Below are 57,160 nucleotides of genomic sequence, written 5' to 3' on the forward strand. Positions count from 1 at the left end.
TAAAACTGCTACTACCTCACCAGCTCCATTATGCATAGGCACGACCACTTCAGAATTTGAGGCGGAATCACAGGCAATGTGACCTGGAAATTCATGGACATTTGTAACAAGCTGTGTTGTGTTGGCTGCGGCTGCAGTACCACATACGCCCTTGCCCCATGCAATACGCGTGCACGCAATTTTTCCTTGGAAAGGTCCCAATACAAGTTCGGAAAGGCTACTTGATTCAGAAGTGATAGCAATACTGCGGCGCAGATAAAAGCCAACCCAACTGACATCATCCATAGATTCCCATAAAAGTGCAGCTACATTAGCTAGAGCAGGCAGCCAAGCACTCTCTGCATCTACTAATTCATACGCCTGCTTTATAAGTAATGACTGGGTCATGTCACATTCCTCGCTGCTTAAGGCATAAAATATCAAGTGGATCTACCACAAAGGGAAGCTTTATTTTATAGGTTCCCATAGCGCGCGACATTACCTGAGTTGGGATGTACGAATCATAGCCATTCCACTGCTCGGCTGTACCAAGTACGCATTCACGAATAGGATAGTTTGCCGATAAAACCTGGAGTTGATCGGACGCCTGCGCTTTATTACGACAGTGAACCTGAACCTCGTACATGCCCTGTTCATTGGGTTTATCGGCACAAGAAATCACCGTAGCAACCATAAGCCGATCGCGAACATAATCTATATGGCCAGGATTCTGTGTGGGGTTGCCATAGAAAAAACCTGTAGAGTATGGACGGTGACTTACAGCTTCCAGCTCACTCATCCACACCTCAGCTGGTTCACCATTCAAAACATGACGATAGGCATTGGTTACGCAAGCCGTATAATAGGCACCTTTAGCGCGTCCTTCTATTTTAATAGCAGTAACACCTGCGGCAGCAATATCATCCAAATGATCGAGCATACACAGGTCATTGGAAGACAGAATATAACTCCACTTGTCATCCTGTTCTAAATCCATACGGCGTGTATCTGGCTTAGATTCCTCCACCAACGTCCAGCCCCAGCGACACGGTTGCGTGCACGCACCTACGTTAGCACCACGTTCGCGCCCTACGAGCTCGCTTGACAAAAAACAACGACCCGATACCGCCATACACATGGAGCCATGAGCAAAGACTTCCAGCTCAAGTTCAGAACTTACACGACGGTGCAGCTCAGAGATTTCCTTTAAAGTCATTTCTCGAGCAAGTACGAGGCGTTTGGCACCCAATCGCATGTATTGCTCTGCTGCTAATGCATTCATAACGGATGCCTGTGTAGACACGTGTAATTCAACCTTGGGAGCATATTTTTGTACTAAAGCCATGCCGCCTAAATCTGCCACAATAGCTGCATCAACACCAATTTGGTTGATAAAATCTAGGTAGTGAGGTAAATCATCTGTATCCCCATCGCGCATGATGGTGTTTAGCGTAAGATGAACGGTAGCGCCTTTACTATGCGCAAGCTGCACGGCCTCTTCAAGCTGCGTATTATCAAAGTTTTTACTGCGCGCACGCATCCCCCACTGCCTACCAGCCAAAAAAACTTCATTGGCACCAAAATGTAGTGCCATGTGTAGTTGTTCAGGACCACCGGCCGGGGCAAGCAATTGAAGAGGTAATACAGACATAAAACTCCTTAAAAGACAACTTTGTAAGAGTAACGCAAAAGCCCCTACTCGTCGATGATGCGCGCGCGTATTACACCGCTCATCCGCATGATAACTCCTAACTGTGCACGCAAGTTGCCCTGTGCCTCTATAAGCACATATCCCGTCTGATTAAAACTTGCAGCAGTACGTCCTATTTGTACATCCGCATTACACAAGCATTGAATAATTTTCTGGTCTTCACCCTGATTTGCATAAAATATACCCATACGAGAAGCCCCATTACGAGGGCCCAAATCAACCGTCCCAAAGTTAACTGATTGTTCAATACAACCATTTAACAGATAGTTCTTCACACGTTGCACCGCTATATGTGCACATGCTGCTGTAGCTTCATACGTAGATGCACCCAAATGTGGCAGCAACAACGCGTTAGGCATCTGTATAGATGTTGCATTGGGAAAATCGCTCACGTAGGCACCTACCTGACCAGTTTTAAGTACCTGCGCAAGTACTCCTTCATCCACAAGCTCGGCACGAGCAAAGTTCACTATCGTACAGCCTGGCTTTAGGCATGCCATACGCTTTTTTGATAGCAGATGGTGGTTTGCTGGCGTGGCAGGAACATGCAAACTCAAAACATCAACATTAGCAAGCAGTTCATCGAGGTTAGTTATCACTTCCACACGACTGCTAAGGGTGGATGGTATATCACTATGTGTATAACCAAGCACTCTCATACCCAAAGCAACAGCTTTATTAGCGACTAGCACACCAATAGCACCCAAACCAACAACACCAAGTACCTGGCCAGTAATTTCGTGTCCAATAAAAGTACTTTTTGCTGATTCTATTACTTGTTCCAAGGACTTGTTTTCTGCTAAAGCATTAGATTCAGACACTATTTGTGTAACCCAAGTAGCTGCCGAGAAAAGATTCCTCTTAGACATGAGTAATCCTGCAATGACCAACTCGGCGACTGCATTGGCATTTGCTCCTGGAGCATTAAACACCACCACACCCTGCTCACTGGCACGATTAATTGGAATATTGTTGGTCCCTACACCGGCGCGTGCAATACACAAAAGTGAGGGAGGAAGTACTGTCAAACCCATATCTGCACTGCGCACAAGCACAACATTGGCGTGACTAAGCTCGTCTGTAGGTACAAAGTTGGTACCCAGAGCCTCTAAAGCCGTTGGTTCAATGGTGTTAAGACAGAGGTAGGAATACATATTTTACCTTCTAGGTGTGGATAGACAAAAGCTCCGAACACCCTGCGGTACCCGGAGCTTTACCCTAACACGTCATGTAGAAACTATGCTTACAAAACATGAACCTCATTTTTAGTGAAGTTTACAAAAGCCTCGTCACCGGCATTGTAAATCTTATGCGTACGAGGGTTAAAGTCCGTAATTTTTATAAGGGAATTACCCACCATAACCTGATAGTTCTGATAATGACCCATAAAGCGCGACAGAACTATCTTGCAAGGCAGTACTCCTTCATCTGCAAGCGTGGCAGACTCGGGACGCAAAACAATACAACATTCACTGCCCTTCTCAAGATGTATGCAACCCCCAACCTCAAGCATCTGGCCTTCAAAAGAACAAATGGCGGTGTCATCGGTGGGCTTATCGGCAACCGTTGCATGAAGGAAGTTTGACTCACCAATAAAGTCTGCTACAAACTCATCAACCGGATGATAATACACGGTCTGAGGATCACCAATCTGATCTACAAGGCCCTTCTTCATAACAATAATGTTGTCAGATAGAGCCATTGCCTCGGACTGATCATGGGTTACATAAATTGCAGTAATACCCGCTTCCTGCTGAATACGGCGAATCTCATTACGCATATCTACACGCAGTTTGGCATCCAAATTGGACAGAGGCTCATCAAACAGAAGGACACTGGGCTCAATAACCAAGGCACGCGCCAAAGCAACACGCTGCTGTTGACCACCAGAAAGCTGATTGGTCATACGGTCTTCCATACCCTCAAGTCCAACAAGCTTAAGGATGTTTAAAACCTTTTCTCGAATCGTAGCTTTATCCATCTTGCGAAGCTTAAGACCATAAGCAACATTGTCAAAAATGTTGTAGTGAGGCAACAATGCATAGCTCTGGAATACCATTGCGGTATCACGCTTGTTTGGTGTAATCTCATCGATTTGCTCGTCACCCAAGAAAATCTTGCCTTCATCCGGGGATTCAAAACCTGCAATCATACGCAAGATAGTAGTTTTGCCACAACCAGATGGACCAAGCAGCGTTACAAATTCACCGGGTTCGATTGTGATATTAGCATCGTGGACAGCATAAAAATCTTTGCCTGTTTTGGGATCTTGATAAATTTTGGAAACATGCTCGAGGCGAATTCCTTTTTTTTGCTTAGTCATGAGTTACTCCTCCTTGAGTGCTTGACTGGTTCCAAAGTGCTTCATGACCCAGTTCATTAACAAAACCGAACCGTACGTAATTGCGATAAGAATAGTCGCAAATGAACAGGCCATACCGTATGAGCCCTTGCCCGCAAACTCGTTAATTTGAACAGTGATAAGCAAGAACTGCGGTGTAACCAGCAAGATAACTGCAGAAATTGCAGTAATAGAACGAACAAACGCTGTAACTAAACCAGACAAGAACGAATCCTTAATAAGTGGCAGAGTAACTGTCATAAAGACCGTAAAACTATCTGCACCCATATCATAAGCAGATTCTTCAATGGACTTATCAATTTGACGCAGCGCGGAAATACCCGAACGCGTACCAGTGGGCAATGAACGCACCACAAACACAATAATCAAAATCAGGCCAGTGCCATACAAACCTTGCATAAATCCAGTATGCATAACACCACTGGAGAAACCACGAATATAACCAACGCCCAAAACAGTACCAGGTACTGCCATAGCCAACATGGAAACGGCTTCAATAAAACCACGGAACCTAAAGCGACGCTTTACCACCAGATAAGAAATAATCATAGAGAAAAGCGCTGTGATAGGCGCAGAGATTAACGACAACATAAAGGAATCGCGGAAGGCTTGTAGTCCATGATACTTAGTAAATACCTGTGTAAACCATTTAGTGGTGAGCTCATAGTTTGAACCCCATGAACGTACAAATGAACCGTAAGGAACCATCAGATACATACCAATAACAAAGATTGCTACACCGCCACATAAAATAGAAAGCGGAATTCGAACGGAATTATCCGTAATAAGCATACGAGCACGTGTTGCTTTGCCAGAAAGCGTAGAGGTACTCTTTGCCTCAAGCACATACTTCTGAATCACAAACATAAGCAGTGTAATTGCAAGTAAGACAACTGCCATCGCTGCAGCACCTTGCTTGTCGTACGCACCAGTAATTTGTAAATAGATGGATGTTGCGAGCGTGTCATACGAGCCACCAACAATCATAGGATTAGCAAAGTCTGCAATAGACTCAATAAAAGAAACTAAGAATGCATTACCCAAACCAGGCAAAATCAAAGGAAGTGTAACGCTCGTAAATACCTTCCAACGGCTTGCTCCCATATCACGGGCAGCCTCTTCCAAAGAAGGATCGATGTTTTTAAGCAATCCTTTGAGCATCATGTAACACACAGGAAAAAACGTCATGGTTTGAACAATAAAGATGCCCCAGAAACCATAGATGTTATTATCGTAAATGCCCAGCAAACCACGGGTGATAAGACCCTTCTTTCCAAACATCATGATCATGGAAAGAGACAATACAAAGGGAGGAGATACAACCGGAAGCATAGATACTACGCGAAACAAACCATCCATAAAGCGTGTACGCAACTTGACATATACCTCAACATACGCAAATAAAAGACCGATAAGCGCTGACAAAATACCAACCGCAAAGCCAACCGTTAAGGTATTAGAAATTGCCCGCGTAAACGAAGGCAATGCCATGATACGGTGAAACACATCAAAGGTAATCCCTTGTTCCGATACAACGGAATCCACCATAAGAATGGCTAGGGGATACAAAATAAACAGGGTAAGAAACGCAATCAACACGATGATGGTAGTAACCAAAATCGGGTCGCCCAACAGCTTCTTTCGATCAAGCCGAGCGCTTTGGGTCTTTGCCATACTAATTCCTAACTCGCTGCATCTGTATTTGCAAGTCAAACCGGGCAGACGGTCTTCCCCGCCCACCCGGTCTTTAGAGTAGCAAACTTACAGAGGCGTTACTGCCATCAAAGTTGTGTAGGTGCTATTCCGTCTTGAAACGATCATCGCCGCCACCCAAAGCCTGCATTACATCCTTTACATACTGCTCGGTGTGCTGCTTGGCATCCTCGAAGTCGTAATCCATCACATTGTTTGGATCTAGGCCATATTCCTCGGCAACCTTGGGCTGCTGAGCATTATCAATTACCAAGAACTGATAAGCACCGTTCTCCTGAGCACGATTTACGCAAGCGGGAGACAAAGCATACTCAATCCAGAGCTTGGCGGCATTGGGATGAGATGCGCCCTTAAAAATAGCCGTAGCGCCAACCTCATAAGAAGCGCCAGAAGTTGGAATTTGTAAACCAATATTATCGTGCTCTTGGTCAACAATCTGATAAATACCGTCATGCAAAAAGCCAAGACCGATGGTGCACTCACCAGTACCGATAGCCTTGGAAGGACCAGAGCCGCTCTTGGTATACTGGGCAATATTCTTATCAAGATCTACAAGATACTGAACGCCCTTGTCATGACCATACTTTTGAATAATGGTATTGATAATAAGCTTAGCGGTACCAGCAGTATTGTAGTTTGATGACCAAATCAAACCCTTGTACTTCTCGTCCGTAAGATCTGCATAGTCCTTAGGGGCATCAATTTTCTTGCGCTCAAGCTCTTCCTTATCGAACATAATGCCTAAGATGCCCTTATAAATACCATACCAATCATTGTTGGTAGACTTAAACTTATCAGAGATAAGGTGAGAAGCATTCTTGGGCTCATACTGCTCAAGCAGACCCTTGGAAGACACAACATTGTAAGGATCGGTGGTGCCACCAAACCATACGTCTGCAGAGGGCTTGCCGTTTTCTTCCTCAATCTTTGCAGCTACCTCACCAGTAGACAAACGCTGAGCCTGCACATCAATGCCATAAAGTTTCTTGAAATTGTCGCAAACTGCTGTCATGTGCTCCTCTTCGCAGGAACCATAGACAATCAGTGTGCCCTCTTCCTTAGCAGCCTTGACAAGCTCTTCTGGAGCACCAACGGCCTCTACCGTATTAGTATCTGCAGCATCTGCGGGCTTAACATCATCGCCGCCCTTGCTACATGCAGCCATACCAAGGCCAGCAACAACAGCACTAGCTCCCAAGAAGTTACGACGAGTAAGGTTGATCATAAGAACTTCTTTCTCTTTTGTGGACATCCACCATGGATTCCACAGTTCCAATGAGAATAACTACCGTGCTTAGTTTTACGCACTTTTTAGGCAAGTGTACGTACTATTCGCCCAATGGACGATTTTAACGGTTCTCGATACTTCCAATGTTTTTTATCTCAATAAAAATCTTGCCATCATCACCGCGCTCAAAGGAGATAAATTCTGATGAACCCGCATATTCGGAAGGAAAACTAATCTCAATACCCGTATCCGTTCGGATGCGATGATTTTTAGCCAAGCGCTTGGCAGTAGACTTTGCCACACTTACACGCTCTGGAAGCAACTCCGTGGTTGCCTCGTGCTCATAGCGTTGTGCAGCATCGGGACTGGACTGAGCAAATACAGCCTGACCCACCTCTGCAGGCGTTACATCGCGCGCAGCACTTGCTTGCTCAATAACATAAGATTTGGCCTTAGCCGCAGCAACAGCCGGTTCCAAACCGTATTCCTGCGCAACATCCTCCACCAGTTTAGTTACCGTAGTCACAACCTCTTTGCTAGAAGCAATGGAAGAACACTTAAGCAAAACCTCTGGAATGATATAAGATTTTTTGCCCATAACTACACGCTCAACATCATGAAAATCAATGTCTAAATTGCTACCCTTAACCACAGCATAGGTATCGATCTTCTGGGATGGGTTAGGCAAGGTAGAATCGTGACGAACAATATCGTTATACGCCTGACCCTCCATATTGCGGACATCATGTATGAATGCTTGCCTGCGGGGCAGGAGTAGCAATGCAAAGCCACGGCTACCCTCACTATCGTAGGCATCTTCCGTCTTTGGCACTACAAGTGAATCTATATCATTACTAACTTGTTGTTTGATTTTCATATCACCCGTATCAACAAAATCAACCACTAGTAAATCGCAGGCGTCTAAGTCTTCACTCTTGTGTAGTACATCGTAAAAACTCAGTGCAATATCTGCGGAAACATCAAGAAATTCACGCTGTCCGGCAAAGTAGTGCACAAGTTCATCTTTAAATGACGAGCTTTCTGCAAATTGACCGTGTTTTGATTCTGCATTTGCCAAAATGCGACGGACACTTCGTGTCACGTAAGATTTAGTTTGCTTAACCTCAAGATCTATTTCACGCTGCGAGATATCACACTCGCCTATTTCTAATTCAAAACCGTGCAAAACTGCATGATTAATACGAAGCACAAAGTCCCCCTCAAAAAATTTTTTGCGTCAGACACATAAACGCCTGTAATAAAAGTCAAAATAGTTATACTAAAAGAACTTTGCTTTTTATAGTAAATCCTTCCTTGGAGTTGAAAAAATATGACTGATTTGACCATGCTTCATGCTCATTGGTCAATACTCCCTTTTGTGCTTTCGCTAACGCTTCTTGCACTTTCCTTGCTTATCTGCTGGCAGCGTAAGAAATCACATAAACATATCTATCTAGGAACTTTTGCATGGCTCATCCCCATCATTGGTACGTTTAGTGCTATGGCTGTTATGCTTGTTCTAGAGCTCACATCTTTGACAGAAAGTGTATTCAAGCTAAGCAATCTTGCGATTTTCTCAGCAGGATTGCTGATAGTTTTTCGAACTTCAATACGCGAGGCTGCACAAAACCTTATTCAAAAATTTGCGCAAAGCAACTCTCATCCAAAACAGATTCTGGTTCGTATGTTGCTAGGGTTACGAACTACCCTACTCATTATTTGTATTGCTTCTCTTTCCTGCTTATCTTTGGAGTACGCTCAAAACCCTCAAATTTTTGAGACTGTTCAACTGCCGTTTGTATTTGCCGGCATTGCGCTTACGTCACTTTTTCTTGCCACGCTCTATTTTGTTGCCCAACGCCATGGCACGCTCATGCCACTACTGAGTTTTACCTTCTTTGGCTTTGGTCTTGGTTGTTACTTTCTTTTACGCTTTAAGTCCACGGTAGTAATTCCATCTGATTTTTTGGCATTAGAAACTGCTGCTTCTGTTGCCAATGGATTTGTGTATTACATTACGGAAGAAGTGTACTGGTCTGCAGTGTATATGTCCTGTGCATTTGCCCTATCTTCTTGGCTCTATCCTCTCCCCTTAACTTTTGCGACGCCCACAGCCAATACTCCTATCAATAAAGATAACGCTTATAATTTTGCAGAGGCTCATAGTTCTGCTTCGACAACAGAGCCTCCAACAAATCACACACGCTTCCGTTTACCGCAACTTACTACTTTTTGGAAAAACACCATTACTGGAATAGCGCTTCTTATCCTCTGTATAGCCATAACAACAATTCCTGTGTATAGGGATTTAGGTGTTCAAACCTTTTATTGGTCAACATGGATTTCCTATCAATCTCAAGGATCACTTCTTACCTTTATTTCTGAGTGCCAAGACCTCAAGATTAAAAAGCCTGCAGGCTACACCAAAAAGGATGCAAAAAAGCTTATTGACTCTTATGCATCAGCCTACAACAAATCCATCGGCGCCTCGAAAGAACGTAAATCTGCTCAGGCACAATTTGACAAGAATAATCCTACTGTCATTGCCATAATGAACGAAGCATATACAAATCTTGCTCATTTTGATGGACTGCACTCAGGCTATACAGGCGAGGAATTTATTACCAATGGCATGACCGATGCACTTCAATCTGGAGATTTACTCGTATCCACCTATGGCGGCGGAACATCTAATACTGAGTTTGAATTTTTAACCGGCGAGTCTTGCTATTTTGTTGGCGAAGGTAATGCTTACTCGCTTTATGATTTTACCGATGTTGATTCCCTGCCGCATATTTTTAATAAGTTGGGATATACCTCAACCGCAATTCATGCCTATAATCCAAACAATTGGAATCGTAAAAACGCCTATGAAACTCTTGGATTTAATTCATTTATCTCTGGGGATTCATTTAGTGATGCAGAAACCTGGCGAGAATGGCCATCTGACAAAGCAACCTATCAAAAAATTCTTGAGCTACTCTACGATAATCAGGATCCACAATTTATTTTGGACGTAACTCTCGCAAATCACTCAGGCTATTCTCAGCATTTAGTTGATGACTCGTATCGTCCTGGATATACACCTGATTTTGGCAATGAGGCTCTAACCGATGAACTCAACGAATACCTAGGTTCTATGAAGCGTACCGATGAAGATTTGCAATGGTTTGTAGAACAACTCAAGCAGCTTGATAGACCTGTTGTATTGGTATTTTTTGGTGACCATCAGCCTTCATTCACTACAGCATATAACGACGCCTGGTTTAAGAATGAACCACAAGCGGCGCATGTTGCTCGTCTCTATCAGACTCAGTATGTCATGTGGGCTAATTATGATGTTGCTGGAAATACACAAGAAAATGATCAGAAATTTACTGCCGCATCAAGTCTTGCAAGTCATATGCTCAACGCCATAGGGGCTCCTCTTACAGACTTCCAAAAGGCACAGATTGTTATTGGCGAGAAACTCCCCGGAGTTGGTCACTACACCACACTTGGCTCTGATGGTAATTGGTACTTCCCTGATGACAAGAGCGCTCCAAGTTATTCTCTGCAAACAACCTTGCAAAAAATGAGCTACTACAACTTTGCAGAACGCGTATAACAAACGTATTCAACAAATGCTGGAGTAGCTCAAAGGACCTATTCTGCCTTGATATACGACGTATAAAGCTTGGCGTTATATCTCACTTGGCGCTATATCTCAGTTACGAGTCTTTGACTTTTGAGATGTGCAAAACATTTTACGCAGCAGATTAAAAATCGTCTGATAACACCAAACAAATACACCAACCATACCAAAGATTAAAAATCCTTTAATGATAGGATGTGTGCTCATAAGCAAAGACATGTGTGGATGTGTACCAAGTTTAGTGCCTAGCCAATTAATTGCAGGATAGTGGAACAAGTAGATACCAAATGTTACAGCCGCAATCTGATTAATAAGAGACTGCAGCCAGCTGGGCAATTTTTGAAGCATGGGTTCAGAACAACGAACGGCATAAAAAAGCGCTATTGCCTGAATGACAGTAAGGAGGTTGCCGGGACTTGTCCAGAAATTATCGGTAGGCTTATCTGGAAAATACAGTCCTGCAGAAAAAACAGTGGCGGTATTAGCAATACGTGCCATAAAATACATAGCCACCAAGGATGTCACTAAAGATGCAACAGCAATCAATGCACCTTTTTTAGATGGTTCTATATAGTTGGCTACAAAGTAACCCAATACATAATAAAACACCCAATTATCTGTAAAAAGCGGCCAGGAAAACAGTTGGGAAATGCCTGCAAAGTCATGAAACCAATTAATAGTAGGCAGTACAAATCCAAGTACACACGAAATTAAAAGGAATAGCTTGAGGAGCTTCTCATCATCAACCAAATATGCTAACAGAGGTGTTAACACGTACAGATATATAAGAGAATACAAGAACCAATACACATCGCAAATCTCATTCATGCAAAAGCGACGAATAAAGTCTTGTATACCAAAATTGTCCGCTAGCTCCTGGGCTCCATAAAAGTGAGTCGGAAATAGACCATATACAAGATACGCAATAATGCTAGACACAATCAAAGGGATCACTACACGTTTGACTCGCTTTGTTAAAAACTGCTTAGTAGAGTACTTCTTGCGATACCCAAGGAGATTTGCTCCACTGAGCATGAAAAACACAGGGACAGAAAACTTGCCCAACACCTGCCAAAACAAAGATGCGTACCATACTTCATCACGCACTGGTGAGAAGTACACCAATGTGACATGTAGCATGACCACTGCAAAACACGCCAAGCTGTTTAACACAGAATAGGACAGCAGTTTTTTGCGATAGGCAGGCATCTTTTCTTGTGAAACCATCGCTACATCTTGGCTTTGTTCTTCAGGCACGAATACTCCTCTATTGGCAATCATCAATTTGCTTCTCTAGTATATGTAGTTTTTAATCTTGCCGCACTCAACCAACAAGGTATAACGGGTAAGCGGTTTGCCAAACTTTGCTTATGTTGTAAAAAGTTGGTTATGACAAACACTTAGTAATAAAATGTGGATGATAAATTTTGAGAAGCGTATCCGATTGATTTGAGACGAATCCATGAACTTTATTCAGATGCTATTTGCAGGCACTTTGCCGTTTATTCCCATGGCGTTTATTTTGCTGCTTTTTATTTTTACTGCCGTAATTAAACTGCTCACCAATGCCGAAAAGCCCTTGCCACTACCCCTGCATATACTGGACAGTAATGCATATAGCTTCATCTTTGGCTGTGCTGGTCTCTCGGTATTTTTTGGTCTTGGTTGGTCTTCAATTTTAATGACAATCTTAAGCGCTACTGTACTATTTGGCTTTGCGTTTATTGCAAGCAAGCGCAAAACCTATAGCGCACAAATTGCCACAGCCTTACATACACTTCCGTATCGTGCGCAAATTGCGCTGGTAGACGTGATAGCTGTAGCTTTACTGCTTTTCTCGGCATTCTACGCTCTAGAAGCTCCTTATAATCCTGGCTTTGTAGCGGTAGAAATACCCTTCTTGTTTATGGACCTAGGTCTTATGCTTTTGGCAATACTGAGTGTCTATTTTATAAGCCATCGCAACGCAATAGCCAACATTGTCCTACAGGGATTTTTCTTCTTCTGGGGCATTGCTCAATATTATTTATGGCAATTTAAGAATACTGCTATTATGCCAGCAGACCTTTTTGCTTTAGGCACCGCAGCTGCTGTTTCTGCTAACTACTCGTATGCCTGGAAAGATACCGCATTGGTAGGTGTCATGGCCTTTTGCTTTGGTCTGCTCGTTATTGCTTATCTTGGTAGCATACGTGCTGAACTCAAAAATCAAGCACAGATTACAGTTACAAGGCAGCTCACACTCAAGTCTATTGGTACCACCATGCTTATTGGCCTTGTAAGTGCTGGCTTATTGGCAAGCGCACTGATATTTCCCAACTATACCCAAATGGGTGCTGCTATTAATTATTTCTGGCCACTCTATGTATTCCGTCAGCATGGTGCTGTACTTACTTTTACGGCCGGAGTCCAAGACCTTATCATCAAAAAGCCTGCGGGATACAACGATGAAAATGCTCAGAAACTATTGGATAAATACGTAGCCCAATACGACACCACATTAGACAATACTGAGGGTCGTCAGGCAGCTGTTGCCCAATATAATAGTATAAAGCCCAATATCTTGGTTATCATGGACGAAACCTTTGCGGATTTATCCGTCTTTGACAATATGCATGACAACTACACCGGTCCTGAGTTTTTTAATCGTGGTCTTACAGACTCTCTGGCAGAAGGTAAACTGGCTGTTTCTGTTCTTGGTGGCGGTACGGCCAACTCAGAATTTGAGTTTCTCACAGGCAATAGCATGGCCTACATTGGATTGGGCAAGTACCCCTATTCCATTTATAGCTTCCCTAACTTTGAATCTTTACCAGCATTTCTCAAAAAGCAGGGCTATGGCACCTCGTCTATGCATCCCAATCTTGCAAGCAATTGGAATCGTGAGAAAACCTATGCAGACATGCAATTTGATCGCTTCTACAGCATTGATGACTTCCCTGATGCACCTGTATTCCATAATGGTGTTACCGATAAAGCCACTTTTGATAAGTGCTTAGATATCATCAAAGCCGCTGATAATCCGCAGTTTGTATTTAATGTAACCATGCAAAATCATTCAGACTATACCAAGAACAATATTCCGGCAGATCGTCTTACCAGCGTACATCCTTCTGACTTATCCTCGCCCGAACAAGATGGCATTCTTAATGAATACCTCAGTTGCATTAAGGCTTCCGATGAAGACTTGGAAGATTTAATCAACCAGCTTAAGGAGCTAAAGGAGCCAACTATTTTGGTGTACTTTGGTGACCATCAACCCAACTTCACACCCACTTACAACGATGCATGGTTTAGTGAAGAATCTGATCTTATCCATACTCAACGTCTTTATCATACTTCCTACATTATGTGGGCAAACTACGACGTTGCTGGCGCGTCACAAACCACTCAAAACAGCTACAGCAGCCCTAACTACTTGGCTGCACAAACGTTATATGCCATTGGCGCTCCTCTTACGGACTACCAAAAAGCACAGCTTGCCATTCGTACACAAGTCCCCGCCATTAATGCGTTTGGCCTTTTAGATGATAAGAACAGCTGGCATAGCCTTACTCAAACGGACGATTCTATGCATGCTACCTCAGAAGAATTCCGAACCATTACATACTTTGAGTTTGCAACTAAAATTAAATAACACGCTAACCGAGGAGAACATACAATGACCCCCGAAGATCACACAAGCCCTCTTGGCCCAAGCTATCACCGCGGACCCGTAACATTACGTGGAAAAATGATTCCACAAAGCACATCCACCCAACATTTTTTATCATCAGACTATAACTCGGACTGGATTCACAGTGATCCGTGGCGTGTGTTACGCATTCAAGCGGAGTTTGTAGATGGTTTTGGAGCACTTACAGAGCTTGGCCCCGCTATCTCCATATTTGGATCTGCTCGCACTGCAACAAACAATCCCTACTACCAAGCTGCTCAAACTATGGGCAAGCTCATAGTACAGAAAGGTTATGCGCTTATCACGGGTGGTGGTCCCGGCATTATGGAGGCAGCAAATCGTGGTGCCACAGAAGCTGGTGGTGTATCTGTAGGTTTAGGTATCGAGCTTCCTCATGAACAAGGCATCAATGACTGGGTTAATGTAGGGATGAGTTTCCGCTACTTTTTTGTACGTAAAACTATGTTTATGAAGTACTCTTCAGGCGCAATTATTTGTCCCGGCGGTTTTGGCACCCTTGATGAAACGTTTGAGTTTCTCACCCTTGTACAAACACATAAGGCACCTTCTATGCCTATAGTAATGTTTGGCACACAGTACTGGGCTGGCCTGTTTGAGTGGATTACAACTACCATGCTAGCCGAAGGAACTATCTCTCAGTTTGATACATCACTTATTACGTTCACCGATAACCCCGAGGAGGCAGTTGCCCGCGCTTGTCCAAACCTCTCTTAGTTTTTCTGCCGAGAAGCGCGGTGTAACCAAGGATTTATTGTCCCTATAAGCAGTTGGTATATCCTTCAATCCTTGAACAAACAAAATAACTTTGTGATATCCACAAAGACATACGATACTTAAGTTTTTATTGCATACTAATCTATCCTCAGCTATACAAAATAGTTGAGGATTTTTATATTATGTAGCTTATTTGAGCTTATTACCTGCAAATACGTTTACCAAAAAATATCTTGCACAATTGTTTCTAACATGTTACAAGAATAGTGTAATGAATAACGTATCCTGTCTTTGATTGGAAAGGGAGTGTTTTATGGGACCAATTTTTTCCTTTTTGCCCATGCCTCTTATGATTGCAGCACTCACCTTATGTGAAGTTGCTTCTCTTGCCGCTCTTTTGGGCATATGTACGTTGATTAAAAAGATTGTTGATAAGGTTACCGGTACGCCAACAGGTCATTACAATTCTATGACCTACCCCAGCGAAATGGAATTTCGCTGCATGTAGAATCTTTACTCCGCTCATTTGCCAAGCATAGCAACAACTTGAGCAACATAAGACCTGCTTTGCATTCTTTGCAAAGCAGGTCGATTTTTTATTGGCAATGCAATTTTTCTTGAACAAAAAGGGTTTCTTTAAAGAAGAAACCCCAGGTAAAATACTATGGAGGCGGCACCCCGATTCGAACGGGGGATCAGGGATTTGCAGCTAGAAAATATACATTTTTGATTCATTTTACAACCATGTTTACCAGCTATTTTACTAAATTTATATATCAAACCATTACCGATTTTATACACTTTACAACACTTTATAACAACTTTAGCGTAAAGTTGCGTAATGAAATGCTGGCATTTGAACCTTAATTATAGGAACTTTCACTTATGCACATTATATGATGAATACACTATATATTGATTATATAATGGTTCCACCATATAATAGTAAATAACGAAAGACACAAGGTCTTTCCCGAGCACATAAAGAAAGGAGAAAGCCATGAGCGTAACGTTAAGACTTGGCCGTTTCCACGTCACGTTCACCGTCAGGATTTACATCCTGTAAATGGTGAGCGTCCTCAACCAGCCCCTACGGGGGCTGGGGAAAGGAGGTACTCATGACTTTCTTAGATAGGAGTATATCATGGCAACACAAGCACAGCTCAAAGCTACAGAAGCCTACCGGAAGAAGAGTGTTAAGACATTTAGCCTGAAGTTCTTCCCGGCTGACCACGATTTGTACGAGCATTTGCAAAACCAGCCAAAGAAGGCGGAGTATTTGCGTGAGCTTATCCGTAAAGACATGGATAAATAGTCGTAAAGCTACTTTTAGCGCCTTAAAACGCCTTACAACAAGCCGTTTGCCTGCACAAATATACCCGCTGGTTTCTGCCAATCCTAGCTGTTAAGGACGCGTACTCCCAGCGGGTTGCTATCAATACCCCGGATTTCGGCTCCGAGGCGTTGCCACATCCAAAGCTTTAAGCAAAGGACTCACTAAGAGTATACAAGACTCGTCGGACAAAATGGACATGTATGTCCAATAAAAAAGACCCCTCACCTACCATTTGGCAAGTGAGGGGTTCGGCTTGCAACCGCGAATTGCATTGCCTATACAGTAGCTTGTATTGGTTTTAAGGACGTGCCCTGTAAAACGCCCGTGGTATTCACTGGTCTTGCACTACCACAATGCTACTGCCAGCTTGGGATATGGGGGCGTACCCGCCAATATCCGTCATCGTTAATATTGTACCAAAAGGCAAGGGGCGCCACTGTGACAGCGACGCCCCCGGGATCTCCTTCTACCGCTGGTAGATGAGAAAGCATGTGTGGGGATTTGCACATCATTGAGAGGTGTCCCCAGCTCTATTTACATACTACCCCTTTACAATGACACTACACCGCTTCTCTTCATCAAACCACGTAACCTTTACGGCTAGATAGTGGTCTTTGATGAATCGCTCAACACCTTTGCGAGATGCAAAATACTCAGTGCGAATTTTTGAGTAGCGAAAGCCAAAGTTATCCGAGATAGTGCTCCACACCGTAAGTTTCCAATCCATGGCACACCTACGGCTTAATATGCAGCACGCCGTTTGCGTCAGCAGATGCCATGACATCACCTGTGGCCATAGAGCCATCTGGCATAAATGCATAGCTATTACCACCGGACACGGCAATGGTATCGGTCTTGATGGCACCAGAACCATCCGTGAGATACCACTTGCCATTATCCAGTATCCATCCCAGCTTCATGTCGCCGTTGGTATCGAGGTAATACCACTTGCCCTCATCACGCACCCAGCCTGTAGCCATATCACCGTTTTTGTTGAAGTAATACCACTTATCCCCTATGGCTTGCCAGCCAGTCACCATGGCTCCAGATGCGTCTAAGTAATACCAGTATCCATAGCGCTGTAGCCATCCGCGGCACATATAACCGTGTTCGTCAAAGAAGTACCATTTTCCATCGATAATTTGCCAGGCATCTTTTGCATAGCTGCCATCGGCGTTTTTATACCACCAACCGGTATTATCTTGTATCCAGCCGCCCTCTACGTAATTGGGACGGATTACACAATTGACACTCTTAAAGCTGCGGGTACGACGCGCTACCCTGCCGCCATTGGACTGTGAGCCACTAGAGCCAGCCGACGTATTGCCCTCAATAGTCTGTAAGTAGCTGCCGCAATTCTTCTCAACGATGCCTACGTGGTCACACACGCCATCGCCGCCCCAGTCGAACAACACTACATCGCCAGGGCGTGCGGCGTATTTGTCTACAAGCATTCCAGCAGCTTTAGCCTTGTTCTTCATATACGGGCAATAGGCTTCTGGTACAAATGGCTCGTAGATGCCTAGCTTGTCGAAGAGGTAACTTGCAAACATTGCACAGTACGGCACGCCACTTGTGCCGTAATAAGGCTTGCCTACGAGCTGTGCGTAGTGTCTGCCGTACTTTGTGCCTGGAAGTGGGTCATCAAAGCGGTTGTAGCCAATTTCTGCTGCAGCTGCAGCTAAAAGCTCATTAGCTCTACTCATAGCTGATTTCCTCCACTTCTGCCACATCGTCTTCGTCATGGATATCTTGCGTGCTCATAAGCTCTTGAAGCTTCTTATCGTCAAGCTCATCTTTTGTCATATCGTCCATCTCTACACCTCTACAATCGGCACGCCATACATCTCACAAGCCATATGCTCGATAATGCAGCTACGAGCAGTCTGCCAATCTTTGGAGAAGATGGCTTTATCGGCTATGTCTAAATCCTGCAATGCTCGGCCTAAATGCCACAGCTGATGCTCGCCGTCATAAGCAATCGAGCAATTGATTACCATATCATCATGGTCGAGTGTGGCTTTGATGCGCTGACGTTCTGCTTTGATTTGGTCTTTAGAAAGACCACGCATAGGCTGCGAGATAAATACACTGGCCATGGCTTACTCGCTTTTTCCGCTGTCAGCACTTGCACTGTCCTGGACGGTCTTCAGTAGCTTAAAGACTGCATTATTAGCAAGCTCAGGATTTATCGTGCCAACAATCTCAAGAATTGATGCCACCTCAGCACAGATCAAGGCCACGCAGATACCAAGCAGCACAGGGGTTTGTGTGCCAAGGTTAAGACCTCCCGTAAGTGCTCCGTCTACCACTACGCCCAGCAGAATTAAGCAAAGCTCACTGCCTTTGTGCATAGCACCTTCGCGTGCCTTGTACGACGCGTAATTGTGGTTTGCAGCTGCGCAAATTGACCCCATGAGCACATCAATGACCATAAGCACCAGCACTGCCGTCAGTGCCACTTTGACCTGCTGAGAATCACGTACCTGCGCTAGGTATACGTCAATAAAATAAGGGATGTTCATTTTGTCTCCTTAATAAAAAACAGCCTTTCGGCTGCCTTACAAACCTAATATTTTGTCGTGTTTAGAACTTGTATCCATATACTGCAATGATGCCAATAACGTTTACGGTTGAGGTGTAAATGCCAGCGTTGTCAGTGGTTGGAAATTTATGCTCTTTAGCCCACCAAGAAGAATTGGAGTCGTTTGGACGAGCTGCATTGATGGTTTTTCCATCACTTTGAATTTCGTAGGCTTTATTTTTAATAAAGACCATATTGTTAGAAGGCTCCATTGCCACAATGGAGAACTTCATTCCAGCGCGTGGACTATAAAGAGTAGCAGTGCCCACATCGCCACCAGAGGTCTGATACACCACGTCTAGGCGGGAATAATTAGCAGCCACATCAGCAAGCTTAATTGCAGCAGACTTAGTATTGGCATACGTACCGCTAAAAAGCTTTTTTGGTATGGTAGCAACACCTTCTCCGTTATAGGTAAACTGCTCAGCGCTTGGCACGGTAAAGCTGATACCATGTTGAGCGGTCAGGCTGACCGTAGGATCAATATCCATAGTGCATTGGTCGTTTTGTAACTTAATGGTGTTGCTTTGTGTGCCAAGCAACAAACTACCCTCACCATAGATAGACGTACTGCCAGCAGAGACATGTGTTTCTGCTTGGCTGGTAAGCTCAATAGCAGACTGTGAGCTTATGGTAAGGCTTTCTTTATTAAGCTTTGGATTATCGATATACTCAATCTTGCCAGCACCGTCAAGAAGACTAATAACACTTGATATAAGCTGTCTGCCCCTACGGCGTGCCTTTCCCAGCCTGATCGTATCTTTGCTAAATTGCGCCACGATATTGTCCGCGTCATTACCAGCACCGTCATAAATAGACAGTCCTGAGCTTGTCAGCGCTAAGAGATTGTTGAGCCTTTTACGAATGAGTAGTCCCAAAGAGTTCCAAAGCGTATTGACTTCTCCATCTGGTGTTTGAGATTCGCTAGACACGTGTACACCGCCCTCGTCACTCCAAAAATGCTGTTGTGTCGCTTGCGCAATATCTTGAGCCTTTTTCGCCACATCCTTTACCTCTTGAGCCATTTGCTTAGCTTGTTGAGCCTGCTCGCGTGCTTTGTTTGCATCTTGAGATGCTTGATCTGCTTTTTCTTGTGCCTGAGAAGCTTTTGTTTGCGCAGATTGCGCGCTTTGTTGGGCGTCAGCTGCATCTGTTTTTGCTTGTGTCACTGCGGTTTTCGTGCGATCACCGCCACCGGCTACACCGGTTACCACACAAGTTGCACCACCGCCAACAACACCGGTCATAGTTACGTAGACAACATCATCTTTACGCACGTCACAGGTCGTAGTTGCGCGCACATACTGCGAGTCATCATGAGAAACTACTACGCCGCCCATATTAATAAGCACAGTGCCATTTGAGCTATCGCTAACCGCTACCGCTTGCGTGGTGACATCTTTCACAGATTGGACTGTATGAGCGCCATCTTTAAAGACAGTAGATGCTTGAATAAGATCCATTACACAACCTCCATTGTCAAAGCCTTAGTCCACTGTGCACAATTCAACTCGGCTGTGCGCACAAGTCGTTTTTCGCGTGCGCCATCCTTATAAATCCACTCAATCACATCACCGGCAGCAATGGGGCACCACATAACCGTTGCTTGGCGCTCAAGGCCCAAATCACTGTCCTGTGTCGAGTATTGTTTTGCCAGCTGATAGGCTCGCTCTACGGTTTCTGGTGCCATATCAGATACTTCGTGTACTTTTGCTCTGGTATAGCCACGTTTTGCACTCGATGATGCATGGTTAGCAGCTGTATCATACGCACCAATAATAGTCTGCTGATTGTTGCCATCACGTTTTGTATGGGTGACTACACTGCGGTTGAATGCTTCGCCTGTGGCATCCTCGCTTTTACGATTCGCTAAAAGCACCACAGAGTGCTCGTCACGCTCATCGACAATCCAGTTTGCTGCTCTTTGAGCTGGAGCTATATAGCTATCAAAAGTGAGCCTGCCATGGCCGTCCACGTCCAGACGAGCATGAGCGGTTTTAGCTGCATCAAACAAGAACTTGGCAAAAGACGCTTCTGATGGACTATACGCTATCGTTTGTCCGTACGCAGCATCTCGAAAACCGGATAGTAACACATACGCGCGTCCACATTGCTCACATGCGGTTTTAATAGCCTTAGATACAGTGGTTCCTTGCCCCACCGTCCAAATGTTCCAAAACCTATCTTCTGAGATTGCCCAGATAGCCGAATGTAGCGTCAGAGTTGTAAGGCCTGTGTAATGATCAATCGTCTTATGAGAGACAACAAAAGTACCCAACTCTTCACGTGGCAGGGTGCCCACGTCCAAAGTCAAGCGTACCCAGGAGCCCTCCATCAGCTCAGACGCAATAGTAATCTCTGCACTTGTACGTGTGTCACTGCGATATCCATATGTGAGGCGTGTCTTAGATGGCTGTAGGCCATCTATTTCACGACGCACGTAGTCAAGATTGTGTGGGTCAACCTCCCAGGCACGCAGGGTAATAGTGGTGGAGGGACTACACCACAGCTCGGGTATCGTTTGTGCCATTATCGACTCTCCTGATACTGTCGCACGCGCACAGCTCCATAAGAGCGCCATTGCGCAGGATGCTCCACAGCCACTACAGCAACTGGCAATACTTCTCCTCGCCAATTACGAAATGTCGCATGGCCAGCTTCCAGTAAGGCGTCAAGCTGCGCAATAGATCCACTAACCGGTACATCCTCAACATATGCACCTGTTACTGATACATCACGTTGACGGCCACCTACAAAACGATAGCTTCGATACTCACGACCTGTCGTAGCATACTCTGCATAGTCACGGGTAGTGCTATCCCCCATCTCAGCAGGAGCAGAAAGACCAAGATCAAGAATAGCGTGGCCACCGTCCCAGTCCCACACATACGAGTGGTCTGTAATGGCAGGCAAAACAATCTCGGTCACACCCCACGTACCATCTGCGCGACTAATAACAATGAGCGCACGCCCATCTTTATTAAGAGGCCCGTATGCGTCAAGCACTTGTGTATTGGCTGTCTGTGATACTGGCGTCATCTGCGCTGATGCAAAATCACCACGCGTCCAAGCAGAGAGCTTGTCAGATGCTGCAGAAGTTTTGACGTTAACCAAAACCGTTACATGATCGCTTTCAGAGGTTGTGCATACCGGATCTTTACGCGTACCAATAGTAGTAGTAACTGCCGTTGCGACAGTATCTGTGCTGAGACCATCAGTCACAAGCTCAACGTCGGCAGTTATACTAGCACCTTGGCGAGGTGCATAATCGATTTCAGACCATGGAACAAGAATTGTGCCGCTTTTACCATCTACACCCGTATTGGTAATAGCATGTAGCAAGAGTTCTTTGCCGTCACAGACAAGTGAGCGTACAGCTACGGTGCAGCCACCATGGCCCCAGTCGCTGGTGTAAGCAACGGTAATGCCATCTTTTGATATAACACATGGCTTGAGCTGTAAATTAGGCTTTGCAGATAGGCGAATAGTCTGTGAGCTTGCAGAGGCACCATGGGCATATAAACCCTTGTGCCCGTTGTAGGCATCGGCAAAACTGCGCACTTCAAGCTGTATTTCTACGCTATCAATATCTGATGCTGATATCTCTGGTAGCTGTAGCTTTACTGTCGCTTTCTTATCAGTATCAGAGCTACTAAATACCATGTTGGCATGGCCCGCTGCCCCAAATCCGTCATAGGAAGAGCTTGCGTCTGATACGCTTTTCCAAGGGCCAAAGCTGCCAAATGACTGCCCAGCGTGGCGCACACGATACCTATAACGGCCGTTAAAAAGCTTGCCGGGACACACAAAGCACGGGTATGTGTCGGCGGCCAATATAGTACCCTCAGTCACTTTTTCGCCATGGACATACAGACCAACACTGGCAGGTGTTGGCAGTTCTTGCACATACATCTCAGAAGGCATCAAGGCAAACAACTGTGCATCCGTATTGTTCATGGGGTACATCTGGATAACCCCGCCAGCAACGGGATTGTTGCCTTGCACATCCATGCATAGTGTACCGCCCATATCAGTAGCATAATTGCGTACTTGATAGGTTGGCACCGTCACGCCATTAATTTGAGCAGTGCCTTGTGGGACAAAAATCCATTGATTATCACGCCCACCTTCATGACCAATTGATCCATATTGCAAAACGCGCGCACCGTTTACAGGATTGCCAGCGTTATCAACCGCAACATACTTCATAGAGTGGGCAAACATAAGCTTACAACGACCGTTACCCATATTCGTAAGCCACAAAACTTGGTTGTTGCCACCATGGCGGGGATATGTCTCTACAAACGCGCCATCGCTTAATGACGATGAATTTAAATCTACAGCATAATCCGGGTTAGTCTTCAAGCGAAGCTCATAGGTACCATCAGGAGCCGGGTCTTTTGCTTCAAACGTCCACATCTGTAAGGCAGTACCAAAAACGTGCGTGGCAAGTTGAATATTTCCGCTAAGAGATGTTGCAGCTAAGCATAAGGAAGCATCAGCTAAAGGACGAATTACATATTTATCACCAACCGACTCAATAACCCACTTCTGAGCTGATGTATTGTTCCAATCATATTGCCAGACATTAGTACCAGCTGCCATATTGGCATTGTGCACATCCAATGCTTTACCTGTAGCTACAAAGCTCAAGACAACAAAGGTATCGTAGTTGGTGACACGTACAAGCTGCGCGTCACCATAATTAGCTTTAAACAGACTTACATTGGTGCTGCTTTGATCCAATGCACCAGTTACATCTATAACATACGATGCGTCGGCTGCACTATGAATAACATAAGTGCCATCTTTAATAGCCATAGCCAACGTTCATACCTCCCCTGCGATCAATAGCAGTTGCTAAAGCGCCAATAGTCTGGTTGCCGTCAAGTGTTACTTGCATACCACTAAGCTGTTGTGCCAAAGCTGATGCAATCTCTTGTGCAGATGGACCGGTATAGCCAACATAGCCAAGCTGAGAAACAACGCCGCTGGCAATAAGATCTACAAATGGCTGTGAATAGCGCGTGTTAGTAAGAGGAACAATATTGCGGCCATCGTAATACTCAGCTCCGGCTTCACCAATAACGTCATAAGGCGTGATATAGGTAGGTGCAGTATAAATACCACCTTGGGCATGTAGACGAATGCCGCCTTGTGCGTGTGGAACGCTGCGTACCACATCAACGATGCGACTGCCGATACGGTTGAGCTTGGCAGAAATGCTGCTAATAGTGCTGCTCGCATTATCAAGAGCAGTAATGGTAAAACTCTTGTTAGAGATAGACTTAGCATCTACATGGTCAATACCAGCTTCTGCTACCGAGATGGTCCCGTCATCGTTTACATCAAAGTGCTTTCCATTGATAGTTTGAGCGTCTAGGTCCCAGATATTGCCTTGGGCATCTGCAATTGTGCCGTCATCGCTTACCGTAAATGTCTTAGGGTCAAGACCAATCTGGTTAAGCTGTTTGAGACGCTGGATAAGCACGTCGGTGTTACCGCCAGCGCTTTTAGCCAACGCTGCAAAGTTTTGCTCTCCCATGGCCTGCAGTTGATCTACAGATACCCCAGCAGATACTGCAGCGCCAGCCAATTGCTCAAGAGAAAAGCCCGTATCGATTAAAGCAGCTGCAAACTGTTGGTTGTTGTTGACAAAGTCAAGCATAGCTTTACCAGCTTCAGTAGCAGCCACTTGAGCTGCCGTCATTTCATCAGCGTAAGCCTGTGTTTCTTTCTGTGCTGATTTCAAAGCTTCATTAGCTTTATTTAGGCTATCTCCATAGCCATTTGATGCAAGAGTGGCTTTTGCATATTCTTCGGCAGTTTTCCAATGTTCACGCACGTCTTTGTGCTCTTTGTAATACTTAAGCATCAGTGCGTATTGTTCGTTATAGGTCTTTTGCGCGTCAGACTGATTCTTCTTAAGCTTCATCTCATTCTTAAGAGCTTCACTATATAAGTCTTGCGCAGCGTTAATACGTGCTTCTTCTTGCTTTTTAGCAATGAGTTCATCTATGGCAGCAACGGTATTTCTAATCTCTCCTTGCTGGTCTTTATACTCACCGGTTAATACCTCAGCTGTACTAAAACTCGTTCCTAAAGCGTCATTTAAACCTCGTACCGCCCATTCAAGTTTGGCGGTATCCTCAGCAGTGGCAACACCTTGCCCACCCATGCTATCAATAACTGATTTGTATTCACCCAGCATCTTAATTGGCGTGGCGGCACTCTCTTTAATACCAGCAATTGCTTGGTTATGCTGCTTGATAGCTTCTCTTAGCTCATCGGTACTCATCGCAGCGTCGTGTGCTTGTGCAGCATAATCACTTGCAGCGCGCGCACCAGGAGCAAGAGCAGCAGATATACCATCAGCGGAGTTTGCCATCTGTGTCATCGCGTCATTAAATTCTTGCTGGCGCTTTACATCATCATAGATACCCTTGCCTAAAATAGCCAGTGCAGCTACCACAACCATAACGCCACCAGTAGCAAGACCGCCGAGTGCAGGAGCAGCTACACCAGCTGCTTCTGCTACCTTACCAATGCCACCTGCTGCAGATACCGCAGGATTGAGCACCGTGCCAAGCTTGCCCGCAAGGCCGCCCGTAGATGCCATAGCCAGCTGTGTGGCAGAATCTGTAGCGCTTAAAGCTGCGCCAAAGGTGCCCAATACATTGGCACCCTTAGAGATAACACCGGCGACATTGCCGGCCACACCCACCACTTGCCCTGCAATACTTAATGCCGGACCTGCTGCCGCAGTAAGAGCAAGCGTGTTGATAATCGCACTTTGCTCTTCTTTGCTCATAGAGCTAAAGGCTTTAGCTGCGTTTTCGATACCTGAGATAAGCGGTTGTGCTGCATCTAAAGCAGATAGAGCAGCGTCAGCTAAAGGACCGCCTACCTCAGTTGCAATGGCAACCAGCTTGTTTTTAATTGTTTCAAGCTTAGCTGCAATTGATTTATTGCGGTTGTCCACCTCAGCTTGAAGTGCGCTGTTTTCTTTCCAAGACTTATTGGAAAGGTCAATGGCTTGCGTAAGCAAGTCACTATTGCCAGCCAAACGACGCATGAAGTCACTTTGGCGAAGCTCAGTAATGCCAAGGTCAGCAAGAGTTTTATTGAGGTCCCCGCCATTTTTCGATACATCAGACATACCTTGTATGACACGCTCGAACGTGCCTGTGACATCAGTTGACCAGGCATTTTTAAACTCGTCAACCGACATGTGGGCCAAAGATGCCCACTGCTGCAAAGTGCCGCTGTTTTGAGAGACGGCCAGAGAAATCTCGTTGAGCGTTTTAGAGAAGGCAGAGCCACCAGTTTGTGACTCAATGCCTAAAGATGCGGCCGCGGCAGCTACACCTAAAATATCGGCCTGAGACATGCCAGCTTGTGTGCCAGCAGATGCCATGCCCATAGCCATATCTGAGATCTTGCTTTCAGTAGTGGCCATGTGATTTCCTAGACCGACAATGGCAGAGGCATATCTATCAGCATCTTTCTGTGCCATACGAGTGATATTTGCAAATTGGGCAAGATTGGTGGCCGCCGTTGACGCGTCCATATCGGTTGCAATATCTAGACCTTCTACCGTCATAGCAAATGCCTGCAGCCTGTCATTCGACCAACCAAGCTGTGCGCCTAGCGCTTCCATATTCAAGATGGAATCAGCACTTACTGGCTGTGTCTTAGATAGCTCCAATGCACCATCTTTAAGCTTTTGATAGCCTTCTTCGGTCATATCCACCGTTTTACGCACACCAGTCAGCGCGGTATCAATGGTTTTCGCGCTCTTAATAGATGCAGTGGCAAATGCAACTAAGGGCACCGTTACACCCATAGTAAGCTTTGAGCCAACACCTTGTAGTGTGGTTGACATGGCAGCTGCTTTAGCAGCTACATTATCAAATACAGCAGCTGCCCTACCAAGTCCAGTGGTGGCTGTGGTAGCTGCTACTAGAGCTGCTTGGTCACGCTTAAGGTACGCTTCGGCCTTCGCAAGCTCCACACCAAGTTTTTGATAGGCTGCACTTGTCGTATCACCAGACTTAGCAAGCTCATCTTGTGCCTGACGCAGTGTTTTTACACGTTGTGTAGTTGCTTCTACTTTAGAGCGTGCAGCTTGCATAGCAGAGCTGAGCAAACCTACGTTACGTGGGTCAAACTTCAGTGCATTTTGGACATTGCGCAGCTCACTTTGTGCTTTGCGAGAAGCAGAATTAATCTGTGAAAGTGCCGCTGTGAGCTTGGTAGAGTCACCTTCAAACGAGACATACAGACCCTTATACTCGCTTGCCACGCTGCTACCCCCTCAATGCTTGTAGAACTTGTTCACGTGAAGCCATCACAACGCCGCCTGTAATACGGCGGTCTGCAGGAATTGACCACGCATTTCTAATTGATAGATAAATCTGTGTATCTATTGGACTTAAGCCGATGGCTTCTTCATACGAAAAACCAGCTGCAACCAACGTCAGCACTTTGGCGCGCGTCGGCCATGCAACTTCTTCATTAGTGGGAACGCTACTGCTGCTAGTCTGATTTTTGTCCTGCGTCGGATTTAAGAGAATCTTTGATAGACTTGGGGAGCCGAAAAAAGGTGCGCTCACCAAACTCACCAAAAATCGTATTGCACGCATATGCCGGTTCGTACATATTAGCTGGTGCATCTTCCATTTGGCTTTTGAATACAGACCATGACTTGCTTGTAGAGCCAGCAGCTGTTGCCATGGCCCAGATAGCGCGCAAAAGGCAAGGCATATCATCCCAAGAGGGATACTGCTCGTCTTGTTGTAACAATGTATCGCGCTCGAGCAAAATATCTTTAATGAGCTTGCCCGTATATGGCTTAGTCATCGTGTCTAAAAATGTCTCCTCATACAAGGCAACAGCCTTATTAGTAGCAGCAATGTCTAGTGATTGTCCCGCAACTTCCACAGATGATACGTACAGCGGATCAATAGCGGGGCGAAGTGTGCGTTTTCCCATAAATATCTCCTTGTTTTTGGCTGTCAAAGAACAGGTACAATAACGAGCTTATTAGGCGCACACCGCAAAATGATGTGCGCCATGAAAGCCAGTTACTTAATCAGCTTGGAAAGGTACCTTAGTAAATGCAGCATCGTATCCAGCATCGCCAGGCTCAAAGGTTGTACTTACGCGCGACTTGCCATCACCACATTTGGTACTAACAGCAGTAAAGGTAGAGGTCTCAGCATCCTCATTAATAGAATCGGTATTTGTCTTAGCAGAATGTACAGGAGTAGTAGCTGTACATCCGTAGTACCACGTACGAATAGATCCTTGATCACCTGTGGTTTCAACACCAAACGCAAACTCCTTGGCACCGCCATTGCTTACTTCGGAAATACCACCAGTGGTCTCGGATTCGGCCATCTGACCACAACAAGCCTTGAGGAAGTCACGGCTAAACTTAGTCATTTGCACTTGAATTTCTTTCGAACCAACGCCACCGCGCTTATAGCGTGGTGCATCACCAGCATAAATCGTCTGGTCGTTGGAGCCACCATTAGAGATTGTGGCTTCCTCTGGCCACTCAAACTCATGGGGAGCTTCGTATTTGCCATCTTGTGTCTTAAGTGCCCAAAACGCGCGAGCAAGACCAATGCGTACCTTATTTTCAGTTACTGACATGTATATATCCCATCTCTTTTATCGACCGACAACAGTTAAGGTGTAGGTCATCTCAACTACGCCACCGCCTAGCGGGACGCACCTTCTTACATAAGTAAAGCCAGCACCAGACAATGCTTTTTCTAGCTTTGATTCAAGCTGCATATCGCTACCACGCTCATAAAGCTCAACCGTATAGTGCGTAGCGGCAAAGACATTACTGTTGGCCGCCATACGGTCAGAAGTAGCATTTGGCACCAGCAGGGCATACGGCAAAGGCGGAGGAGAAGAACCATCTGCCGTATCCCATGCAATACGTGCATACCTAATACCACACGATTTAATCGCGCGACACAGCTCACGATAGCCAGGCATGCTAGTCACTCCTTAGTTTTTCAGCACCAACTGCATATGCAGGCTCAATGTGTGGGTATGCACGAACGCGTGTTCCCGTATCGCGTCCATGAATAAATTTCTCATGGCCTTTTTCAAGCAAGTGTGTAAGTCCTGGCTTTTTCTTGTTATGCACAACAACTTTGATATGTCCGTCAACCTCTTCGGTTGTGGCTGACCAACCAGCAGCATACTTGCCTGTCATAGCAGGTGTGAGCGCGCCATTGCGCAACTCATCGGCAGTCGCACGCGCTGCCCTACGCACGTTTTTGCGCAGAGCATCTATATTTTGTTGTGCTGTATGTTCAACTTCTTGCATAAGCACATCAGCAAAGCCATCAATGCTGATAGATACTCTACTGTCCGACATCCCCAATTCCTTCCGCACATTCAAGAGTGGTCCACTCACCATCGCCAGTTACACGAGTAACACTGTGACGCTTACCTCGCATCACAACTGCCCTCTCGCCTGCCCAATCATCAGCACGAATAGATATATGCAAGCTTGCTAATTGCCCAGCATCGGTACTATTACCGGACCACTCAACCGAACGTACATACACAGACGTACGCTTTTCTGTGGCATGCGCGATGCCCAAATCGTCATATTCAGCCGATGTTGCAACAAGCTCGCAGGTACCGACACTCTCAAAACGAGTAAGATAGAGCCACGCAAGCCTGCCATCTTCATCGGTCTTGGTGATGTCATACGCTTTTCCAGCAATGACTGCTGTATTGGCGACAGACAGATCTGGGGGACGACGGACACACACTTTAAGCGACAAAGAGGGTGCATCGCTGCCTAAAGCATCAATATCGACAGAGCGCACCTGAGACTTTCGATATGGTAGTAGACACAGCGTGCGCAGACCAGCTGCGCTAGTCCAGTTGACACCACGCGCACAGCGCGCAGCCGTAGGTTCACATAGCGCAAGCACACCATCAATAGGTGCAAATACCTCACGCTTAGTCTTGAGCGCCATCGTTTGAGCCTTTCTTAGGCAAAGTGACAAGACTGCGACATGCACGAATATCTTCGGCGTAGTTTTTCCAGAAGTCATCAAGTGCATCACTAAACTCGTAAAGGCACGCGTTTAAAAATAAAGGCCACGCTTCCCCATCGTTGGATGAAAAAGCGTGGCTATTTGCATACCCCAATCGCTTAGCGAGCACAGGAGAAACTGAATCCACTACATCTTTTAGACGTTCGTCTGTCTCAGCTGCATCCCATGTGATATTCAGCTTTCGTCTGATGGCGGCCATGACCTCAGGTTTTATACCGGCCATGCACTACCTCCATTTGCTTAAGCAGACGTCTTAGTGTTGACAGTACCCTTCACCGTAACATTGAGATAGGCGGGGTCGAGCTTAGAGATATCAAGAACAATGGCCGAAGTGTTATCAAAAGCACGCCCATAAGCATACATAACAGACTTGAACGCGCGCTGATCCTCGATAAACTTCGCTTCATCGCTGTATTCAATACCACGGTTGCCACCTACGAACACATCGTATTCATCTGGCAAGAACAAGATGGCGGTACCATCAGTAAGTTCAGTGGTAGTAAATACCTCAGTGGGTACAGGGAACAGGTCATGGACATATTGACCAGTAGTGGGAAGTTGTACGGTAGTAGCAGGCATTACCTTAGTGAGATAGTCAGTAGTAGTGCAAACCAACGCTACGCCACCACTGCGAAAATCAATTGATTTATCCTTACCCTTCTCATCTTTTGCGAGCTGCGCGACAAGACCACCATAGGTAGCTGGTGTAAATTCAGTCACCTTAGTCTTGCTCTTCTCGGGATATCCAGTAGAGGTGCTATAAGAAACACCTTCATGAATATCACGATTAAGACCTACAGGCTCGCCTTTTGCGCCCTTACCAGCAACAACGCCAGCTTCAAGGCCGCAGGCAATAGCTTCACCAAGTACGGTGCGGACGTAACCGTCCATCCACACAGGGCCAAGCTTGAGCATATCAATGGATACCAAAGCAAAAGCAGAAAGCTTACCCTGCTTAACATCGATAACTTCAAATGCTGAGGTAATTTCTTTAGTAATGGCTTCGCCAACATTTCCCCAAGCAGCCAATTGTTTGGTGTGCTTGTTACGCAGCCATTCAGTGATAAAGCCAACATTGACCATGTTCAGGCGAGCAAGCAAAGGATGCTTTGCCTGAATATCTTTAATAATCTCGTCAAAAATAGTCGAAGGCATCATCTTGTCAGGAACTGCCGAGAAATTGGCAAGCTCTTGACGAGGATTAGAGCTAGAAAGCGCATCAATGATGCGCTGGTAATACTTTGTCTCATCACTAGTAAGCTGACGAAAACCGCGCTGGGCCAAAACAGCAGCATCATTTGATGCAACCGCTTGATTGTACTGCTCGGTTACATCTTCCAAAATACCAGCACGTAAGGCATCAAACGCTCGTTCAAAGTCATTTTTATCTTCTGACTTCAAAGCCGCTGAAAACTGCTCGACAAGCTTTTTGGACGTGCCGTTAAGATTGATAGGCATATTTATCTCCTTTAATTGAGAATGCGGACAAGACGCTGTTGTAGCGTCTCTGGCTGAGAGACAGCATGTGGTTCTGGTTCTGGTTCTGGTTCTGGTTCTGGTTCTGGTTCTGGTTCTGGTTCTGGTTCTTGCTGCTGAGCTGGTGTTTGAACAAACATTGCTTGTAAACCATTTGTCTGCAACAGCTCGTCAAGCTGAGTCAATGAGATGGTCACTGGCTCCAGAGCCATTTTGTGCACAGAGTTGCTCTTGAGCAAGGCTTTCATCACAGATGTGCGTGCATCTTGCGTAGGACTGCCATCATCTGCATCTTCTGATACTTCAGTTGCCAACCTCCAAGCCAAAGCTTGCTCAGGACTTACCCATGTCTCAGCATCCATAACCTGCGACAATTCATCTGCATCCATAGAGGAATCAGACAGATATGCAGTCTTGGAAAGCTCACAGATAACATCCAAATCATCTGCTTGCTTGCGCAAATCATCAGAAGTGCCGTAACTGGCCATAGAGGGGTTGTGCAGCATCAAAAGCGATGCAGGACGCATAATGCGAACAGATCCGGCCATGAAAATAACACTGGCAATAGAGCACGCAAAGCCATCACAAACCGTTGTGACTTGCTTGCCGCAGTTACGCAAGGCATTATAAATGGCAATACCTTCTGCAACTTCACCGCCATAAGAGTTTATATGCACCTCAATGGCTTTTGTAGATACTGGAAGAGCCGCAAGTGCTTGAGCAATATCAGTAGCATCGGTCTTGGTTGGTTTACCAGTATCAAGCATCGCCCAGTCAGTGCCCCGACGAATATCACCATAGATGGTCATATGAGCTGTGCTTGGATCTTCCTGTGAAACTAAAAGCTGCATAACACCTGCTAGTTGCGCTTTATTCATTTTGTTTCACCTCCGCCCGCATCCTCGTGATTTTTTGTTCTCTGGTATTCATCTGCCCAAGGCTTATTGATGCGGTCTTGGCCAGTAAATCCACGAATTTCATTGGGATTATCGATAGAGCTACCAACAAGCTTTTCGATCTTGTCGGCAACCTCAAATAAATCTACATGGCGTATGTGCGTTGTATCTACATGGACGCGCGCACCTGCTGCCCATTGAGACTGGTTGTATGTCTTACGAGTAAGCTCAGTTTCCAGTGCACGCGCTACTGGATCTACAGCAAATGTAAGAAGTGAGCTTACCAATTCGGCAAAATTATTAGTGTTCCCGTACATCAGACTGGTAGGTATACGCATACATACCGCAGCCGTTTCAAACATATCTTTGCGAATAGCTGCCACAGCATCAGGCATAACAGGATGGGCGTTGGCACCTTCCGACACTCGCTCCATCTTCTGCCCGCTAAAAAGTGGCATAACGGCCGGGCGAGAAGAAGAGATGAAGGATTTGAGATTGGTCTTGAGCCGTTGTTTATGCTCATCTTCCTGCTCTGGTGTGCCGTTGACTGGCTGAGCTAAGGTATAAATCCATTTCGGCGTTGCGTGGTCATGCATGGCCGCTATAACCGCGTCTGCCAGCTGTTCATACTGCACATCAAGCTGGCGCATAAGAGAACCCCAGCCATCCTCACCGCCACCAACCGAAAAATAATAGACTGCGGAGCTTTTCAACACATCAGAAATAGTGCCGGCAGATCCTCTTAGCGCAATTGCGCCTACCATGTCGGTTGTCTTTGCATAGTCAATGCCAATAACGCAAGGCATTTTGCGTAAAGACGCAAGATCATAGCTGCGTGACGCAGCCATAAGGTTTTCCCAAGAAGTGACTGCAATATCGCTTCTGCCTTGTGGAATATTGAAACGCTTAGTAGGCGTTGCTGGATGTCGTTGCGGATTGCGATTCCACGTACGATATTCATTGCGATACTCAAACAGTAGCGTCTCTGAGCGCGTAAGCCGAGGATTGGCTTTAGGCCACATAGCCTCATCGTGAATCTCGTCAAGAGAGTCAAGGTGACACATGAAGGGCAGCATACCGCCATCTTGCTCTTCGCCGCGCAAGATAGCACGCGCAAGTACTTTATCCTCGTCTAATGGTCCATCGCGCACATCACCGTCGGTAGTGGTCTTTAGCCTTCGAGGGTGGTCTTTCTTACCAAGTCCGCCCGTAAAGACTTCCATTGATGCTGCATCTTCGTAGGCGTGCTCTTCATCAAACCACACGCATCCGGAGCGCATGCCGTCTTTGCCACTGCTATTGCCGCTCCAATATTTGAAGCGGCTACCAGTTTCAAGGCTGCGCAGCTCGATTTTGTTCCAATCGAAACCTTGGGAAAATAAATCGCTCTTGCCCTCAAAGATACGCCACAGGTCGTCGTAGCCAATGCGTGACTGCTCTTCGACCGTAGCACAAACATCGACATCGTAGTCTTTTATTCCATTAGCAGGCGAAAGCATGCAAAACGTTGCAAATCCACCAAAGCCAGTTTTTCCCCAGCCACGACCGATATAGATAAACAAATCAGTCCAGCGCGGGAAAAAGCCTTCTCTAAAGGTGCAAAGCCACAACGCAATCATGAATTTCTCTTCAGGGGCGAGCCTGAAAGGAAAATACTTCTGATAGCTCATGTAGCGAGCTAAGCGATCTTTATCAACCCATAGCTTTTCGGTGGCAAATACATGGCGCACATATGCACACAACAGATGCATATCCTCACAGGCAACGATTTTGCCAGTTTCCACCATGCGCAGCCATTCAGTAATCTCTGGAGCTGCAATGCGCTTGTGTGTTTGGTATCTGGCCCTCTTGCTTTTGACAACCACATTACAGATCCAATGATTCTGCTACCGCAGCTACTTCTGCTTTAGCGGCGCGCCTGCGCGACTTCACAGGGTCCATCCCAAGCTGTGCGCGTGACATTAAATCAAGTGCTTTCGCATTGCCTGCGTTGGCGGCCTGAAAAAGTGAGCGGCGAAGTTTTGCACGACCTTTTGCTGCGAAGCGTTCTTGAGTGTCGTCAAAGCAAAGACCGAAAGCATCCTTGCAAAGTGTATCCAAGGCTTTTTCGGCACAGCTAAGTACCGCAGCAACTTCAGTAGCATCGCTACCAGCTTCTAGCAGCTCAGCGACTTGTTTTTTATCTTCATCAGTCCATTTAACACGCTTAGAAGACATAGCCATCAGCTCCCCAGAAGTGAGAAAGAAAAAATATTTTTATGTGATTGAGTCGAAATCCTAAGTATGGACGCCGGTCTTAGCATTTTTTGTAAAAAAGGGGGTTATGTATGTGGGGGTATAGGCTTTTGTGGTGCCGTGTGTGACACGATAACGCACTACATCACATCCATAATCATTTTGAGTTTGAAACTGTCTTAAACGCCGTTACAGCTGCTTTAAACGGCATATGATTTTTACCATCTTTCAACCGTCAGTGGTGGTTTGCGCGTGCGCTGCGACTTACCAAAGCGACCATGCGCAATATCATGGGCGCTGTGACTGAGCGGAACTAAATTGCGTATAACCTCACCATCTTTGACGGCAAACTCCGATAATGCCCAGCCTGGATAATCTTCCACATACATCACGTGATGAACCACGTTTGCCGGAACAAACAGTGATGGTGACTGCTCAAGTTCATATTGGCTCTCCCCGTGAAACTCACGTAACACATGAGCGCGCAATTTAATCCATGCAGACAAGCAATAAAAATCATGATCGCTTTTCTTTTGCGAGCGGCGGTCCAATATCCACTGAGCCAGTGCATGGTTATACACTGGCTTTTGCGGCAAAATAATCATAATTATCCGAACAGGTATGTGCTTGCTAAACAAAAAAGGCGCGGAGCATTTATGCCCTGCGCCTTACCTCACAAATCAACACACTATCAATTTAGCGTAAAAGGTGGGAAATGCAAGCCTTCATTTAACTTTCATAACTCCATCCTCTTATCATATGCACCATTCCCACATCATCACAGAGCTGCAAAGCATCAGCCTTTATCTGGTTAACGCGGCGTCTTGTTAGGCATAGCCGCTCTGCAATCTGCCTGCTTTCTATGCCATCGATGTAGTACAACCTCATTACGCAGGCGGTACGTGGCTCTGTCATATGTGACAAACGGTCAAGGGCGGTATGTGCATCATTAAGCACAGCAGAGCAATATCCTGCTGCAGCTTCAAGCTTAAGACGTGCATGATGAATCTCTAAAGCTTGAGAACAGGTTGGGTCACCAACACCGCCTTTACATCCACTACCACCACTAGAAGCCTTGCCATATTTTTCTAGCACATACAGCTCGGCACGTGCGGTCTGCAGCTCTTTAGCACATGAGCGCACATTGTCCCACCACTCAGCTGCATTCATCGAGCGTCCCCCTGAATGCCTGTAGAGCCGTAGCCTTTATGCCCTCGCTCGGTATCTTCAAGCTCGTCTACTACGACAAAACTGCACTGCTCATGGGGCACAATAACCATTTGGCAGATGCGGTCACCAGCATAAACCTCAAATGGCTCGTCGGTGTCATTAGTGAGAGTAACTTTAATCTCACCACGGTACCCGCTGTCAATCACACCCACGCAATTACGAAGAGCAATACCATGCTTGCACCCCAAGCCACTACGTGGAAATACCAGGCCAACAAAGCCTTGTGGTATCTCAGCTGCAATCCCAGTGCCCACAGTGACATGACCATGAGCAGGCACGGCAACCGTAGATGCCGCACTTAAATCAAAGCCTGCATCTCCAGGGTGTGCGTAGCGCGGCACAGCACCTGTGATGCTTTTAATGCGTATCGTCTGCATGTCTTTAATCCTTCCTTCTGCTTTTCGACTGGTGAAGTGTTGCGATATGTCCCATGAGCTTGCGTGGTGTGGTACGTAGCTCTCTGGCTAGTGTGTCCATAACCGCGCCAATAAGTTCATCTTCTTCAGGTATCCAGTGCTTGTAGCTACGTGTGCTAAGTCCATATTTTTTTGCTTGGTAAGCAATAGCCGATGTACTACGCCCAGGAAGTAGCCTTTTCCAAACCTTGTGAGTCGAACCAAAACCCATCTCAAAGCCACGCTGCAAAACCTGAATTTCTTTGGTAGTCCAAGCTTTCGTACTCATAGGCTTTTCCTTGATTGTCTTTTGTCGGTCCCTCCTGCTTGCATTACGGCGCAGGTACCCAAAAGCCGAGATACGATAGCTCGTGCCATTTCGACATCGCCATTTCTCGACAGGCGTTTTGCCAGCTCATTGGGTGTGTGTTGGCCTGTGATAATGGTTGGTAGACGTGCACCATATCTCGCATCGATAATCTCAAACAGCTTGGCGAGCGCCCAAGGCGTCGGTGCTTCTTTGCCAAGGTCATCCAGGACAAGTAGTGGCGTTTTAGCATAGACGGCGGTAGCTTGTGTCTCATTACTTGCACCCATAGCATCACGAAGACGTGCCAGCATGGCAGTCGTTTGTACAAAGACTGCAGAGCTGCTTGTGGAATAAAGCCATCCTTTGAGAATGGAACAAGCAAGATGTGTTTTTCCTGCTCCCACATTGCCGTAAATCCAAAAGCCACGTGAGGTATTAACAATTTCTTGTGCGCGTTTGGAGTCAATTGCACATCCGTCAAATGCTTTGGGCATCCCTGCGCGGTGGCACTTGTCCAAGAAAAGCTTACGGGCACGTTGTTGTGCGTCTCCTGCAGCTTCATTGTTCGATTTCCTGCGGGCATCTTCTTGTGCGGTAAGCTCTGCTTGGAACTCTGCTGCCGTCATCACGTTGATTTCCTGCACTTCATCTGCAGAAAAACCGCCTTGTGGCATAGCGTTGCCGTGGCGCTCAAAAAGATCATGCAGTGTCGTAGACATTAGAACACCTCATCTGGTGTTATGTTGTATTCGCTAAAGCTTTCTGTTATCTGAGGTTTTGCGCCAAAGCTACGCCGCGCCCAATTGCGTACAGCTGCTTTCCAGTCGCGCATCTTGTGCGAGCCTACGCGCCAGCCGTTAGCTTCGTAGTAGTCGTAAATCTGTTCAGCATCGATAGAGAGATTTTGAGAGACTGCGTAGTCCTTGATTTCTTGAATCGTCGGTTTAATAAAACGCGCTCTCTTATTATCTATATTATTATCTATATTATTATCTATATTATTGTTAGAAGTTTTTTCGTGGGGGGTAGAAGTTTTTTCCTTAGTTTTTGGGAAATTATTTCCACCCGTCTGGAAATTATTTCCACCCCATGGAAGTTTTATCAACCTTCGTGTTTGGCTTGTGTAATCATCCAGTGGCTCAAGTTTTACGTCAATCAAACCCTTGCGTTGCAAGCTTGATATAGCTGCTGTAACAGACCTATCAGTAGCAGATGTCGCAGAAGCCAGATATTTGTTTGTGCCAGAAAAAATATTGTCACCTTGGCAAAAACCGTAAATAATTGCATAAACACTTAGCTCGACGCCCTTAAGCTTAAGGTCATTGACCATCCAACCCTGGACAACGTAGTAATTCTCGTTATTCATTTTTCAACTCCAAAGAAAAAGAGATGCGCCCGTAACAGGGCGCATACAGTGATTAAAACGGGATATCATCGTCTACAAGCTCTTGTGCAGGTTCTTGTGGCTGCGGTGGCTGTGTAGCTTGTTGTTGTTGGCTCAAAAACTCGATGTTATCGACCACAACCTCAAGCTTGCTTCTGCGCTGACCGTCATACTCCCACGAGCTAAAGCGCAGTTTGCCCTCAATAGCTACCTTGCTTCCCTTGTGCAAATAGCGCGTAATGGCTTCTGCACGTGCTCCAAACATCACACAGTCAACGAAGTTGGGATAGTCTTCCCATTCGCCAGACTGAGGGTTTTTCCTACGATCATTGACAGCCACACCAAAGCTTGCAACTGGTGTGCCGCCCGCTGTGCTTTTAAGCTCAATGTCACGTGTAAGGTGACCGCTAATCAGTACGCGATTAATTGACATTACTACCTTCTTTCTTTGCCATTTTCGTGGTCTCACGAAAATGGTTAGTTGATTTTTTAGAGTGTTTTTTTACTGCTTTTGCAAACAGCAAGCGCCATAAAACCATTGGTGTTTTCATGGCTTGTAATACCTCTTTTTTAAGCTGAAAAGATAATTACTTCTTATCTGGGAAGTGAGTTGTAAAAACAACGTAAAAATGAATATTGACCTCGTGGTTTGATGAAATTAATTCAAGGTCGTAAAAATGTGAATTGTCACAAAATTGTCAGTAAGATACTTCTTTTACTTCTGAAAAGATTGCAGCTGCTTTTCTGATGCTGTGCAGCTTCCCCATTCGCGGCAATTAGTCCACAAGTCTCTTAAGGCGCAAAAGGTCTTTTCTCCACCGTAATCAATGACTTGACGCTCATAGGGGCAATGAAAAGGATCGGGCATCTCTGCTGTAAAAAGGCTTAGCTGGTCTTGCATTATGCCCATCTCTCAAAAACTACTATCGCACTTGGAAAAGGTGCAGCGGTTTTGCTCTGGCTAAAATGCAGCCGTCCGCGTATAAACCTGATATCTGACGCATTGGGAAATACATAATCATGCCAGTATGACGTGTCTGTACGTGCTGGTATGAGCATTACGACAACCCCCCCTACAGCTTCGGAAGCTTTCTTTACCCACTGGGCAATCTGCCTGCCGTAGGGAGGATTACACCACACCCGCTCGCCATCCCAGCATTGAGCAAGACCATCTTCTGCAAGTGTCCAATGCTTATCTACGAGGGCGTTTTCGTGTGTACTTGCTGCATCTACTGTGAATTTAAACTCGCGGTTTAGCTCGTCAAACAGGTCCTTAGGTGTAGTCCATTCATTACTTGCACTGGATCTTAAACCACTCGTGAAGGTGCTCATTACTCCCCCTCATAAGGCTCTGGTAGCGGCATCCAGGCGCCAACAGTTCCGTCGACTGGTAAATTATTAGTAAAACGCCAACCAAAATCACAATCATAGAGTGCTGGACACGTGGCTGTATATGGGTCATCATCAGTAGCGATTGTAATAAGTACAATCTGCCATTCGTAAGGCAACCTCTCACTTACTGGTATCCATTTAGTCATTGGTTGTCCCTCCATCTTGGCAAATTCCTAAGGCTTCTTCTCGGTACATCTCAAGCCAACGGATATCACACTCGAACTGCTCTTTTATGACGTCAAGCCTTGTTCTCATGGTCATGATTTCTTTGCGGTTACTTGTCATTTCTTCTCCGCGCTCATCCCATGGTCTCCCGTATTCGTTGTCCCAGCTAGAATATGCGTCGCGTAGCTTTGAATACATTTCTTCAGTTATCTCTATTAGGCTGTCACCAGTCATTGCTGTACCACCCTTGCGCCACAGTTTGGACAATAATTAGGCTCGCACACATCACCGCACCAGCCGCACGCGGAGCAGGCAAAGTCGTAGCCCTCGCCGTTGGTACCCTCCTCGCCTCCGAAGTCATTGCACGTAGGGTCTACCAGGTCGGCGAGCTTCTCGAGCGTCCTCTCGGCAAGCCTACGGTTGGCGGCTACGGTGAACGGGTTGCCTTCGCCCACGGTTGGCCCAACAACTCCAACCCAATGGCTTAGGTACATGGTGAAGTCATGCGTCCCGTTGGTTTCTCTGGTGCGTCTGCGCAATCTTTCCGCTACCTCACGTCGCTCATCGCTATTCATCGTCACTCACCACCCTTGCGCCGCAGACAGGGCAGTAGCGATACAAAGGTTCAGATGGTTTGCCGTCAACAACAATTGCAAGAAAGCAACCACATTCTGAGCAAACAAGCTCATCATCCATACCGTGGACATCGTCTACAACTGGCTTGCACGTCGGGTCTATCAGGTCTGCGAGGCGTGCCATCGCGTCTGTGTAGGTAGTCTCTGCTGGTAGCTGTGGCCTTATGCCGACGCACGAAAGGATGAGCGTATATGCTTCTTTCACATTCCGCGCAATCCCTCCATCCCTCAGCCTTGCCGCCACAGCGTTGCGCTCTTCGCTAGTCTGCGTCATCGCTGTTCACCACCCTCGCACCGCAGTTGGGGCAGTAATTTGGTGCGTTGAACAGGTTTCCGAGATTGTGGTAGGAGCCGCCGAACGGATACCCGCATTCGCTGCATCCGCCCATCACGTCGTTCAACGCTAAGCCTCCTGTGTAATACGGCGGGTTTCCTGCTGCGTCCATCGCCACCCGTTTGCACGTAGGGTCGATAAGCTCAGATAATGCAGCCATTACCTCGATAGGCTCGCCGTTTACATCGTCTAAGATGGTGAGCGCCAGAAACTCCAGTGGCGTATACATCTGCTGTTCTGGTAGTATCTCAAAGCTAGATCCAATAGCAGCAAACCTATGTGCTACTGTTTGGCGAAACTGCGGTGTTGAGTAGATCATTATTCTCCTTGTCAATAAAAAAGACGGTATATCCGTCTTTTACTGGTGTATTAAATTGTGATGTGTGTCTTAGCTGATTAAGATTTGTATAGCGTATAAAAACGCTTGGAAATAAAATAACGTGGCAGCGGTGGCGTATATTGCTTTGAGGACTTTATCATCCCACACAAAGAAACAAAACGTGTGTATAACAGCACACGTAAGATAGATAAGTAGCTTCGGCGTTTCCATTTATTCACTTCCTTCTTGTCTTGCGTCGTCTGCTGCTTGTGCAAAAGCGGCTGCTGCTGCCGTATCACGTCCAGGCATCACATGTGCGTAAATGCGCAAGGTGGTAGCTTCATCGGCGTGTCCTAAGCGCTCTGAGAGCGTCTTGAGATCCACCCCATGAGCCAAACACCACGTGGCGTGAGTGTGTCGCAGGCCGTGGAAGGTAAAGCGAGACGGTAGGCGCAAACGCTTACAGATGCGCTTAAACGCACGTGAAACCTGTGTGGGGCGCATATAGCTACCGTCTAGGGTAAGTAGTGGTGTTGGGCGTATATCATCGTCTAAAAAGCCATTACGCAAGCTGATATAGCCATCCAAGACGCGCATATCGCTTTGTGTGACGGCAATGTTTCTGTGCTTGCGCCCTTTGGTGACGTCTCGTCGATAAGGCGTCTCATGGGTCTTCTCTATGACCGTGCCACCAACGTGAATGTATCGCTGTGTGCGGCGTATGTCTTTTAAGCGCAACGCGCACACTTCCCCTACGCGCATACCGGTATGCAGCGCTATCCAGGCAGCTGTGGCATAGGTAGCTTCCCGTATTGTGGCTTCTGTAAGTTCTTGTGGTTGCATGAGCTTTTCGAGCTCGGATGCAATAGTAGGAAAATCCCACTCACTTAAAGACACAGCTTCATGGCGCTCTGGTGATGGTTTGGCCACGTAAAACAGCGGATTAGTCTCGCATATACCAGCGTCCACAAAGTAGTTGTACGCCCCTCGTAAGAAATGGTGTATGGCCAACACAGAATTTCGAGCAAGACCAGCTCCACCATCAGCTTTTGGCTTACGCAAGCTTGTCTCAAAGCGGTTTAAATCCATCACGGTAAGCTTTGCAGCTTGGGCGGTGCCCAAAAACCGCCTGACGTAGTTATCTGTAAAAAGCTTATAGCTTCTCACGGAATTTGGGCTTGCGCCATTGCGCTCTTTAAGCTCTATGTAGTCGTGTAAAAGATCTACGAGCAGAGAGCTCTTGACCTTTCCATCAGCCGTAAGATGTTTAAGCCACACATCGGCAAGTGCCTGTGCTTGCTCACGCGTAGAAGCGTTAGGAAAGCTGTGATACGGCTTTATCTGCTTACCATGTGCGTCCACGCCTAAATATGGACGTACATACCACACACCATCGGTGCCCTGCTTAACCTCGGCTTTCATGGTCTGCCTTAGATGTGTAGTCCTCAATCAGATAGTCAAGGCATTGACGTGCCTTGAGAAGATCCTCAAGGCCGTTTTTTAAATACCACCGCCAAAGGTACTTAAAGGCACATCCCCACCAGTAAGCCACCGTACCAGACAGGTTGTCTTTGATGGGTGCCATCATGGAGCGAAGTGCATCCATGCACTCCACCTTTCCGTCTCCTGCGTAATGAATGGGGTGTGATACACGAGATGGCTCATGTATCTCCTTATCTACTGATTGATCCATTTCTCACTCCTAATACGTGCTTTGAAGATTTCAATGGCTTTGTCCTGATAGCTTTCATGGATGTAAAAGCTGCCGCTACGCTGGTGCTTGGCAAAAAAGCCAGACATGAAAGGCGACTTGTACAAGCACCATTCACCAATACATACAATCGGATCAGAAAATGCGTGTGGCTTGATCTTGTGTGGTGGGACTACCTCTGCCTTTTTATGTGCACCATCGGTGCATGCAAGTGCAGGATATGAGTGTCGAAAAGCCACCTCGTTGCACTCTTTCCAATTCGTCATAGACCGACCGCCCACATAAATATTGGGGCAAAGAACAGCGCAAAAAACATCACAGCCACAAGCTGCTCGCCAAACTCCTTATACATGGCCAACCTCCGCATGAGCGTACTTGGCTAGAAAGTGACGCTGCCCTTTGCCAGTCACCTTGGCAGTACGTGAAAGCGTCACATGACCATCAGCGTGTGTAACTGCGGTTTCCTTGATGCGGAATAAGCCTTGTTCGATGTAACGTTGCTTGGGAACGTTGCGGTTACAGCCATGCTTGCCTAGGTAGCCATCGGCGCGAAGAAGCTTAAAGAGCCTGTTTTGCCCTACTGTAAAGCCTGCTTGCGTGAGCATCTTTGCAAGCTCACCTACAAGACAAGTACCATCAGATGCAGCCACGGCATCGGCAAACAGCGCTTTAGGTGTCATTTCCTCGATTTGTGCGCTTTGCTGGTTGATACGCGCTTTTTGGCGCTCGATAGTGCTTTGCGCGATGATAAAAGCGCGCGCCATGGTTTCTTCTGGTGTCTCGTCTTTAGCTAGCATATAGCCACCATCACGGCGGATGGCTGGCAAAATCTCATGATTGACTTGACGCTGGAAGGCTTTAACCCTTCCTCGCATCTGTTCGTCTTTAATAGATCCTGTGCGACGAAGGTTTAACGCATGATACATGCCTGGCTCTGTGATGGTGGAAAGCCTTTGTTCACCACCAAGGGTACGCACATTGTGCGTCCCCTTTTCATCGTCATCTAGTAGACGCGTCAAATCATTGGTATGTGTGAAGCCAAGCGCAATTGATACATCCTTTGCGGCAAACCAGATTGAACCATCATCATTCATGCCGCCGCGGAGTTCTCCACCAATACCGTTGTTGAAAACTTGCATGTCTTTCATTGTCTATCCCTCCAGCTCTTTACAAAACTGCTCAAAGTCGCTTTCTGTAATTGCTGGAACTGACAGCGTCGAAAGCTCATTTTTGTTGAGAATGTCGGTGAGGTCATACGGTTCAAGGCCAAGGCAGCGAGCAACGTCATTGGCATTAAATGCAATGTCACCTGTGCGCTTGTTTACATACACCCTAAGAACGCCAAACTCGGCTTTCTCAAATGCGCGTTCTTCCCATTCTTCGGGTACAATAGTGTGGTCCATGGTTTGTGACCTTCTCTCTGGACGTGTCCGTAAAGAATGCCAGTTCTTTGCGGACTTTCTTTTAGATACGGTTAGCATGATGTTGACCATGAGCGCACCCAATCGTCTAGGTCGCAAATGGCAATCTTGTAATAGATGTGTCGTTGTCCAACACGTAATTTCTCAGGACTAGTACGTGGCTTGATGTAGGCTAAAAGTTCTCCTGATTCAATAGCGCACTTGATAATTTCGGGATTAATGCCTACGTACTTGCCAGCTTCTGCAACAGAAAGCCAGCCACGCTCTTGTGTCTTAATAGACACTTCGCACACCTCCTATTCGATGATTAGATTCTCAGCTGTACAATTAAGTGCTTGTGTAATTGCCAGGACGCGATACAGCAACATACCAGCTATAGGAGCAGCACAGATGAATTTGAAAATGCGCACATTCCATTGTGGTCTAATAGATATAAAGCCTGTAGAGCATGAGAACGATAGTAGGTTTCAAGATTTTTCAGAATTGGCTCTCATGAGCTTTGACAAAAATAGGCTTACGCAATTTCAAACGAGAATTTTAGTGTGTGGTTGGTTTTTTGAGCAACGAGACAATCGTAAATATGGGCAAGTTAATTTTTGTGATATTAGCTTTGACCCACATTCTGAAGCTCAAATGAACTCGTTTTATGAATTGGAAGACCAGGGATTTATCAAAGAAATCTGTGTTCCAGAAGAGCGCACCGGTTATCTGACATATCGCATGACTGATAAAGGACGAGAAGCTGCAGCAAAAATTGTTAAATTTGCAAGTCGTCCTAAATGGCAGCAGCGTGTAATTACCTTTACTACTTTTATGGATGCTCATGCATGGATACCTAGCATTGCATACGCGATGGCTGGCTCTATCGTTACAATAGCTTTAATGCCAATTATCAACAAAATTGCTGAACTGATTGGTAGATAAAAAGTCCTATTGAATGCCAAAGTATGCTTTAACAAAACAGTAGAAAAGACCAAAAAGAACACCGACTAAAAACGCCTTCCAGTGACGTTTTGGAGAAATTGAGTCAAGCCAGCTAAGGTCAGAACTAAAGAAATCATAGGAATCCCTATTAGTGTGATTGCTCATAATAGCCTCTCTTTATTTGGTTACTAAAAACTGACGGTTCTCCTCTACGAGGGCCGACAACATTCGATAGCGGGCGCTACAGGCTCCCCCTGCTTGCGTCATATCGGGTATTCGGTTGAGAAGGTACGGGTAGTGCAGTCACGTGAGGAAACTTGAATTTAATTCAAGTTATTAGGCAAAAAAATATCGCCTATCGTGCAGTGCAAAAATTTACACACCTTTTCTAAGTCTCCAACACGCATTAAGCGTGGGTCAATCTCGTACCTCTGGTACGTTGGATATGATACGCCTATACAGCTTGCAACAGCACTTTTCTTAACACCACGCTGTTCTCTTATATCAGCTAACGTACTCTTCATTTTGCCCTCCTCTCTATATGTAATTATATTACAGTAAATTGTAATTAATTCAAGGCTAATTTGGAATAAAATTTTAGAAAACTTTAATTCATTTAAATTGAGGAGCAACCATGAGCTTCCAAAACACCGTTCGTGTAAACCGTGAAAAGCTCGGCTTAACACAAGATGAATTAGGAGCAAAGGTTGGTTTGACCGGTTCATCTGTCAGCCAGTGGGAAGCTGGGCGAGCAAAACCACGTATAGGCGTATTAAAACAACTTGCCGAATTATTCAATATGAGCACGTCTGAGCTGCTTGGAGAAGAATTACAGTACGCTAATAGAGCTATCCCCTTCCGTGGCACCTCCGCAATGGTGCCCATGCGCGTACTTGGCAAAACTCATGCAGGTGAGACAACAGAGCAGATAGAAGATATAAAGCTCGTAGAAGTCCCTGAAACCGTAGCGCGCAATCATCCAGACGCATTCATGTTGCAAGTTGAGGGCGATTGTATGAATCGTTCGTATCCAGATGGCTGTTTGGTCATGGTAGATCCTCTCTTGCAGCCCTGGAACGGCTGTGCGGTCGTAGCAGAGCCTAGTGTAGGTGAATCAGTACTTAGGCGTTATATGCGTGGACAATCATCCATGATGCTTGCAGCAGACAGCTTTAGCGCCTATGACGACATGGTGTTTAGCGGTGAGGATGAAGTGAAGCTTGTCGGTGTCGTTGTGTGGTATCAGGCGGCACAAGAAGAGTGCGAGAGGTAGGGTTGGAATAATGGATGGAGAGGATAGAGATGGGCAGTACGAAAGACTGGGACAAAGAACATAAACCATGGTCTGAAATTAAAGATTTCCTACTCAGCAACTATCTAAGTATTTTCTTTCAAAAAGTCATGTCTGTTCGTGAACATAAAATTTTATATTTTGATGGCTTTGCTGGTCCGGGCATCTATAACGATGGTACCGAAGGCTCGCCAATAATAGCAATCAAAAAAGCGGGTCGAGCTTTTATGAAAGCAAAGAATAAAAAATCTGTTTCATTTATTTTTGCTGAGACAGCAAAAGCACGTGCCAATACATTGTCAGACACCGTAAGCAATAATTCTTTTATTAAAAACTTAAGTTTTAAATATGTTGTATATGATAAAGGCTTTCAGGCCGCTATACGGGAAGTTTTAGCTAATAAAGATAAATACGGTACCTATTTCTTTTACATAGACCCCTTTGGTATTTCATGTTTAGACTTTCAAATGTTCAAAAATATATCTCAGCTTAACGGTCTGCGTAATTGCGGTGTAGAAGTGCTTCTTAACTTCTCGACAGTTGGATTTTTGCGCGAAGCTTGCTGTGTATTGTCCAAGGAATTTATCGTTCCAAAAGAGGATATTACTTTAGTTGACGAAGGCTTTGACACACAAGCAAGCTTAGAAGAACGTCATGCACGCCTAACCCAGATTTTTGGTAATGAAGACTGGGTCGATATAGTTAGAAAAGCAAAGAATGGTGAATTTTGGCGTGCAGAACTTGAGCTAGTTGACAATTTCTGTCATAGGCTCAAACAAGACGATGCTTTTAAATTCACAACACACATTCCCATTGTTGACACATCAAAAAACATCAAACGTGGTGGACTTATTAAATATAGGTTGGTCCATATGTCTAATCATTGGCAAGGTTGTATTGCTATGAATAATACGATGATAAAAGCATTAAATATGGAACGGCAACCATCGTTATTTCCTGTTGATGGCAATGGTGCATACATCAATCCAGCTGATATAGATGCTGCGTTTCGTAGGGTTTTACACGAAAACGTTCGCATTAGACAAAAGTGTGCGATGGGCGAACTTGCAGCAATGGTTATTTCAGAAATGGGAATCACCGAAAAACAAAATAGTTTGTGTAAAACATATATTGGTAAGCTACTTGATGAAGGTTGTTTGGAAAGGGTAGAAAAGTACACCAAAACAGGTAAACCATCACACTCTTTCGGTGAAAAAGTCGAGGTCATTAAGTGTAAAGACACAATGTAGGACTATAATATAAATAGAACATTTGTTTGGAGGTGTGCTAAATGCATGAGCTACAACATATCACACGTAAGTCTATGCTCTATAAAACTGAGGTCGAATACGGAAATTGGGCAATGAACCATGTACAAGGCTGTAGCCACGGATGTTTATATCCATGTTACGCATATCTCATGGCAAAGCGTTTTGGCCGTGTGTCTTCCTACGAACAATGGTGTACCCCTGCAATTGTGGATAACACACTTGAATTGCTTGCTAAAGAACTTCCTAAGCTTGCTAAAAAGATTGATTCTGTCCAGCTATGCTTCACTACCGATCCTTTTATGTATGGCTATGACGAGATTTGTCAAATGAGCGTTGATGCAATCAGGCTTATTAACTCTTTCGATGTACCTTGTACTGCATTAAGTAAAGGTGTTTTGCCGGAAGAGTTGAAATCTTTGTCACAAAAAAATGCTTATGGCATTACACTTATATCTCTTAATGAGCAATACCGCCAAAAAACAGAGCCTGGTGCTGCTCCTTACGTTGAACGCATAGCTTCACTCAAAAAGCTACATGATAATGGGCAGCAAACATGGGTTAGTATTGAGCCATATCCAACGCCAAATCTTCTAGAGCAGGATTTAGGTGAAATTCTTAAAACCATTTCTTTTGTTGATAAAATCATCTTCGGTCGTACTCATTACAACAAAGTTGTAAGCGCATATAAGCAGTGCCGAGAGTTCTATAACGAGCAATCACACAAAGTTATAGATTTCTGCCAAGAAAACGACATTGCATACCACATTAAAGACGGCACTCTTCAAGAATAAATTACACGTCACATCAGCTAGCTAGACAAAAAAGCTTCCTATATAGGAAAGCTTAAACCTCGGAATACCAACGTCAGAAGGTAGGTCTTTATAGCCTACCTTGATTAAGTGTGAGGAAATATGGCTATAAAGACTAGATCTAAACTCGGCAGCAAACGACAGCTCAACGATGGACAATGGCTTGTTCGCGTTCGCAAGGGTTATCGTGCTGATGGTAAGCCAAGAGAACTCTCAAAAGTCTGTCCAACAGAGCGTGACGCAGATATGACCATCGCGCAATTTGCACTTGAGATGGGGCGCAATGAAGCCATAGGCTCAAAGGTCACGCTATCTTGGTACTTTTATGAGGTGTTTATCCCCTATCGCATGGCATATTTAACCAAGGCAACCATCATCAGATACAAAAGCTGCTTTAAAAAAGATATTGAGCCACGATTTGGCGATTATGAGCTTGGAGACATTCCGCACGCCCAAATACAAGCGTGGATTAACCATATGACGTATGCAAAGGCTAAGCGCTGCATAACAACCCTTAGAGCAACTCTAAGAGCCGCATGGGATGACGGATATATACCAGACGAACCAATGCGCCACCGCTTAAGATACCCGCGCAATACAAATGACTCTCGCGTGGTCTGGTCAGCTCAACAGGTTTCACAGGCCATCAAAGCTTTAGAGAACAGCCCTCTTGAAGCTTTAGCGTTGTGCATGGTTGGCGGAGGACTACGGCGTGAAGAAGCTTATGCGCTGTTTTGGAATGACATTGAATTTATGCAGGTACAAGTAAACGGACAAACATCAATGGTATGCCGTGTAACTGTCGATGATGCAGTTACACCAGAAGACGGACGAAAGGAAACTAAGACACGCTTTAGTGACCGTATCATTACTATTGCAGAGCCGTTTTCATCGCAGCTTAAAGCCATCCAAGGCAAGCCAAAAGACCCGATATGTGATATTTCTCTTACGCATGTAGGACGTGTTTGGAGAAACCACTGGACACCGCTTAAGCGTGACTGTCCAAACAACAAGCCTGTATACCGCGGCAAAATGCTTGAGTCAGACGTGCCATATATCCCTATGAGCCGCCTTAGGGCAACCCATGAAACACTGCTACAGCGTGCAGGAGTAGTCGACACTGTAAACGCTGCAATACACGGACGCTCTGAGCTTTCAAGTGTAGGCTACAAGCATTATTTAGTGCCAGGAGAAGACACCGTAACCCCTGCCGCGCAGGCTATGGGAGCACTCATATACAAAGAGCTTGCGTAACTGTGCGTAATATCAGCGTTATTTTACATAAAAAATGGGGTATCTTTTTCTAAAGAAACCCCAGTTTAAATGCTATGGAGGCGGCACCCCGATTCGAACGGGGGATCAGGGATTTGCAGTCCCATGCCTTACCACTTGGCCATGCCGCCATATGAAAAAGGCCGAATTGATATCCGGCCCTGTGCTCACATGGAGCGGGCTACGGGGTTCGAACCCGCGACCTCAACCTTGGCAAGGTTGCGCGCTACCAACTGCGCTAAGCCCGCGAACGAGTTATTAATATACGGTAATTACCCTTAGTATGCAAGCGAAAAATGGAAGAAATTTTAAAATCTTTTCTCGGCTTGCAACATTGCAAAAAGACTACAGGTAAATACCCTACTCCTCGCCCAAAGAGGTCACAATAGCCTCAGCCAAAACAGTAATCTGCTGCAAAGTTTCATCGTCCAGACGTGAGCGTATACAAATGGAAGGTTCCATAATGGTAATGTTCTTCATAGCCTCAAACTGTTCACGCATGAGTTTGCCAGACTGAGGAGCCCAAGAACCATTCTCGATAAGTGCCACATGGCGCTTTTGCATAGCGTGAGCACGTAGGTCCAGTACTAACGTACGCATGGCATCAAATATTTCCATGTTCTGAGTGGAGGATGCAAATACCAGATGAGAAGCCCTAAACGCCTCAGAAACCATTGTAGCAAGGTCTGCGGTTGCTGTATTGTATACACGCACATCACGCACGCCTTGCTGCGCTAACAGACCAGCCAAAATGTCTGCTGCCTGACCTGTGCCACCGTAAATAGTGCCATAGTAGATAACAACACTCTTCTCTTCGGGCTCAAACGATGCCCACTGAGCATATTTGGAACGGATAACATCCAAATCTTTACGCCATATATGGCCATGCAAAGGACAAATTCGGTTGATAGGTAACGCTGCTGCCTTCTTAAGCAGATTATTTACTTGCATGCCATATTTACCAACAATATTGGCATAGTAGCTGCGTGACTGATCAAGCCAATCACGCTCCCAATTAACCTCGTCTGCAAATAAATTGCCACCAAGCGCACCAAACTCACCAAAAGCATCTGCCGAGAAAAGCGTGCCTGTTGCCAAATCAAAGGTAACCATAACCTCTGGCCAATGAACCATAGGCGCCGTCACAAACTGCAAAATATGTTTTCCCAGCTCCAACGTGTCGCCTTCGGTTACTTTAAGAGCATACGGCTCGGGGTCAAAGTTGTGGAACTGACGTATAAAGTCGAAAGTTTTTGCAGTGCCTACTAACTTAATGTTAGGGAACTTCTTTACCAACCAAGGAATCTCTGCACAGTGGTCTGGCTCCATATGATTAATAACCATATAGTCCAGCGTGCGGTCTCCAAGCATGTAATCCAAGTTCTCACTAAACTGACTCGCAACTACATCATCTACACCATCAAGAAGACAAGTTTTCTCGTCAAGAATTACATAGCTGTTATAAGCCATACCCTGAGGTATGTGATAGGTATTCTCAAAGAGAGCAAGCCTGCGGTCAGACGCGCCAATCCAATACGTATCGTCGCAAATTGCGTGCACATTATGCATAAATGCCTCACCTGTTTGAATGAAGTAATCTTTGTAAGCACAGATAACTTTACCAAAAAGCAGGAGCATAATTTGTGTATTTAGTTATGAAATATAAACAAGCATGAATAGTAAAGCGGTATGAAAACAGTCCGTGTAATTATATGCACAAACGACTGTAGGATCTTACTTTGGGGAACATTGAAGGTAGAAAATATCTGCCTTCATACATAAAACTATTACTTTGAACAGGAGTTCTTATGTCCTCTCGAGACCACTATAAAAATGCGGGAAACCCTACTGGCGATGCGGGACGTACGCTTCTGGATGGCATGAACTCCGGTACACATGAGCGCCTAGCGGCTTGGAGTTTACCTTTACTTAAACAGACGGTAGAAGCTGCTTTTAGCAGCAAACCTCTTACATCAGCACTTGACGTAGGATGCGGTGGTGGAGCAAACCTTACACGTCTTATGAACTTATTTGAAGATGCCCAGGTATATGGTTTGGATCATTCTCCTATTTCTGTAGAGACATCTAAACTCACCAATACAGATGCTATAGCTGCAGGACATTGTGAAATTACAGAGGGTGACGTAGCTGCACTTCCATACCACTCAAATAGCATCAACCTTGCAACAGCATTTGAGACCATCTATTTTTGGCCCGATGTACAAGCTGGATTGTGCGAGATTTTTCGAACACTTACGCCTGGTGGTCTTCTTATGGTTTGTAACGAGACTGATGGTCGCAATTTTGATCAACTACGATGGCAAGACTTATCTCAAGCTACAGACCTTCTTACCATTTACTCTCAGCAACAACTCGTGGAATTTTTTACCACTGCCGGTTTTATGAACGTGCAGGTACAGCGTCATCCCCAAGAAGACTGGATTGTCGTTTTTGGTCAAAAACCTGATATAAATGGCACTATGAATAACAATGCCAGGCTTTTCTCAGCAGGAAACATTGCAGGCATCGCAATTAAAAACAAACTGTTTGCTCCACCCATGGCATCAAGAAGTGCCACGGAAGAAGGATTAGTTTCATCAAAGACACTGGCCTATTACGACAAGATCACACAATCTCAAGAGCTTGGTATGGTGATTGTAGAACATCATTTTGTAGACCCAATAGGACGAGCAGATCCACATCAACTGAGTGCCGCTCGTGATGATACATTGGAGGGGCTCAGTAAGCTCGCTAAAACAATTCATAAACATGAAGCTGCTGCCATACTGCAAATCAATCACGCGGGACGTGTAGCGGATTGTGAAGGAACACCTGTTGGTCCCACTAACCACATGGTTGAACGTTGTCACAAGCAACCTCAGGCACTTACATCCAAGGATATTACAAAGATTTGTAATGCCTTTGCATGTGCTGCAAAGCGTGCTCAGAAAGCTGGTTTTGACGGTGTAGAAATTCATGCAGCACATGGATACTTACTCAGCCAATTTATCTCCCCTCTCTCTAATACACGCACGGATGCATATGGTGGCACTATCCAAAACCGTGGGCGCTTTGCAGTAGAAGTTATTCGTGCGGTCCGTACAGCCGTAAAAGATTTTCCGGTATTCATTCGTTTTGGTACTTACGATGGTGTGCCTGAAGGAACCACTACCGCTGATTGCGCTGTATTGGGACGCATGTTCCAAGATGCTGGTGTAGATGTAATTGACATCTCTGGTGGACTATACGGCTATGCCTTTGATGATCGCAAAGATTTGGATACCTACTTTGTCCAAGAAGCCCATGCAGTACAAGAAACTACTACTATTCCCATCATATTAGCTGGTGGTATTACCAAACCAGAAGTTGCTCAGGCATTGGTGGCGCAAGATGGTTTTGCCATGGCTGGTGTAGCACGCCAATTATTACGTAACCCCTTATGGCCAACAGAAGCTAAAGTAGCGCTTACCAAGAAACACTAGGCATCCAAGGTTGCTCTGCTCCAGCAACCAGATGCACTTCCTTATAGCCCTTAGTACTCTTACTAAAGTTGCCCCACAAATCATGATCTTTTATATGATTTTTACATCCTTGTGCCGCTCAAACAGCACTCGGCTCCGTGCTACGATATAACCGTTTTAACTATTGCCTTATTTGATAAAAGTATTCACGTATTAGCAGGAAACCATTGTTATGGATAGCACGCTTTTTAAACTTTTAGCTACGCTGTTTAATATTAGAGAAGGTCGTGCAAGTCACACTACCATCCGCAAGCGTATCCTTTCGGGCGCGCGTATTAACGGCATGCACATTTGCCTGCTTATTGTAGCCATGCTCATTGCGTCCGTAGGACTTAACATCAACTCTACTGAGGCTATTGTTGGTGCTATGCTCATTTGCCCCATTATGGGCTCGGTTATGGGTATTGCCTACGGTATTGCATCCGCAGATGCAAAGTTACTTAAACGCGTAATTTTTGAGCTAAGCGTGCAGGTAATCATTTGCCTTATTACCTCTACGTTGTATTTTGTGATTTCTCCCATATCTACCGAGACAAGCGAGTTGCTTACCAACTCTACACCTTCTATTTGGGTGGTTTTAATTGCTTTAGCTGGTGGTTTTGCAGGTGGGTTGGGCTCCTCACGCAACCAAGAGCCTTATGTACTCATTTCTGGCGTAGCAGTTGCAACAGCCCTCATGCCACCATTGTGTGCTGCAGGTTATGGTATTGCCACAAGCAATCTTTCTATATTTGGTGGTGCCTTTTACGTCTTTTTGCTTAATGTGGTCTTTATCGCCTTTGCCGCGGAGCTCTTATTTGTGCTTATTAAAACACCGCTCAAGGCAGACCTCAATGACGATGGCGTTGTGACCGAATGGGAAACAACAGAAGCACAACATCGCTCGCATGTCCTTCATCGTCGTCTCATTATAGGAAGTCTCGTGTTTTTAATTCCTGCAATTGTGCTGTCTTCTCACGTTGTTGCAGACACCATGCAACGCAATGATGGTCAAGCATTTGAACTCAAGGATACCTTTGAGGCAAAAATTACTACAGAAGAACTCAAAACCCTCTATCCGAATTTTGTAAGCTACAGCATCGGCGAACAGACATCCTATAACACCAAAAACTCCAATTTGAGTAATAAAATCATTGCAACATTAACCACCTCAAGTGAGCTATCCACAGCAGATCAATCAAATATCGAAAAACTCGTAAGGTTACACGTTCCCAAACTAGATTCCATCCACTTTGTTGTTAAACAACCAGATAAACCTGTCAGCCATCCGACCAAACAAACAACAGAACACACAAGCACTACGTAGGGTATGTCTTTATGCAAAGTAATCATGAAAAATTGTTTACACAAACGCCTCTACTTAAGATGCTGCTCATCATTGTTGTTCCGGGTGCCATTAGCATGCTTACGTCGGCTCTCTACGATATTATCGACGGTATTTTAGTTGGTAATATCCTTGGAGAAACTGCTTTTGCAGCCATCAACCTGGCAATGCCGTATGTGATTATTCTTTTCTCAATAGGCGACCTCATTGGTGTGGGCTCTGCGGTTCCCATCTCCATTAAACTTGGCGAGAAGGACCACGAGGCAGCCAACAATATTTTTTCGTATTCCGTTGTTATGCTCTTTGTTGGTGGTATAGGCATGGGCCTACTCATGTTCTTTGCAGCACCTCTTCTTATTTCCCTACAGGGTGCAACGGGTGAACTTGCACGTATATCCATCATATACCTACGTATTTATGCATTGTTCATCCCTGTATCTGGCATGATGTTTGCCATAGACAACTATCTAAAAGTATGTGGCAAGGTCAATCGCAGTATGGGCCTTAACATCCTTATGGCAGTATCCGGTGCCATCATAGAGGCTATTTTGCTTATCGTGTTTCATCTTGATGTCTGGGCCGCAGCATTGGCCTACAGTCTTGCCATGGTTATTGCATCAGTCATTGGTTTGTGGCCATTCATTCGCAACAAGATGGTACTTAGCTTTGTGCGTCCTCGACCTACCGTAACCATCACTAAACAAATTGTTATGGCAGGATTCTCCGCATTTCTTAATAATATTGCAGGGCGTATAGTAAGTATTGTTCTTAATGCTCGCATACTTGCATTGGGTGGCACCCAAGCGATATCCATTTTTGGGATTATGATGTTTACAAATTCCTTTGTCGTAGCGCTCATTTATGGCACCACTGATTCCCTACAACCCGCTATTGGATACAACTGGGGCGCGCAAAACTATAAACACGCCTTTGACATTGGTAAAAGCAGCTTTATTGTTTCTGCAATATTTAGTCTAAGCTATGTGGTTTTGCTTCATTTCTTCCCCGAGTTTGCTGTCAGAATCTTTATTTTTAATGCCTCGGATGACTTTGTTGTAGCAGCTACCTCGGCGTTTGACTTGCTTTCCCTTCAATGGCTTACACGCTGGTTTGTGCTTGCCTGTGATGCTTTTTTGCTTGCTTGTGGACAATCCAACCGTGCCGTATGGCTTTCTGTTGCCTCCTCTATTGCTCTACCGTTAGCAACCATTGTTTTACTGTCTCCTTTGGGACTTACTGGAGTATGGTTAACTTCGGCCATTTCTGATGGGATCTCTGCTTTGTTTGGTGCATGGCTCTTGATAGATTTTTTGCACAAGCATGGCTATAAAGCAAAAAAGAAGGCAATTCATGAGTGATGCATTTACCAGCATCTTTAAGGCAATCGAACAAGATTCACAAAACCAAGCATATACAACGCAAGGCATACATCCCCTCTATACCGCAGCTCCTGGAGCTCGTATTTTGGTAGTAGGTCAAGCACCTGGACGTATTGCACAAGATACGCAAATTCCTTGGAATGATAAGAGTGGAGATAGATTACGTAGGTGGATGAATATTTCTCGTGAGGATTTTTACGATCCTCAAAAAATCTCTTTATTGCCAATGGACTTTTATTTTCCCGGCAAGGGTAAGAGCGGAGATCTTGCTCCGCGCAAAGGCTTTGCGCAAAAATGGCATCCTCAACTGTTGGAACTCATGCCTAACATTCAGCTCACTATTTTGATTGGTAAATATGCCCTCTCCCACTATCTAGACCTTCCAAAAACGGTCCATATTACAGAGGTAGTACGCAATTATAAGCACTATACGCCAGACTATTTTCCACTAGTGCATCCATCGCCTCGCAACCAAATATGGCTCAAACAAAACCCTTGGTTTGAAGAAGAAGTTATTCCGCAACTACAAAGTAGTATTTCCCAAGCACTTTTGACATAAAGAGGATTCACCATGCCCATGCCAGACATGCACACCAACAACTTATTGCACTTCTCGTCAGACTATATGGAAGGAGCGCACCCCACCATACTTGCAGCACTCGTACGTACAAACATGGAATCAACCTCAGGTTATGGAACAGATTCATACTGCACTTACGCCGCACAGGCCATCTTAGATACATGCAACTGTCCAGATGGAGAGGTTCGCTTCTTGTTAGGGGGCACACAAGCCAATACGCTTGTCATCGATGCCCTGCTGAGACCTTGGCAAGGTGTCGTTTGTGCGGCTACAGGACACGTGAATGTACACGAGGCAGGGTCAATCGAAGCAGGTGGACACAAAGTCATGCCAATTGAACATGTCAATGGCAAAATATCCGCCACAGCTATAGAGAAGTACGCTGATGCATGGGAGCAAGACGATAACCGCGAGCATATGGTGCAGCCAGCTTTGGTATATCTATCTCAGCCAACCGAGTACGGCACGCTATACAGCAAGGCAGAACTTGAGGCTATTGCACAGGTATGCAAGAGTCATAACATGCAGCTATTTGTTGATGGCGCACGCTTAGCCTACGCACTTGCAGCACCAGAAAATGACGTAAGTTTATCGGACCTTGCTCGTCTTACCGATGTCTTTTATATTGGCGGAACTAAGTGTGGTCTGCTCTTTGGTGAAGCCGTAGTATTTACTAAAAAGAATATGATAGCTGGCCTTACACCACTCATTAAGCAACATGGTGGACTGTTGGCAAAAGGTCGCTTATTGGGCGTGCAGTTTGGAGAACTCTTTTCTAACAACCTCTATGAACGCATTGGTCAATCTGCCATTGCTTGTGCTACGCGCATTA

General features: G+C 45.5%; 62 protein-coding genes and 2 tRNA genes (2 of these 64 cut by a window edge). 15 read left to right on the plus strand and 49 right to left on the minus strand.

Features of this window, described 5'->3' with window-relative positions; all coding sequences use genetic code 11:
• From G469_RS0106435 to G469_RS0106465, 7 genes are all read right to left on the minus strand, one after another.
• On the minus strand, positions 1-387 hold the 5' portion of the coding sequence (locus G469_RS0106435; protein ID WP_028264357.1) for a GAF domain-containing protein. 117 nt of this gene lie to the left of the window's left edge; only the first 387 of its 504 coding nucleotides appear in the window; the start codon lies at positions 385-387; its stop codon lies beyond the left edge, outside the window.
• A 1-nt stretch (position 388) separates the two neighbouring features.
• Positions 389-1,630, minus strand: coding sequence for a U32 family peptidase (locus G469_RS0106440; RefSeq protein WP_028264358.1), 1,242 nt, complete (start codon positions 1,628-1,630; stop codon positions 389-391).
• 44 nt (positions 1,631-1,674) lie between these two features.
• A complete protein-coding gene (locus tag G469_RS0106445) occupies positions 1,675-2,844 on the minus strand; it encodes a 3-phosphoglycerate dehydrogenase (RefSeq protein WP_028264359.1) in 1,170 nt (389 codons plus the stop codon).
• An 89-nt stretch (positions 2,845-2,933) separates the two neighbouring features.
• A complete protein-coding gene (locus G469_RS0106450) occupies positions 2,934-4,013 on the minus strand; it encodes an ABC transporter ATP-binding protein (protein ID WP_028264360.1) in 1,080 nt (359 codons plus the stop codon).
• 3 nt (positions 4,014-4,016) lie between these two features.
• Positions 4,017-5,726, minus strand: coding sequence for an ABC transporter permease (locus G469_RS0106455; protein ID WP_028264361.1), 1,710 nt, complete (start codon positions 5,724-5,726; stop codon positions 4,017-4,019).
• A 124-nt stretch (positions 5,727-5,850) separates the two neighbouring features.
• On the minus strand, positions 5,851-6,990 hold the full coding sequence (locus G469_RS0106460; protein ID WP_028264362.1) for an ABC transporter substrate-binding protein: 1,140 nt from the start codon (positions 6,988-6,990) through the stop codon (positions 5,851-5,853).
• A gap of 124 nt (positions 6,991-7,114) precedes the next feature.
• The gene (locus tag G469_RS0106465; RefSeq protein ID WP_028264363.1) at positions 7,115-8,203 is read right to left on the minus strand and encodes a nucleoid-associated protein; all 1,089 of its coding nucleotides are present in this window, start codon (positions 8,201-8,203) and stop codon (positions 7,115-7,117) included.
• A 120-nt stretch (positions 8,204-8,323) separates the two neighbouring features.
• On the opposite strand from G469_RS0106465, the gene G469_RS08605 reads away from it, so the two are divergent.
• A complete protein-coding gene (locus G469_RS08605; RefSeq protein WP_035425417.1) occupies positions 8,324-10,600 on the plus strand; it encodes an LTA synthase family protein in 2,277 nt (758 codons plus the stop codon).
• Positions 10,601-10,699: 99 nt separating this feature from the next.
• On the opposite strand, the gene G469_RS0106475 is transcribed toward G469_RS08605, so the two are convergent.
• The gene (locus tag G469_RS0106475; RefSeq protein WP_028264364.1) at positions 10,700-11,884 is read right to left on the minus strand and encodes an acyltransferase; all 1,185 of its coding nucleotides are present in this window, start codon (positions 11,882-11,884) and stop codon (positions 10,700-10,702) included.
• A gap of 205 nt (positions 11,885-12,089) precedes the next feature.
• Between G469_RS0106475 and G469_RS08610 the strand changes: the two genes are divergently transcribed.
• The 4 genes from G469_RS08610 to G469_RS09090 all read left to right on the plus strand — a co-directional run bounded on the left by G469_RS08610 (position 12,090) and on the right by G469_RS09090 (position 16,353).
• Positions 12,090-14,264, plus strand: a complete 2,175-nt coding sequence (locus G469_RS08610) for an LTA synthase family protein (protein ID WP_051353808.1) — start codon at positions 12,090-12,092, stop codon at positions 14,262-14,264.
• 24 nt (positions 14,265-14,288) lie between these two features.
• Entirely contained in the window at positions 14,289-15,038 is a 750-nt protein-coding gene (locus G469_RS0106485) for an LOG family protein (protein ID WP_028264365.1), read from the plus strand.
• A 313-nt stretch (positions 15,039-15,351) separates the two neighbouring features.
• On the plus strand, positions 15,352-15,546 hold the full coding sequence (locus G469_RS0106490; protein WP_028264366.1) for a hypothetical protein: 195 nt from the start codon (positions 15,352-15,354) through the stop codon (positions 15,544-15,546).
• A 636-nt stretch (positions 15,547-16,182) separates the two neighbouring features.
• Complete coding sequence (locus G469_RS09090) at positions 16,183-16,353, plus strand: hypothetical protein (RefSeq protein WP_156908412.1); 171 nt, start codon at positions 16,183-16,185, stop codon at positions 16,351-16,353.
• Positions 16,354-16,915: 562 nt separating this feature from the next.
• On the opposite strand, the gene G469_RS0106505 is transcribed toward G469_RS09090, so the two are convergent.
• The 36 genes from G469_RS0106505 to G469_RS0106715 form a co-directional block, all read right to left on the minus strand.
• Positions 16,916-17,101, minus strand: coding sequence for a hypothetical protein (locus tag G469_RS0106505; RefSeq protein WP_028264367.1), 186 nt, complete (start codon positions 17,099-17,101; stop codon positions 16,916-16,918).
• A 7-nt stretch (positions 17,102-17,108) separates the two neighbouring features.
• Positions 17,109-18,080: a CHAP domain-containing protein gene (locus G469_RS08955; protein ID WP_051353809.1), complete on the minus strand. Its 972-nt coding sequence runs from the start codon at positions 18,078-18,080 to the stop codon at positions 17,109-17,111.
• Between the two features lie 111 nt (positions 18,081-18,191).
• Positions 18,192-18,473, minus strand: a complete 282-nt coding sequence (locus tag G469_RS0106525) for a hypothetical protein (protein ID WP_028264368.1) — start codon at positions 18,471-18,473, stop codon at positions 18,192-18,194.
• Positions 18,474-18,476: 3 nt separating this feature from the next.
• Positions 18,477-18,899, minus strand: coding sequence for a phage holin family protein (locus G469_RS0106530; protein ID WP_028264369.1), 423 nt, complete (start codon positions 18,897-18,899; stop codon positions 18,477-18,479).
• A 61-nt stretch (positions 18,900-18,960) separates the two neighbouring features.
• Complete coding sequence (locus G469_RS0106535; protein ID WP_028264370.1) at positions 18,961-20,421, minus strand: hypothetical protein; 1,461 nt, start codon at positions 20,419-20,421, stop codon at positions 18,961-18,963.
• Positions 20,421-21,488 (minus strand): hypothetical protein, encoded by a 1,068-nt coding sequence (locus tag G469_RS0106540; protein WP_028264371.1) that lies wholly within the window; start codon positions 21,486-21,488, stop codon positions 20,421-20,423. Before G469_RS0106540 ends, G469_RS0106535 begins: the two co-directional genes overlap by 1 nt.
• Positions 21,488-23,779, minus strand: coding sequence for an RICIN domain-containing protein (locus tag G469_RS0106545; RefSeq protein ID WP_028264372.1), 2,292 nt, complete (start codon positions 23,777-23,779; stop codon positions 21,488-21,490). Before G469_RS0106545 ends, G469_RS0106540 begins: the two co-directional genes overlap by 1 nt.
• Positions 23,769-27,263, minus strand: coding sequence for a phage tail tape measure protein (locus tag G469_RS08960; protein ID WP_051353810.1), 3,495 nt, complete (start codon positions 27,261-27,263; stop codon positions 23,769-23,771). Before G469_RS08960 ends, G469_RS0106545 begins: the two co-directional genes overlap by 11 nt.
• 4 nt (positions 27,264-27,267) lie before the next feature.
• The gene (locus G469_RS09095) at positions 27,268-27,444 is read right to left on the minus strand and encodes a hypothetical protein (protein WP_156908413.1); all 177 of its coding nucleotides are present in this window, start codon (positions 27,442-27,444) and stop codon (positions 27,268-27,270) included.
• 52 nt (positions 27,445-27,496) lie between these two features.
• On the minus strand, positions 27,497-27,952 hold the full coding sequence (locus G469_RS0106555) for a hypothetical protein (RefSeq protein ID WP_028264373.1): 456 nt from the start codon (positions 27,950-27,952) through the stop codon (positions 27,497-27,499).
• 96 nt (positions 27,953-28,048) lie between these two features.
• Positions 28,049-28,618, minus strand: coding sequence for a major tail protein (locus G469_RS0106560; protein ID WP_028264374.1), 570 nt, complete (start codon positions 28,616-28,618; stop codon positions 28,049-28,051).
• Between the two features lie 18 nt (positions 28,619-28,636).
• The gene (locus G469_RS0106565) at positions 28,637-28,972 is read right to left on the minus strand and encodes a hypothetical protein (RefSeq protein ID WP_028264375.1); all 336 of its coding nucleotides are present in this window, start codon (positions 28,970-28,972) and stop codon (positions 28,637-28,639) included.
• Position 28,973: 1 nt separating this feature from the next.
• The gene (locus G469_RS08630) at positions 28,974-29,360 is read right to left on the minus strand and encodes an HK97 gp10 family phage protein (protein ID WP_051353811.1); all 387 of its coding nucleotides are present in this window, start codon (positions 29,358-29,360) and stop codon (positions 28,974-28,976) included.
• Positions 29,347-29,973: a hypothetical protein gene (locus tag G469_RS0106575; protein WP_028264376.1), complete on the minus strand. Its 627-nt coding sequence runs from the start codon at positions 29,971-29,973 to the stop codon at positions 29,347-29,349. Before G469_RS0106575 ends, G469_RS08630 begins: the two co-directional genes overlap by 14 nt.
• Entirely contained in the window at positions 29,957-30,277 is a 321-nt protein-coding gene (locus tag G469_RS0106580) for a hypothetical protein (RefSeq protein WP_028264377.1), read from the minus strand. Before G469_RS0106580 ends, G469_RS0106575 begins: the two co-directional genes overlap by 17 nt.
• A gap of 17 nt (positions 30,278-30,294) precedes the next feature.
• Positions 30,295-31,512 (minus strand): phage major capsid protein, encoded by a 1,218-nt coding sequence (locus G469_RS0106585; RefSeq protein WP_035425419.1) that lies wholly within the window; start codon positions 31,510-31,512, stop codon positions 30,295-30,297.
• 11 nt (positions 31,513-31,523) lie between these two features.
• Positions 31,524-32,408: a head maturation protease, ClpP-related gene (locus tag G469_RS08965; RefSeq protein WP_051353812.1), complete on the minus strand. Its 885-nt coding sequence runs from the start codon at positions 32,406-32,408 to the stop codon at positions 31,524-31,526.
• The gene (locus G469_RS08970; protein ID WP_051353813.1) at positions 32,405-34,291 is read right to left on the minus strand and encodes a phage portal protein; all 1,887 of its coding nucleotides are present in this window, start codon (positions 34,289-34,291) and stop codon (positions 32,405-32,407) included. Before G469_RS08970 ends, G469_RS08965 begins: the two co-directional genes overlap by 4 nt.
• 1 nt (position 34,292) lies before the next feature.
• Positions 34,293-34,643: a hypothetical protein gene (locus G469_RS0106600; protein ID WP_156908414.1), complete on the minus strand. Its 351-nt coding sequence runs from the start codon at positions 34,641-34,643 to the stop codon at positions 34,293-34,295.
• Between the two features lie 236 nt (positions 34,644-34,879).
• Positions 34,880-35,266 carry a hypothetical protein gene (locus G469_RS0106605; RefSeq protein WP_051353814.1) on the minus strand — a complete coding sequence of 129 codons (387 nt, stop codon included), beginning with the start codon at positions 35,264-35,266 and terminating at the stop codon, positions 34,880-34,882.
• A gap of 124 nt (positions 35,267-35,390) precedes the next feature.
• A complete protein-coding gene (locus G469_RS0106610; RefSeq protein ID WP_028264381.1) occupies positions 35,391-35,831 on the minus strand; it encodes a sigma factor-like helix-turn-helix DNA-binding protein in 441 nt (146 codons plus the stop codon).
• Complete coding sequence (gene dut / locus G469_RS0106615) at positions 35,828-36,268, minus strand: dUTP diphosphatase (protein ID WP_051353815.1); 441 nt, start codon at positions 36,266-36,268, stop codon at positions 35,828-35,830. Before dut ends, G469_RS0106610 begins: the two co-directional genes overlap by 4 nt.
• A gap of 4 nt (positions 36,269-36,272) precedes the next feature.
• The gene (locus tag G469_RS0106620) at positions 36,273-36,575 is read right to left on the minus strand and encodes a hypothetical protein (protein ID WP_028264383.1); all 303 of its coding nucleotides are present in this window, start codon (positions 36,573-36,575) and stop codon (positions 36,273-36,275) included.
• Entirely contained in the window at positions 36,572-37,315 is a 744-nt protein-coding gene (locus tag G469_RS08975; protein WP_051353816.1) for an ATP-binding protein, read from the minus strand. The genes G469_RS0106620 and G469_RS08975 overlap by 4 nt, the downstream gene beginning before the upstream one ends.
• Entirely contained in the window at positions 37,315-37,962 is a 648-nt protein-coding gene (locus G469_RS08980) for a helix-turn-helix domain-containing protein (protein WP_028264384.1), read from the minus strand. Before G469_RS08980 ends, G469_RS08975 begins: the two co-directional genes overlap by 1 nt.
• Positions 37,963-38,014: 52 nt before the next feature.
• Entirely contained in the window at positions 38,015-38,413 is a 399-nt protein-coding gene (locus G469_RS0106635) for a single-stranded DNA-binding protein (protein ID WP_028264385.1), read from the minus strand.
• 467 nt (positions 38,414-38,880) lie between these two features.
• A complete protein-coding gene (locus G469_RS0106650) occupies positions 38,881-39,312 on the minus strand; it encodes a DNA N-6-adenine-methyltransferase (protein WP_028264387.1) in 432 nt (143 codons plus the stop codon).
• Positions 39,312-39,518: a DUF551 domain-containing protein gene (locus tag G469_RS0106655; RefSeq protein WP_028264388.1), complete on the minus strand. Its 207-nt coding sequence runs from the start codon at positions 39,516-39,518 to the stop codon at positions 39,312-39,314. The genes G469_RS0106650 and G469_RS0106655 overlap by 1 nt, the downstream gene beginning before the upstream one ends.
• Positions 39,511-39,735 carry a hypothetical protein gene (locus G469_RS0106660; RefSeq protein ID WP_156908415.1) on the minus strand — a complete coding sequence of 75 codons (225 nt, stop codon included), beginning with the start codon at positions 39,733-39,735 and terminating at the stop codon, positions 39,511-39,513. Before G469_RS0106660 ends, G469_RS0106655 begins: the two co-directional genes overlap by 8 nt.
• 369 nt (positions 39,736-40,104) lie before the next feature.
• Positions 40,105-40,446, minus strand: coding sequence for a hypothetical protein (locus tag G469_RS08660; protein ID WP_035425423.1), 342 nt, complete (start codon positions 40,444-40,446; stop codon positions 40,105-40,107).
• On the minus strand, positions 40,433-40,825 hold the full coding sequence (locus G469_RS0106675; protein WP_028264390.1) for a hypothetical protein: 393 nt from the start codon (positions 40,823-40,825) through the stop codon (positions 40,433-40,435). Before G469_RS0106675 ends, G469_RS08660 begins: the two co-directional genes overlap by 14 nt.
• A 231-nt stretch (positions 40,826-41,056) precedes the next feature.
• Positions 41,057-42,247, minus strand: a complete 1,191-nt coding sequence (locus G469_RS0106685) for a tyrosine-type recombinase/integrase (protein WP_028264391.1) — start codon at positions 42,245-42,247, stop codon at positions 41,057-41,059.
• Positions 42,231-42,518, minus strand: a complete 288-nt coding sequence (locus tag G469_RS0106690; protein ID WP_035425424.1) for a DUF3310 domain-containing protein — start codon at positions 42,516-42,518, stop codon at positions 42,231-42,233. Before G469_RS0106690 ends, G469_RS0106685 begins: the two co-directional genes overlap by 17 nt.
• Before the next feature lie 362 nt (positions 42,519-42,880).
• Positions 42,881-43,684 (minus strand): phage antirepressor KilAC domain-containing protein, encoded by an 804-nt coding sequence (locus tag G469_RS0106705; protein WP_051353817.1) that lies wholly within the window; start codon positions 43,682-43,684, stop codon positions 42,881-42,883.
• 3 nt (positions 43,685-43,687) lie between these two features.
• The gene (locus G469_RS0106710; protein WP_028264395.1) at positions 43,688-43,939 is read right to left on the minus strand and encodes a hypothetical protein; all 252 of its coding nucleotides are present in this window, start codon (positions 43,937-43,939) and stop codon (positions 43,688-43,690) included.
• Between the two features lie 71 nt (positions 43,940-44,010).
• On the minus strand, positions 44,011-44,241 hold the full coding sequence (locus tag G469_RS0106715; RefSeq protein ID WP_028264396.1) for a hypothetical protein: 231 nt from the start codon (positions 44,239-44,241) through the stop codon (positions 44,011-44,013).
• Between the two features lie 106 nt (positions 44,242-44,347).
• On the opposite strand from G469_RS0106715, the gene G469_RS0106720 reads away from it, so the two are divergent.
• Complete coding sequence (locus tag G469_RS0106720; RefSeq protein WP_028264397.1) at positions 44,348-44,881, plus strand: hypothetical protein; 534 nt, start codon at positions 44,348-44,350, stop codon at positions 44,879-44,881.
• A gap of 6 nt (positions 44,882-44,887) precedes the next feature.
• Here the strand turns inward: G469_RS0106720 and G469_RS09100 are convergent, their stop codons facing one another.
• Both G469_RS09100 and G469_RS09215 read right to left on the minus strand, forming a co-directional pair.
• The gene (locus G469_RS09100; protein WP_156908416.1) at positions 44,888-45,046 is read right to left on the minus strand and encodes a hypothetical protein; all 159 of its coding nucleotides are present in this window, start codon (positions 45,044-45,046) and stop codon (positions 44,888-44,890) included.
• A gap of 158 nt (positions 45,047-45,204) precedes the next feature.
• Positions 45,205-45,606, minus strand: a complete 402-nt coding sequence (locus tag G469_RS09215) for a helix-turn-helix transcriptional regulator (protein WP_084522330.1) — start codon at positions 45,604-45,606, stop codon at positions 45,205-45,207.
• Between G469_RS09215 and G469_RS08665 the strand changes: the two genes are divergently transcribed.
• The 4 genes from G469_RS08665 to G469_RS0106750 all read left to right on the plus strand — a co-directional run bounded on the left by G469_RS08665 (position 45,516) and on the right by G469_RS0106750 (position 49,506).
• Positions 45,516-46,154 carry a LexA family protein gene (locus tag G469_RS08665; protein WP_035425427.1) on the plus strand — a complete coding sequence of 213 codons (639 nt, stop codon included), beginning with the start codon at positions 45,516-45,518 and terminating at the stop codon, positions 46,152-46,154. The two genes, G469_RS09215 and G469_RS08665, sit on opposite strands and share 91 nt — an antisense overlap.
• Positions 46,155-46,183: 29 nt before the next feature.
• The gene (gene tcmP / locus G469_RS08670; RefSeq protein ID WP_035425428.1) at positions 46,184-47,422 is read left to right on the plus strand and encodes a three-Cys-motif partner protein TcmP; all 1,239 of its coding nucleotides are present in this window, start codon (positions 46,184-46,186) and stop codon (positions 47,420-47,422) included.
• A gap of 41 nt (positions 47,423-47,463) precedes the next feature.
• Positions 47,464-48,234, plus strand: coding sequence for a radical SAM protein (locus G469_RS0106745; protein ID WP_028264399.1), 771 nt, complete (start codon positions 47,464-47,466; stop codon positions 48,232-48,234).
• 120 nt (positions 48,235-48,354) lie between these two features.
• Positions 48,355-49,506, plus strand: a complete 1,152-nt coding sequence (locus G469_RS0106750) for a site-specific integrase (protein ID WP_028264400.1) — start codon at positions 48,355-48,357, stop codon at positions 49,504-49,506.
• Positions 49,507-49,581: 75 nt separating this feature from the next.
• Here the strand turns inward: G469_RS0106750 and G469_RS0106755 are convergent.
• The 3 genes from G469_RS0106755 to G469_RS0106765 form a co-directional block, all read right to left on the minus strand.
• Positions 49,582-49,655, minus strand: a tRNA-Cys gene (locus G469_RS0106755).
• 41 nt (positions 49,656-49,696) lie between these two features.
• Positions 49,697-49,772 (minus strand) — tRNA-Gly (locus tag G469_RS0106760).
• A 112-nt stretch (positions 49,773-49,884) separates the two neighbouring features.
• Positions 49,885-51,093, minus strand: a complete 1,209-nt coding sequence (locus G469_RS0106765) for an FprA family A-type flavoprotein (RefSeq protein ID WP_028264401.1) — start codon at positions 51,091-51,093, stop codon at positions 49,885-49,887.
• Between the two features lie 239 nt (positions 51,094-51,332).
• Here G469_RS0106765 and G469_RS08985 point away from each other — a divergent pair, with 239 nt between their 5' ends.
• The 5 genes from G469_RS08985 to G469_RS0106790 all read left to right on the plus strand — a co-directional run.
• Positions 51,333-53,006, plus strand: a complete 1,674-nt coding sequence (locus G469_RS08985) for an oxidoreductase (RefSeq protein ID WP_051353818.1) — start codon at positions 51,333-51,335, stop codon at positions 53,004-53,006.
• A gap of 211 nt (positions 53,007-53,217) precedes the next feature.
• Positions 53,218-54,351, plus strand: a complete 1,134-nt coding sequence (locus G469_RS08990) for a DUF389 domain-containing protein (RefSeq protein ID WP_051353819.1) — start codon at positions 53,218-53,220, stop codon at positions 54,349-54,351.
• Positions 54,352-54,362: 11 nt separating this feature from the next.
• On the plus strand, positions 54,363-55,727 hold the full coding sequence (locus G469_RS08680) for an MATE family efflux transporter (protein WP_051353820.1): 1,365 nt from the start codon (positions 54,363-54,365) through the stop codon (positions 55,725-55,727).
• Positions 55,720-56,307 (plus strand): uracil-DNA glycosylase family protein, encoded by a 588-nt coding sequence (locus tag G469_RS0106785; RefSeq protein ID WP_028264403.1) that lies wholly within the window; start codon positions 55,720-55,722, stop codon positions 56,305-56,307. The genes G469_RS08680 and G469_RS0106785 overlap by 8 nt, the downstream gene beginning before the upstream one ends.
• A gap of 12 nt (positions 56,308-56,319) precedes the next feature.
• A protein-coding gene (locus G469_RS0106790; RefSeq protein ID WP_245579129.1) for a threonine aldolase family protein crosses the window boundary here: on the plus strand, positions 56,320-57,160 show its 5' portion. Its footprint extends 239 nt past the window's final position; the window shows 841 of its 1,080 coding nt (coding positions 1-841); the start codon lies at positions 56,320-56,322; its stop codon lies beyond the right edge, outside the window.

This window comes from Atopobium fossor DSM 15642 (assembly GCF_000483125.1).
Classification (GTDB): Bacteria; Actinomycetota; Coriobacteriia; order Coriobacteriales; family Atopobiaceae; genus Atopobium; species Atopobium fossor.

Bases quoted from the DNA above. Each gene is read 5' to 3' on its own strand.
- G469_RS0106440 (WP_028264358.1), bottom strand. From the start codon at position 1,630: ATGTCTGTATTACCTCTTCAATTGCTTGCCCCGGCCGGTGGTCCTGAA.
- G469_RS0106445 (WP_028264359.1), bottom strand. From the start codon at position 2,844: ATGTATTCCTACCTCTGTCTTAACACCATTGAACCAACGGCTTTAGAG.
- G469_RS0106450 (WP_028264360.1), bottom strand. From the start codon at position 4,013: ATGACTAAGCAAAAAAAAGGAATTCGCCTCGAGCATGTTTCCAAAATT.
- G469_RS0106455 (WP_028264361.1), bottom strand. From the start codon at position 5,726: ATGGCAAAGACCCAAAGCGCTCGGCTTGATCGAAAGAAGCTGTTGGGC.
- G469_RS0106460 (WP_028264362.1), bottom strand. From the start codon at position 6,990: ATGATCAACCTTACTCGTCGTAACTTCTTGGGAGCTAGTGCTGTTGTT.
- G469_RS08605 (WP_035425417.1), top strand. From the start codon at position 8,324: ATGACTGATTTGACCATGCTTCATGCTCATTGGTCAATACTCCCTTTT.
- G469_RS08610 (WP_051353808.1), top strand. From the start codon at position 12,090: ATGAACTTTATTCAGATGCTATTTGCAGGCACTTTGCCGTTTATTCCC.
- G469_RS0106485 (WP_028264365.1), top strand. From the start codon at position 14,289: ATGACCCCCGAAGATCACACAAGCCCTCTTGGCCCAAGCTATCACCGC.
- G469_RS0106490 (WP_028264366.1), top strand. From the start codon at position 15,352: ATGGGACCAATTTTTTCCTTTTTGCCCATGCCTCTTATGATTGCAGCA.
- G469_RS09090 (WP_156908412.1), top strand. From the start codon at position 16,183: ATGGCAACACAAGCACAGCTCAAAGCTACAGAAGCCTACCGGAAGAAG.
- G469_RS0106505 (WP_028264367.1), bottom strand. From the start codon at position 17,101: ATGGATTGGAAACTTACGGTGTGGAGCACTATCTCGGATAACTTTGGC.
- G469_RS08955 (WP_051353809.1), bottom strand. From the start codon at position 18,080: ATGAGTAGAGCTAATGAGCTTTTAGCTGCAGCTGCAGCAGAAATTGGC.
- G469_RS0106525 (WP_028264368.1), bottom strand. From the start codon at position 18,473: ATGGCCAGTGTATTTATCTCGCAGCCTATGCGTGGTCTTTCTAAAGAC.
- G469_RS0106530 (WP_028264369.1), bottom strand. From the start codon at position 18,899: ATGAACATCCCTTATTTTATTGACGTATACCTAGCGCAGGTACGTGAT.
- G469_RS0106535 (WP_028264370.1), bottom strand. From the start codon at position 20,421: ATGGATCTTATTCAAGCATCTACTGTCTTTAAAGATGGCGCTCATACA.
- G469_RS0106540 (WP_028264371.1), bottom strand. From the start codon at position 21,488: ATGGCACAAACGATACCCGAGCTGTGGTGTAGTCCCTCCACCACTATT.
- G469_RS0106545 (WP_028264372.1), bottom strand. From the start codon at position 23,779: ATGGCTATTAAAGATGGCACTTATGTTATTCATAGTGCAGCCGACGCA.
- G469_RS0106555 (WP_028264373.1), bottom strand. From the start codon at position 27,952: ATGGGAAAACGCACACTTCGCCCCGCTATTGATCCGCTGTACGTATCA.
- G469_RS0106560 (WP_028264374.1), bottom strand. From the start codon at position 28,618: ATGTCAGTAACTGAAAATAAGGTACGCATTGGTCTTGCTCGCGCGTTT.
- G469_RS0106565 (WP_028264375.1), bottom strand. From the start codon at position 28,972: ATGCCTGGCTATCGTGAGCTGTGTCGCGCGATTAAATCGTGTGGTATT.
- G469_RS08630 (WP_051353811.1), bottom strand. From the start codon at position 29,360: ATGTCGGACAGTAGAGTATCTATCAGCATTGATGGCTTTGCTGATGTG.
- G469_RS0106575 (WP_028264376.1), bottom strand. From the start codon at position 29,973: ATGGCGCTCAAGACTAAGCGTGAGGTATTTGCACCTATTGATGGTGTG.
- G469_RS0106580 (WP_028264377.1), bottom strand. From the start codon at position 30,277: ATGGCCGGTATAAAACCTGAGGTCATGGCCGCCATCAGACGAAAGCTG.
- G469_RS0106585 (WP_035425419.1), bottom strand. From the start codon at position 31,512: ATGCCTATCAATCTTAACGGCACGTCCAAAAAGCTTGTCGAGCAGTTT.
- G469_RS08965 (WP_051353812.1), bottom strand. From the start codon at position 32,408: ATGAATAAAGCGCAACTAGCAGGTGTTATGCAGCTTTTAGTTTCACAG.
- G469_RS0106600 (WP_156908414.1), bottom strand. From the start codon at position 34,643: ATGTCTTCTAAGCGTGTTAAATGGACTGATGAAGATAAAAAACAAGTC.
- G469_RS0106605 (WP_051353814.1), bottom strand. From the start codon at position 35,266: ATGATTATTTTGCCGCAAAAGCCAGTGTATAACCATGCACTGGCTCAG.
- G469_RS0106610 (WP_028264381.1), bottom strand. From the start codon at position 35,831: ATGAATGCAGCTGAGTGGTGGGACAATGTGCGCTCATGTGCTAAAGAG.
- dut (WP_051353815.1), bottom strand. From the start codon at position 36,268: ATGCAGACGATACGCATTAAAAGCATCACAGGTGCTGTGCCGCGCTAC.
- G469_RS0106620 (WP_028264383.1), bottom strand. From the start codon at position 36,575: ATGAGTACGAAAGCTTGGACTACCAAAGAAATTCAGGTTTTGCAGCGT.
- G469_RS08975 (WP_051353816.1), bottom strand. From the start codon at position 37,315: ATGTCTACGACACTGCATGATCTTTTTGAGCGCCACGGCAACGCTATG.
- G469_RS08980 (WP_028264384.1), bottom strand. From the start codon at position 37,962: ATGAATAACGAGAATTACTACGTTGTCCAGGGTTGGATGGTCAATGAC.
- G469_RS0106635 (WP_028264385.1), bottom strand. From the start codon at position 38,413: ATGTCAATTAATCGCGTACTGATTAGCGGTCACCTTACACGTGACATT.
- G469_RS0106650 (WP_028264387.1), bottom strand. From the start codon at position 39,312: ATGAGCACCTTCACGAGTGGTTTAAGATCCAGTGCAAGTAATGAATGG.
- G469_RS0106655 (WP_028264388.1), bottom strand. From the start codon at position 39,518: ATGACTAAATGGATACCAGTAAGTGAGAGGTTGCCTTACGAATGGCAG.
- G469_RS0106660 (WP_156908415.1), bottom strand. From the start codon at position 39,735: ATGTATTCAAAGCTACGCGACGCATATTCTAGCTGGGACAACGAATAC.
- G469_RS08660 (WP_035425423.1), bottom strand. From the start codon at position 40,446: ATGACGCAGACTAGCGAAGAGCGCAACGCTGTGGCGGCAAGGCTGAGG.
- G469_RS0106675 (WP_028264390.1), bottom strand. From the start codon at position 40,825: ATGATCTACTCAACACCGCAGTTTCGCCAAACAGTAGCACATAGGTTT.
- G469_RS0106685 (WP_028264391.1), bottom strand. From the start codon at position 42,247: ATGAAAGCCGAGGTTAAGCAGGGCACCGATGGTGTGTGGTATGTACGT.
- G469_RS0106690 (WP_035425424.1), bottom strand. From the start codon at position 42,518: ATGGATCAATCAGTAGATAAGGAGATACATGAGCCATCTCGTGTATCA.
- G469_RS0106705 (WP_051353817.1), bottom strand. From the start codon at position 43,684: ATGAAAGACATGCAAGTTTTCAACAACGGTATTGGTGGAGAACTCCGC.
- G469_RS0106710 (WP_028264395.1), bottom strand. From the start codon at position 43,939: ATGGACCACACTATTGTACCCGAAGAATGGGAAGAACGCGCATTTGAG.
- G469_RS0106720 (WP_028264397.1), top strand. From the start codon at position 44,348: ATGAATTTGAAAATGCGCACATTCCATTGTGGTCTAATAGATATAAAG.
- G469_RS09100 (WP_156908416.1), bottom strand. From the start codon at position 45,046: ATGAGCAATCACACTAATAGGGATTCCTATGATTTCTTTAGTTCTGAC.
- G469_RS08665 (WP_035425427.1), top strand. From the start codon at position 45,516: ATGAGCTTCCAAAACACCGTTCGTGTAAACCGTGAAAAGCTCGGCTTA.
- G469_RS09215 (WP_084522330.1), bottom strand. From the start codon at position 45,606: ATGAACCGGTCAAACCAACCTTTGCTCCTAATTCATCTTGTGTTAAGC.
- tcmP (WP_035425428.1), top strand. From the start codon at position 46,184: ATGGGCAGTACGAAAGACTGGGACAAAGAACATAAACCATGGTCTGAA.
- G469_RS0106745 (WP_028264399.1), top strand. From the start codon at position 47,464: ATGCATGAGCTACAACATATCACACGTAAGTCTATGCTCTATAAAACT.
- G469_RS0106750 (WP_028264400.1), top strand. From the start codon at position 48,355: ATGGCTATAAAGACTAGATCTAAACTCGGCAGCAAACGACAGCTCAAC.
- G469_RS0106765 (WP_028264401.1), bottom strand. From the start codon at position 51,093: ATGCATAATGTGCACGCAATTTGCGACGATACGTATTGGATTGGCGCG.
- G469_RS08985 (WP_051353818.1), top strand. From the start codon at position 51,333: ATGTCCTCTCGAGACCACTATAAAAATGCGGGAAACCCTACTGGCGAT.
- G469_RS08990 (WP_051353819.1), top strand. From the start codon at position 53,218: ATGGATAGCACGCTTTTTAAACTTTTAGCTACGCTGTTTAATATTAGA.
- G469_RS08680 (WP_051353820.1), top strand. From the start codon at position 54,363: ATGCAAAGTAATCATGAAAAATTGTTTACACAAACGCCTCTACTTAAG.
- G469_RS0106785 (WP_028264403.1), top strand. From the start codon at position 55,720: ATGAGTGATGCATTTACCAGCATCTTTAAGGCAATCGAACAAGATTCA.